This window comes from Secundilactobacillus muriivasis (genome assembly GCF_054785195.1).
This window is the reverse complement of sequence record NZ_BAABMI010000017.1, coordinates 1-57671: the sequence shown is the minus strand read 5'-3', so window position 1 is coordinate 57671 and position 57671 is coordinate 1. Positions and strand designations below refer to the sequence as shown.

The window sequence follows — 57671 nt, the reverse complement described above, 5'->3', positions numbered from 1 at the left end:
GACCGGCAGCAAACGGATCAATTGATTGCCACAACAACGGCAACTCAAGCATCCGTTGAAGCATCGCTTAGTGACACGACAACGAAACGTCAAGCGCTAGCCACAACGTTACAAGCAGCAGTGACGAAACAGTACCAAACGGCCGACCTAAGTGGGTTGACGACGATGCTGGAGCGATTAACAGAACTGCCAGAATTGAAACGCCAAATCACAGCGTATGACCATGATCTGCAGCAAGCAACCGCCTCAGTTGCAGCTTACAAACAAATTGTTGGTTCGGCCACGACCGTTGATTTAGAAGGACTAAAAACGGCGTTAACTGACTTAACGGCCCAACGACAAACGCTTCAAAAGCAACGCGCAACGATACAGGAACGATTGACGATCAACGGCAACATCCTCGAACAAGCAGAGCAGACGGTTCAGCAAATTCAAACTCAGATGACGCAGCGCGATGCCTTGCAACGGTTGGTCGAAGCCGTTGCGGGCGGTGGCGACAATAAGCTTGGTTTGGAACGCTACGTTTTGCGGGCCCAATTAGTAGAAGTGCTACAGGTTGCCAATCAGCATCTGCAGCAATTGAGTTCCGGTCGGTATGAACTCCGACTGCATTTGGAAGCGGGGACTTATCAAAAAAATACCGGTTTGGAAATCGACGTTTACGATGATAACGTGGGTCAGGTTCGGAGTGTCCACACCTTATCAGGTGGTGAAAGCTTTATTGCAGCGCTGAGCTTGGCGCTGGCGTTGGGCGAAATCATTCAAACCGAATCTGGTGGGATCAACATCGATGCGTTATTTGTCGACGAAGGGTTCGGTTCGCTGGACCAAGAAGCGCTTTCGGTCGCCATGGCGGCTTTGGAAAACGTGGAAGGCAGTAGCCGAATGATTGGGATCATCAGTCATGTCACGTTATTACAGGAAACGATTCCGTACCAGATCAAGGTGGAAGCCCTTGGTCAAGGTAAAAGCCGGGCTCGGGTGGTCACGCCAGAGTAGGTAGAAAACGGCACCACGCATCCCCTCTAGGATGTCGTGGTGCCGTTTTGCGTCTGAAACCTAGACAATTAACTTAATAAAGAATAACCCTAACACTGCTAAAATAATCGGTTTAGCAATTTTAGCGCCGCTGCGGCTAAAATGACGAGCACCAAGGTAGTTACCGAGAATCCCGAAGATGCCAGCAGTGATTCCCAGTACCAAAACGGTTTTACCGTTAAATAAAAATACCGTCAGTCCCGTCAGATTGGTGGTTAAATTGATGACTTTAGTGGTACCGGCAGCAAGGTTGATTGGCAACTTCGCAATACCGGTCAAGCAGAGTAGGAGAAAGGTGCCGGTTCCGGGACCGTAAAAGCCGTCATAGACCCCGAGCAAAACCGCAATCAACATGATCAAAACGTGTTGTTTGGTGGTGAGGTTACCACTGACATGGGAAGCAGTTAAGGCATTTTTCTTAAACACCAAGTACAGTGCGGTTAGCGGCAACACGACTAGCAAAATGAGGCTAAAGTAGCGGTCAGACAGGTGAAGGGCCAGCTTAGCGCCGATGAATGAACCGGACAGTGCCGAAATAATGGCCAGTATCGAGAGTTTTAATCGAATATAGCCGCTTCTGGCAAATTGAAGCGTTGAGATACAGGTCCCCATTGCGGATGATAACTTGTTGGTCCCAATCGCAAAGTGAACGGGAATTCCCGTCATCAAGTAAGCGGGTAAGGAAATGAGCCCACCACCGCCCGCAATTGAATCAACGAACCCACCTAAAAAGACTAACGGACAGACAATTAAAAACGTTGTTAAACTAATCAAAACGCCACCTCTTTAAACCTAAGTTAAGTTAAGCCTAGCATGATGGTGGTATAAAAGATAAGATAGATTATATATTAGGGGTATAAATAAAAGTTATGGAGGGGCTAATGTTTACGATTAGTGATTATGTCTTAAGCGTTGTTGCCAATGGCACTATCTCGCAGGCAGCCAGACAGTTGCATTTATCACAACCGGCACTGAGTGTGGCGATTAAAAAGTTGGAGACTCAGATCGGTCAGCCACTATTTGATCGTAGTACAACGCCATTGACGTTGACGCCGGCGGGTGAGTTGTATGTTGCAAAAGCCCGTCAAATAACGCTTTTGGAACAATCGTTTCGTGATGAGTTAGTTAACACGGATGAACATCTCACCGGTAGTTTAACGATTGGTGGCGCGTTTATTTCGGTGGCCTACCTGCTCCCGCCAGTTTTGCGTCAGTTTCATGACCGCTATCCAGACGTCGAGTTGACCCTGCTGGAAACCCCGTTTCCGGAGCTAACGCGGCGGTTGTTAGATCAGCAGGTGGACCTTGGCGTTGATGCGGATCGGTTTTTACATCCGAAAATTGACGCTGTGCAGTTGTTTGAAAACCACATCTTGTTGGCAGTCCCGGATGAATTGGTGCCACAATCGGTAGTGACAACTTTTGGCTATAGCTATGACGAGGTATTGGCTGGCATTGACGAACGGCTACCAATTCGACGACTCGAGTTAACTAGCTTTGCGTCATTGCCATTTATCCTCATGTTACCCGCAAACGAGATCTCCCAACGAACGGCTGGCATGTTTGCGGCAGCTAAGTTTCACCCTCAAGTTGCCATGACAGTCAATCAGCAGATGAGTGCTTATGAATTTGCACAACAGGGATGGGGCGCGGCCTTTGTGACGAATACATTGATTCAATATAGCGGTGAGGTTGACGGACTTCACTTTTACCAAGTCGCTGGTGCGGACCAGCCCCGCTACGTGGCCGTAGCGTTTAATAAACAACGGTATCAATCGAAGTTACAGCGGACATTTGTTGAGTTTTTGGTTCAGTATTATCGGCATCAAACTGATGACGGTGCGGCAGGCCAAATGTAACGTGATTGGTTAAGTTTTCGCTAACTAGAATTGAAAAATTCAGGCATATGGCGTAACATTAATCAATGTCGCGAAAGTGTCGTGAATCCTTATTTTTCACACGGATTAGCGCATTACCAACCCCAAAAGTGAGTTGGTAGAATTTCTAGGAGAACTTAAACATGCTTTATTGGGAAAATCAAATCATGACGTTTGTGATCAATAGTCTGCTATTGGTTGGCTTTGCGTTATTTTATACCTGGCTAGATGGTCAACGAACGGTCAATGGTCACCGATTGAAATTTCACCGGTGGTATTTGATTGCGCTGACAGTGTCGTCACTGCTCCTGTTGCACGTTGCGTCAGTGTTGCAGATGATGGAAGCCCACAATCCAAACGGTTATGGGTGGACGTATATTAGTTTTCAAGTTGGAATTATCATGTACACGCTGTTTTCGTCACGAGATCGCTTGATGTGGGTGAGTCTATCAGCCGTATTGCTGGTCTGGTTTTTGTGGCTACCGGGTGTCAGCAACCGACCACTTTTCTGGGTAATCAGCGTGGGTCTTTGTTGGGTGGCACAACACTACAACCGGCTCATTACTGCGCAACGGTGGTGGTACTATCCGTTTGGATTGCTGCTGGCGTTGCCGTTTTACTGGGTCAATTTGATGTCCGTTGACGGCATCGACGTCGGCTGGTTTTGGATGTTGCTGTCAACCCTGGCGATTGATGCGGTGCTCTGGCAGATTCATTCGATGCTGGTTCGTCATCATTTACGCCGGGCGGAACTGTTACGTGAGGCTAATATTGATAATTTAACGAAACTCAATAACTTTCGGGTATTCAACGAAGACTTACTTCAAGCCTATGACCACTTTCAGCGCACCGGCGAACATTTCTCGCTGTTTACGTTTGATGTGGATCACTTCAAGCAAATCAATGATCAATACGGGCACGTGACTGGTAATACGGTTCTGGTTAAGGTCGCTGACCGATTTGATAAAATCGTTCGAGAAATGAATTATCAATCGAAAACGTATCGAACTGGTGGCGAAGAGTTTTGCTTCATCCTGTTTGATATTGATGAAGCTTCAGCGTCATCGTTGGCCATTGCGGAACAGCTTCGCACAGAACTAAGCCAACTGACCGTCACCACGCCACAGGGTGATGACATTCAAATTACGGTGTCACTCGGACAAGATTTGGTCGACGTTGAAGATCAAAACTACATGGATACTTATAAGCGGGCGGATAAGCGGTTATACCAGTCAAAACAAACTGGTCGTAATCGGGTCACTGTCCGTGAAACACCAATGACAACGGTTGGGCGTTAAATTAAAAAACGGAACTCAAGTGAGACAATCACTGGGGTTCCGTTTTATTTTTAATCAGTCGAGTCAAATTAATTGCGCCATTTTTAGAATCACCGTATGATGACATCGCAAAATTGAATTTAAATTTGGAGAAGTCCTTGAGGGGGTAATTATCATGGCAGAAATGATCAATGCTGGTGTCGCCGCGTTACGGACGTTAGAAAGTTGGGGTGTCACGCACATTTATGGCATTCCGGGGGGAACAATCAATAATTTAATGTATGCGTTGCACGCTGAACGTGAGCGAATTCGCTACATTCACGTGCGGCATGAAGAGGTTGGGGCGCTGGCAGCAGTTGCCGATACCAAGTTGACTGGTCATATTGGCGTTGCATTTGGGTCGGCCGGCCCCGGGGCGACTCATCTCTATCAAGGCGCCTATGATGCCATGGCGGACAAAGTGCCGGCGTTATTTATCGTGGGTCAAAACCCGCAAGCGTTAATGAATCAGGATTTCTTTCAGGAGTTTGATGAAACGCCAATGTTCAAAGACCCCGGCGTCTATGCCAGGACGGTGACGACGGCGGCCAGTTTACCCCACGTGCTTGATGAGGCGATTCGGCGGGCGTTTGCGATGCATGGTCCGGCAATTGTGACGATTCCCAATGATTTGGCTGGTCAAGCCATTCCGGCAGATGGCTACTATAGTTCGGCAGCTAACTTCGCTCGACCGGTTTTGGTAGCTGGAAAACCGGAACAGGTGGAAGAAGCCTTAGCGTTGCTGTCGAAAGCTAAAAAGCCACTCCTTTACGTTGGTCAAGGAACGATCGGTGCGGCCGAAAAAGTGATGCGGTTTGCGCAACAGTTTCAAGTACCGGTGATCACGACTGCTTTGGGGAAGGAAATTATTCCGTACGAGTTTGAGTCTTTGTTAGGCTCGGCGGCCCGAGTCGCTTCAAAACCGGCCAATGAGGCGTTGAAGGAAACGGATTTGATGCTCTTCATCGGTTCCAATTATCCGTTTGCCGAAGAGATGTTTAAACCAGACGTGAAATTTATTCAGGTTGATAGCAACCCACAAATGCTGGGCAAACGGCACCGAACGGATGTGGCGATTTTAGGCGATGCCAAACAGACGTTGCAGCAGTTTCTCGCATTGGGAACACCGGCGAGCCCATCCGCTTGGTATGCGGCCAACGTGGATAACGTCCGTAATTGGCACGAATACAACGATGATATGATGAACCGGACGACGGGGGAGCTGCGGTTTGAGCCCGCATTCAAGGCAATTAACGCGATTGCAGAAACTGATGCGATTTTCTCAATCGATGTTGGGGATGTCACTCAAAATGCCGTTCGGCTGTTGAAGGTAAACGGTAAGCAACCGTGGATCACCTCGGGATTATTTGCAACGATGGGTGTTGGTCTTCCCGGCGCAATTGCTGCCAAATTAGATTATCCCGGTCGTCAGGTATTTAATTTAACCGGTGATGGAGCGGCTGCGATGGTGATGCAAGATCTCAGTACCCAGGTGACGTATATGTTGCCGGTCATTAACGTGGTCTTTTCTAACCAAGCACTGGGCTTTATTGAAGATGAACAAGAAGATGATGGTCAAGAGTGGTTTGGTATTAGTTTACCGCAGACTGACTTTGCGAAAGTAGCGGAGGCCCAAGGGATGACGGGCATCACTGTTCGAACCATCGATGAAGTCAAACCGGCCTTTGATCGCGCGGTTGATTTGACTAGGGCGGGTAAACCGGTGCTGATTGATATTAAAATAACGAACGAACGGCCAATTCCGGTTGAAAAATTAGCGTTAGATCCGGCGGAAAATGACGCACAGACCATTGCCGCCTTTAAGAAACGCTACTATGCGGAGAACTTGGTGCCACTTAGCCAGTTCATGCATAATCATCATGTTAACTAGATTCTGAATTTAAACCAAATAGTACCGTAGATTCCGGTTGGGGAGTCTACGGTACTATTTATATCTGATAATAACTTTTAGAGATATTTTGCATCAAAAACGGGATCTTGTGACGTCAAAATCTTCGGGCCGTCCTTGGTGATGACGATGGTGTGTTCAAATTGGGCGGATGGTTGATCATCTTGGGTCACGTAGTACTCCCATGAATCATCGGGCGTCATGCGAGCCATGATTTGACGGGTGCCCAGGTTAACCATTGGTTCAATGGTAATGGTCATGCCTTCCTTTAAGCGAAGACCGCGACCGGCTTCACCGTACGCCGGGACGTCAGGTGATTCGTGCATGGTGGGTTGAATACCGTGACCAATCAATTCACGGACATCCCCCATGTGGTTTTGATCTTCAACGTAGGTTTGAATCGCATGGCCAATATCGCCAAGCCGGTTGCCAATGACGGCCTGATCAATGCCCAGATAAAGCGCATTGCGAGTCACGTCAAGCAGGCGCTGCTTATCTTCAGAAACGTCACCAACGGCGTAAGTCCGGCAGGCGTCGCTCATGTAGCCGTCAAGGTTGACAACTAAGTCGACAGCGACCACGTCACCGGCCTTTAAAATGAGATTTTTGCGGGGAATGGCGTGCGCCACTTCTTCGTTAACATTGACGCAGGTAGCGTATTTGTACCCTTCAAAGCCCTTTTCTTCGGCCTTAGCACCATGTGAGGTGATGTAGTCATCAGCGAAACGTTCGATCTCCCACGATGAGATTCCAGGCTGAATAATCGTGGTCAGTCCTAATAAAACCCCAGCTAAAATGGCACCAGATTGGCGCATCTTTTCAATTTCACGGGGTGATTTTAATGTAATCAACGTCATTAACTCCTTCGGTTTACTTCGGAGGCTATTCTACACTAATTGCTCGTAATTGCCAACGGTCTAGCGATGTTGCGCATTCGGGGGAAGTTGCTTGTACAAAAAAACTGACCGGCGCATACTAGGATTATTGGAATTTGTTTAATTGGAGGAATTGGGAATGAACCAGGTGTTACTGTTATTATTGATTTTGGCCGCAGTGGTATTAGCGGCAATTTTAGATCGGCACGTGTCAAAAATACCATTACCTTTTTTTCTGATTGGTCTTGGATTAGCCATGGCGGGGTTACCGTGGTATCGAAGCTTTCATCTCAATCCGGCGGTTTTTACCTTTGCGATTATTGCACCTTTGCTATTTAACGAGGCTCAAAATAGTTCTCGGTATTGGATCGGTCGGTCGATCACCAACATTTTGTCACTGGCAGTTGGGTTGGTGGTGATCACCGTTCTGATTGTGGGTGGCGGGTTACACCTGTTGGTCCCGGGATTACCACTAACGATTTGTTTTGCGTTAATGGCGATCGTCGCGCCAACCGACGCATCAGCGGTTAATTCCATATTTGCCGCTAATCCGATTGCCGAAGAACAAGCGGCAACGTTGAAGCATGAGTCGTTATTCAATGATGCGGCCGGAATCGTGATTTTCGATGTGGCGCTCAGTGCCTATATTTCGGGTGAGTTTTCGTTGGAGGAAGCGGTGGGCACCTTTTTCTGGGAGTTTTTGGGTGGCCTGTTATTTGGGGCGTTACTTGGCGTCCTAGTCGTTAGCGTTCGGTTAATGTTGATTCGTAATCATGATGATACGCCGTTGATCATGGTATTGATGCAGTTGCTGACGCCGTTTATTGTGTATTTATTAGCCGAAAAATTGGCCTTGTCTGGCATTCTGGCGGTTGTTGCAGCTGGGTTGGTTCAAGGCTCTGAACGCGATAAGTTGCGATTGACGTCATCGCGGATGCAACTCGTGACCAGTAACGTTTGGGAAATCGTGGCCGGTGCACTCTCCGGAACGGTTTTTGTTCTGTTAGGTTTGGCGTTACCAGACGTTGTTTCAGCGATGCAGCAGTCCAATGGTGGTCAATTAACCGTGCTAATGTTGATTGGCATCGGTATTTTGGTTTATTTTGCCAAGGGTGGCCTGCGGTTATTGTGGGGCCGTTACCTATTGAAGCGGCGAACAACGCCAACCCATGCTTGGCGGGATAGTTGTATCATGGCGTTGAGCGGCGCGAGTGGCACCATTACACTATCACTGGCGTTTTCGATTCCAGAAACGGCTAACGGACAGCCAATGACGTTGCGTGGCCCACTGATTTTGATTGCTGCAACGGTGATTTTGACTAGTTTAGTCATGCCAACGGTGTTTGTGCCTTTGATGCTGCCGAGTCAATCTACGAAAAAGCCAGGATTAAAATGGGTTCGGCGGATGTTGCAGGCTGGGATTAGTGAATTGCTGAAAGAGGACCATTATCGTGCCGAAGCGCAGATTGTGATCGATTCTTTGCAACAACAATTGGTACTAGATAGTACGCCCAAGTTACGCATTGAACGTCAGTTGATGCGGCACGCACATGCAGTGGAAAAAGCCGAAGTGCAACACTTGTACGAACAGGGCCAGATTACCCACGATGAGTTGACTTACTACAATCGATTCTTAAAGTTAAACTTCTTTTCGGCGGATGACAAAGTCTGGAAGAACGTTTGGTTTCGGATTCGATTTGGGTTACACATTGGTACCATGTATAAAGATCTTCATCGGGCACAAGAGGCGTTTTTAACGGCACCGGTTGCACTAGAAGAGGTTTACTGGCGAGAACAGTTTATTAAGCATGGCGAAGATATTTTGCCCATTGAACAAGCTGGCTTTGAACGAGTAATGGCTGATTTGAAAACTTTAAGTAGCAGTCACGGGGTGGAAGTCAATATGGTTCGCCGATTTTACCGGACCCGCCACCGCCGAATTCGGGGCGGTGCGATTGATGAAACGATGGTGTACCGGCTATTTATGCGGGCATTTCACGCGGAATATGAACTGATTCAAGCAGCAATTGCGAATGACGAAATTACCGCCAGTTTAGCGGAAGACCTGCAGCAACGCATCTCGTTTGATGAAATCACCTATATTCAAAATAGTGAGGCTTATCATCGATAGATCGTGAATGTGAGGGTTTTCATTGAAATTACTCACCGTCATCTGTAAACTAAAAGAGAGGGGCATGTTCGTTAGTTGTGGGGGATTTTAATGCGAACAGGTCATGGAACACTTAATTTGGAGTGATTAAAATGAAATGGCGGTTCAGCCGATTTTCGCGATCAACAGCGATCAACATGGTGCGGCGGAACTAACTATTTTAATTTGGGAGTGATCAACGTGATCGACTACGTCTTAAAAATTCGAAACAAGGTAACGACCAAAGAAATTGTGGTCTCGTACCGAGCAATGACGATGGATGGCATGCAACGACCTCTAACCACAGGTGAGATGCGATTTGACCTTGAGATGGCCAATACGGATTATTTAACGCATAGCCGGTTTATTCTGGGCATCGTGGGAACCGTTATTCTGCGGTTGAATGAGTCATGTATCCTTGATCGAATTGAAATTGAGCAATCTGCTAACCGTTTGCAGTTACAAGTGCCCAATAAATTGGAATTTCGCTCGTACGTGCAGCAACATGATTTACTGAGTCGCGTTGCGCAAGCCCAGTCAGCTAATGGGCATCAGGCGGTAACGGTGGCAATTGTGACGCCGTTTAAGTTAGGTTGAGCGTTGATAAAAACGAATGATTGAAGTTGACCTCGTCGATTCTATTGTAGAATCGACGAGGCTTTTTTGATTTAATTGAGTTATTTTGAAAAGCAATTGATTTTAGAAATCAGGGTTGATTGGTTTAGTTGCTTGCGGTACAGGATTGAAATAAATGATTTTGGCAATGTAAGCGGTTTATAATTGATAAATTCAATGTTAAAATAAGACCGTATTTTCAATTACTTAAATTGATAATGAAAAGTTTTAAATGATACTTTCATTTTCACATGATTATTGATATAGTTATAAGCATGTCAAGAATTCGAGTATTAAGAGCTGAGTTGAATGACTGTTAGAGATTGGTTCCTAAGATACTGTTTACCATGAGCATTGTGGTTAACGGACACATAGTTAACACCATTATTTAAACATAAGATTGGAAGAATAATTGATGCATCAGCTATTATCAGAATTTATGGGAACTGCTTTAATGATTATTTTTGGGGTTGGCGTTCACGCTGACACTGTTTTGAACGACACGAAGTACCACGGTTCAGGTCACTTGTTCTGTATCACGACTTGGGCATTCGGGATTACAGTTTCACTGTTTATTTTCGGCAATGTCTGCATTAACCCGGCAATGGCATTGGCACAGGTTATTCTTGGCAACATGACTTGGGGAACGTTCTTCCCAGTTGTGATTGCTGAGATGCTCGGTGGGATTTTTGGCGCACTGATCGTTTACGTGATGTACGCTGATTCCTTCAAGCACTCATATGGCAAGATCGACGGCGTGACGATGCGTAACATTTTCTCAACGTCACCAGCCGTCCGGAACTTACCACGGAACTTCTTCGTCGAATTTTTCGATACCTTTATCTTTATCGCTGCTATTTTAGCAATTTCCGAAATTAAAGCACCCGGCGTTGTGCCAATTGGTGTTGGTTTGTTAGTTTGGGCAATTGGGATGGGCCTTGGTGGTCCTACCGGGTTCGCCATGAACCAAGCCCGGGACCTTGGTCCTCGGATCGCACACGCTATTTTGCCACTTAAGGGCAAAGCAAGTAATGACTGGCAGTACGGCTTGATCGTACCCGGTTTAGCACCATTCCTTGGTGGGATCGCAGCTGCCTTCTTTGGCAAGTTCTACCTCGGACTATAAATTGGGAAACACATAGTTAACGTTCGTTTTAAGGACCGTCTTGACAGACAACTCACAACTTCTTGATCAGTAAGCCTCTGCTAAGAGTGGCAACCATTAGTTTGGAAGCCAAAATGACAATCAGTAACGCCGTAGCCTGTTGAGGGTTACGGCGTTATTTTGATGATTAGGCAAAAAATTAGGGCATGAGTTTGATAATGTATAAGTGTGGCATTCTCTCTATCAAGGGATAGGATTGGGTGTCGGCAGTTAAATCCTAAAAAATCAAGGTATTTGATAAAATAATTAGGTAAAACAGGCGACATTTGCTAAAAAGTGTGATTAAATAAAGTGGATTGAGAAACTGAAACGGCGTTGGTGATCACGGTAGGAGTGGAATCCTATTGAATAATACGGGGCGATGACCGGCGCGTTGTCAGTTAACTATGAAACTAGCAACTTGGTAGATGTAGGAGTGTACCAGATTGTGAATTGGAGAAGTAAAGGGGGATCCTATCATGTTAAGCTTATTTGAGCAACCCCGGTTTGCGCTGGATAACGCAAGTGAGTTGCCAGGGGGATACGAGCTGTTTATTCGAGAATCACAGGCAGGTCAATGGCGGACGTTGGCTGATTTTAACCAAGTGACACCGGAAGACATTACCCAATTGCTGATGTCATCAATTAATTGTTTGCCAGCGTATATTTCGTTGGTTTCTTTGAATTTGGAGCAACAACAATTTATTGATGATCGCTATGCAACTGCGGTGAGCCACGTTCAAAAATTAACGAACGTACACATTATGGTGGAATTGACTGAGCGTGGGGACGCAAACGTCAGTTACGGCGCAATGATGCTGGCTGCGCAGCGATGCCAGAGTGCTGGGGTAGAGGTCTGCATCGATGATGTTGGGACGGGCGCTAACACTGAAGCGTTGGTTCAGGCACTGAGTCCGTACGTTAATGAATATAAGTTTGCGCTTCAAAACGTTCGACCAGATCAAACCATTGATGACGTTGCAGACCAAATTACCGCCTGGTCAGCGTTAGCTCACCAACACGGTAAACGATTTATTCTCGAAGGCATCGAAACCAGTGAAGACCTAGCTCAAGTTAAGTCACAGTTTGATTGTGACGGTGTTCAGGGTTACTTCTGGGGTAAACCAGCGCCACTGCCAATTTTACCGGCGGAGGCTTAAATGAAACGACTAAAAATAAGTCAAGGACTGTTAATCTCAGTCCTTGACTTTTCTAGTTTAGGGAAGTTTTTTAAATTAATTAATGTGACGAATGCGTAGTTAAACCTATCATCAGTTGAGCGACGGAAAGTTAACTTTGTGATGAGTTATACGAGTAAATTGCTTCAGAGAAGAATGCGATTATTCTTTGATTAGACACGTTTGAAAGCGGTTTCGTAAAGACTTTAATCGCTAAAATGATATAAAATTATTGTTACTAATTATACAAATTAGTAGTTTCAATATTCTTAAATTATGTTAAACTACTATTAAAATCTAATATTAACCAGAATTTAGGAGGACTTGTAATGAAGCGGAAAATGATTAAGGGGTGGCTAGGCGGGGTACTAGCCGTGGTGTTAGCAATAATAACGATGAGTAGTGCTAGTCTTGTGAAGGCAGACACATTGAGCGATGGGGATTATACTGTTCCGGTAAGAATTTGGAAGGACGGGACTAATCAACAAACGCCGTCGGCCGCGCAGGGCTTTATGTCGGAAACGGCGACGATTACCGTCAAGAACGGCCAGTATCAAGGAACGCTGAATATCTTGCCGGATGGCAGACAGGCACTGACGAGCATGACTTTTCCGAGTGGTCCGGCGCACATTGATGCCACAACGGGCGATGTGACGTTTACGCTCAACTCGGCCGAACCACTGGTATCAGTTACTTGTGCCATGTTTGGTGGCGCGATTACCGCACCGGCTGATTTAACGTTTGATTGGGCGGATGCAACCCGCATCGGTGATCAATCAGGGAATAATAGTGCAACTGAAGTGGACAATAGCAGTTCAAGTAGTCAAGTTTCGAGTAGTAGCCTAAATAGTAGCTCAAGTAGTAGCTCAAGTAGTAGCTCAAACAGTAGTTCAAATAGTTCGTCCAGTAGCAGTAGTAGTGCATCAACTAGTAGTACCAGCAGTTCGGTACCTAGTTCATCAAGTAACAGTTCGTCTCAGATTTCAAACCAAACTTGGGCCTATACGGTGTTAAGTGCTGATCAAAAAACGGTTTCCATGGCGAACCAGTATTACACCCACGTTGCTGAAGTGACACCAGTTGATGGTCATTACCAAGTTACAATGACGGTGACCTACGCTAAAGATGCGGGATTACAAAAGGATGGGTTTAAACCATTGACGGTTGCTGGTAACAAAGTGTCAGATGTCACTTATTCGGAATCTGGCAAGAATTATGTGGTGCAATTCAAGTTCAACGTTGATCAGTTAGATCAATTAGCAAAGCCACTCAAAGGAACGATTCACGTTGCGGTCTCACTGGTGAACATCGATGCTGATTTTGACGTTTACTATCAGTTCAGTCAGGCAAGTGGGACTGATAATGCTGGCCAATCATCTGCCAGCAATACCAGTACAACTGATGGCCCAACGACTGGGGAATCAAGTCAAACGAGTGACACGGATGTGACTGAACTCACTTCTGATGTGGATGGCGATACCAACGAAGGCAGTGACGGTAGCGCAACGGTTCAAAAAGCCGTGACTAAACGTGATCAGAGTCAACCAACGAGCAAGCAAAGCACAAAAGAAAATTTACCTCAGACAAGCGAACAACGACAAGTCGTACTGACAATTGTTGGTCTGGTGAGTTGTGTCGGTTTGATTGGATTCGTTATTTATAGAAGAAGGGTTGCAAAATGAAACGTTTAAAATGGGTGATTGCCGCGTTACTGATAGGTTTAACACTGTTTGGCATTAGTTCAACGCAAACTGCGCGTGCGAAAGCGTTGAACTTTAAGGCACTGACTTATGGCACAACGAAAACGTCAATTGCGAGTGCGTATTTTGTCCATCCCGCAAGCGTGACAGTTCGGCATCAGCAGTACGTGGTCACAATGCACATTCGAACGGCGAAGAAGCTAACGGCATTTCCGGTCAAAGTCTTACAAGTTAATGGTCATGCCCCTCAGCGTGTTCGACGGGTAAGGGATAAGGCTGGTAATTCAAACCTATACTATTCGTTTACAACCAAGTCCCTTGCTAAGGTAGTCAACGCTAAATTAGCAATCAATGTGCCTAAGGTGTATAAAGCAACGCATCTGATCTCATTTAAATTTAGTCAGTCGCAGTTGCCTAGTTTAAAAACGACTCGGCATGCGAGTGTGGCGACCAAATCCGCACAACCACTGGCCAGTTCATCCAGTAAAGCGGTGACGCAGGCTGATCAAGCGAGTAGTCAGTCAATAAAAACGATTTCTAATGGTACGCCAACGCGACACGTGACCTCATCTTCAACGAGTAGTCAGAGTTCGCAAGCAACAACTCAAACAGCGGTAACATCGACAAAAAGTACGCAGTCTCAATCGGTTAAACAACCGGCGGCGCAGTCACAGAAAACGTCATCGATCAAAGTCGCCAGTGCGGACCATGCCGATCAAAGTGCGCCTCAGCTTAATTGGTGGTTTCTCATTGGTGGGGTAGCTGTAATCGCCATCGTTGTGGTTGGTGGTGGTCTAGTGGTTGCCGGTCGGCACGGCAGGGGGCGGTAGGGTGAATGCTTCGCGACGTTTTGCGCTAAGCGTGATTGGCCTGTTAGTGGTCGTAGGTGGTCTCGGGGGCTGGTTTGCACAGCACCAAGCAACGTCTAAAACGACTAACCAACCCCGAATTGTCGCCACCACATATGCGGTTGTTCAAATCGCTGATCGACTTAAACTGCCTTTGGTGGGGATCCCCACGACCGATAATTCGATACCAGCCCGTTATCGACAAGTGGCCAAGGTGGGGAGCCCGATGAATCCCAGCGCTGAAAAAATCGCGGCAACGAAACCCACGGCCGTTTACTCGGTGACCACGTTAAAGGACCAGTTCGGCAAAAGCTTTAAACAACAACATATTACACCGCATTTTTTAAACTTGCAGACGGTTGCTGATTTGCAGCACGTGGTGACGCAAATGGGGCAACGCTATGATCGACAACGAGCAGCGCGGCAAGCAAATGCTGAGATTAAAGCGGCAATTCGAACTGCTCAGCAGCGTTCCCATCGACGGTCAAAGCCACGAGTGCTGGTATTGATGGGCCTCCCCGGTGCTAGCTACATGATTGGTACTTCCAAATCGTACGTCGGCGATTTGGTCCGATTAGCCGGTGGTCGCAACGTATTTACGTCTAAGACGCAAGAATATATTCAGCCAAATGACGAGGCGATTCAAAACGCGCAGCCTCAAGTAATTTTACGGTTGGAACACGCGATGCCCAAGCTCGTGACGTCGCAATTTCAACAGGAATTTAAAAAATCAATCTGGCAGCAGACTCCGGCTGTCAAAAGCAAGCGCGTCTATGACCTTCAAGAGCCAGACTTTGACGCTACCGCTAATATGCATGTGGCCCGAGCGTTAAGGCGGGTTTCTGACTGGCTGTATCCGGAGGAGTGAAGACGTGATGAAACGAGAACGATGCATTAGTTTTATTTTTGGGGTCATTATGATGATCACGATTGGTCTAGCATTAATGGCCGGAACGCGCTTTTTAAATGGTACGGTGATTTGGCAGGCTGTTCATGGTCGGCAACCAGCAGCATTGAATCTGCTGTTAAATTATCGGTTGCCCCGAATCGTTGCTAGCCTAATTGGTGGTAGTGTGTTGGCAACCGCTGGTGCTTTAAGTCAGGCGGTATTTCGAAATTCACTGGCGGATCCGAGTATTCTGGGAATCGCCAGTGCGGGTGACTTGCTGATTGTTGTTGGTAGTTTGATTCTGCCGGGATTTGTCGGTGAAAAGCTGATTTTAGCACTTCTCGGTGGCACGATTGCCTTTGGTTTGTTAATGAACCGTAAGACGCTAAGCCGACCTTACCAGCTGATTATCGTAGGTGTGGCGTTGAATTTGACCTTTGTGGGGTTACAGCAAGTCATCACGCATGGCGTGACGATTGGCACTGTTCAAGGGTTCAACGGATTGACCTGGCCATCCGTTTGGCAACTATTGCTAACGGGTGGTGTGGGATTAAGCATCGCATTAATATTAGCGCCGTGGGCTAATCACCTGAAATTGCCAGATGAGCAGTTAGCGACGATGGGTGTTTCGGCCAAACTAATGCGTGTTAGTCTCCTAGGACTGATTGTCTATTTATCAGCTAGTGTGACAGCCGTGGTTGGCGTATTGCCATTTGTGGGCATCATTGTGCCCAACGTTGCGCGACGACTGGTGGGGAGCGACTATCTAACGTTGATCCCAGCGTCAATCTTTGGTGGTGCGTGGTTAGTGTTGGTCGTTGACACAATTGGTCGACTGATTGTTTTACCAAGTGAATTATCAGCAGCGACTTTGTTGACGGTTCTCGGTGGACCATTTCTCGTATTTTGGGTGCAAAGGAGGGACCAGATTGGAGTTAGATCACGTTAGTTTTCGGTATTCAGGGGCCTCAACTTCAATTCAGGAAGTCACCGCAACGGTCCCAACTGGTCAAATCTTATCGATTATTGGTCCTAATGGGGCCGGGAAAACAACCCTGTTAAAGCTAATGTTGGGTCAATTAATGCCTGAGGAAGGCCAAATTAGGATGCAAGGTCAGCCGCTACAGAATCTGTCACTGAAGCAACGCGCACAAACAATGGCATTTGTTAGCCAGCAACACGCTGTTTATGATGATCTACGGGTTAAAGACGTGGTGAAAATGGGGCGGCTGGCGAGTCATTCATTGTTAGCAACAATTACTGATGACGAAATTCAGCCATACTTAGCTCAAGTTCACCTTGATACGATGGCAGAACGGTGGTTGTCTTCACTCTCTGGTGGTCAACAGCAACGCGTTTGGATTGCAGCCGCGTTGGCGCAGGAACCGCAAATGCTGTTTTTAGACGAACCGACAACGTACTTAGACGTTGGGCATCAACGGGACTTAATGACACTGATTCGCGAGTTACAACATACGTTACACATGACGGTTGTCTTAGTACTCCACGATATTAACCAAGCCTTAATGGTGAGTGATCATGTCTGGTTGTTAAAGCAGGGACAGTTAATTGCGGATCGGCCAGCAAAAGATTGTTTTGACGCAGAATTGTTACAGCAGGTCTTTGGGCTAGGTATTCAAATTGTTGAGGTCCCACAGTATGGACCGTACATCATTCAAGTGCCTTAATCGAGATTAAGGGTGGTCAAAAAATCGCTATAAAAAGCGGTTGCATTTTGCTAATTCATGCGTTATCCGCTTTCATTTTCTTAACTTATGAAAATTGTGAAAATAGCACTAGCATTTTCACAATAATAGGTGTTAACTATAACAGTTGAGTTTGATTGTCCGGATAAATCGTTGAAAGGCGGGGTGCTACCATGAAAGTGAGTTTGAAAATTGTTGTACCATTGATGTTAGTGAGTGGGCTGTTGTGGTCAGTATTGACGATGATGGCTGCGATTTTTAAACCATCACTTTCAGGGTATCTCACCTTAGTCAATTGTATGGTTTATATGACGTACAGATTGTTTAAACCACAATTTGATGAACAGTTACGACAACGTCGTTGGAATTTATTTACCGTTGACCGCGTGGTAACCACGTTAAGTTATATCGGTTTAGCAGTGCCAATGATGATGTTGGCGTTAACCGCAACGTCCGTGGCAGTTGAAATGATGGCGGTATTAGCGTTGTTCTTGATGCTCTTTGCCATGTATATTGGCATTAGCATGATTAACGAAAAAGAGAATGCCCAGCAGGCGGATGCCTAGGGTATGTAACATTTAGCAGCCCCCTGAGGAGAGACGGGGGGCTGTTTTTTTGTAGAGTGTGGAACAAGGCGGTTAGAGAGCGGAGCGTAAGTTACTGGCGCCAGAAACTCCGGGTTTTGGAGTTTGTGGTGGCAGTAGCTTACGTGCAGCTCTCTGCCTTGTGGAACACGTTTCGGCTAGGTAATCGGGAGACACCCACCTATAAATCCGATTCGTTATAATCTCACCAACTGTTGCTCGCAACCGCTACACGCTCCCATAATCAGCCGACTTAACCAAGTCCGTGCATATAAGTCAATTCCCAAAAAACGCAACTATCATAAAGATTTCCCACAAAACTAAGACAATCTCTCACCAATAACCCAACAATTGTAACCGGTTGCAAAAAGAACTTGACGCTCGCCTAAAAGCACGACAAAATGATAGTGAGATTAAAATTAATGATCGTCAGGATAGGGAGATTTTACGAATGGAAAAATTAGCATTTTTGCAACCTTTGAGTCCAATCTCAACAACGGCTCGTGATCAATTACAGGCAAAATTGGATAACCTAGCGAAACCGATTCGCGGGTTGGGGCGACTAGAAGAACTTGCAATCGATATTGCTGGGATTCAGCAAACGGCGGACATTCAAGTTGCTAAGCGGACTTGTCTTGTTTACGTAGCGGATAACGGCGTGGTGGTCGAAGGCGTTTCAGCAACGTCTGAACCAATTACGAATATCTTGGCGGATAACATTGCGGACGGCCATGCAGCGGTATCAGCGTTGGCAATTGCGCGGGGCTGTGAGGTTAAAGTTTACGATGTTGGTTTAGCCGGGCCACACCACGTGAATTCAAAATTGATCGATAAGCGAATCAAAGCGGGAACAAATGATATTTTAAAGGCCCCCGCAATGAGTCGAGAAGAAGCCATTCAGTCAATTAAAGTTGGCTATGATACTGCACTTGAAGCAATTGAAGCCGGAACTGACCTATTGTTGATTGGAGAAGCTGGCTTAGGCAATACAACTTTGGCCTCCGCAATTGTTGCCACAATGTTAAACGTGCCGGTTGCTGACGTGGTCAGTGCGGGATCTCACGTGAAGGACGCCACAGTTCAAAATAAGTTAAAGGTTGTCGAAACGGCGGTTAAACAGTGGCAGCCAGATGCGACTGATCCAATCGATGTGTTGAGTAAACTTGGTGCATTTGAATTAGGGGCCAAGACTGGCGCGATTTTATGTGCGGCCGAACACGGCGTTCCCCTTATTTTGGATGGGTTCCTTTCCGATACATCGGCGCTCTTGGCCGAAGCAATTCAACCTGGTGTTACTCAGCATTTAATTGCTTCTCATAGTTCTAAAGAATCTGGTGCAAATCGCGTTCTTGAGCACTTGGGGTTGAAACCATACTTGGACTTTAACTTGGCCGCTGGAGAAGGGACCGGTGCGGTGATGTTATTGGCCGAAATCGATGACATTCAAGCGGTTTTGCAACATATGAACCGGTTGGAAGATTTAAACTTCGAATATACCAATTAGGGGTGATGACATGTTTGATGCAAAGTTAGCAATGGGCACTTGGTCTTGGGGCTCAGGGGCCAACGGTGGTGACCGAATCTTCGGCAATCATTTGAGTGAAACTCGGTTGCGCCAAGTAGTTGACGCTGCAATGCGAGTCGGTTTTAACTTGTGGGATACGGCAGCAGTGTACGGTGAAGGTAGTTCTGAAAAGTTACTGGGTAACATGTTAATGCCGTATAAGCGGTCCGAATATTATTTGTCGACCAAGTTCACGCCCCAAATTGCGAACGATGGCCCGACACCCATGGCGGATATGCTGGCAGAAAGCCTAAAACGGCTGCATACGGACTACGTTGATCTGTACTGGATTCATAACCCGGCTGATGTTGACAAGTGGACGCAACAGTTGATTCCGTTAGTTAAAAATGGTTTGGTCAAACACGTTGGCGTTTCGAACCATAATTTAGCTCAAATTAAGCGGGCAAGTGATATTTTAGCCGAAGCTGGGATCCCATTAGCGGCAGTTCAAAACCATTACAGCTTGCTGTACCGGTCTTCTGAAGAGGCGGGCATTCTCGACTATTGTCGGGAACGCGGTATTGATTTCTTTGCTTATATGGTGTTGGAACAGGGCGCGTTGTCGGGTAAATACAACGTGGACCATCCACTGCCGGCTGGTAGTAATCGAGCGAAGGTCTACAACCAAGTCCTACCGCAGCTCACGGCGTTAACGACTGCGATGCAACAAATCGGCCAACAGCACCACGCCTCAGTTGCCGATGTGGCAACGGCTTGGGCAATCGGGAAGGGCACGTTGCCGATCGTTGGCGTAACGAGACAAAAGTACGTTGCGGACGAGAAACGCGCAACGCAGTTAGCCCTAACGACTTCGGAAGTGGATCAACTTGAACAACTAGCACGTCAAACTGGTGTTGACACCAAAGCATTTTGGGAAAAATCAATGACTGAATAGGTCAATTCAAGCGAGATAACCTGTAAAGACGAACGTTCTTGACAGGTTATCCCGCTTTTTGTTAGTGATTACTTGTAAAATAGAAATGAATCGATTATGATGAGAATAATGTAAAAGTAGTTAATACTTTTATGTGATGCAGTTAAAAGGGGGATCGTTGGTTAAGGGGTGTTATTAAACTGAACCGAAGAAGGGATAGATGATGGATAATTTAGCGTTGCTAACTGATTTGTACGAGTTTTCAATGGCTAACGGCTACGCCCAGACGTTACCGGATGAAGAAGCCGTTTTTGACGTGTTCTACCGTAAAGTGCCGGATCAGGGGAGTTTTGTGATTGCTGCCGGACTGGCTCAGGTGGTCGAAACGGTGCGCAACTGGCACTTTGATGAGGCGGAGATTGACTATCTACGGGGACTTAACTTGTTTAGCGAGGCGTTTTTAACCCAACTTGCTGAATTTAAAAATGAGTGTGAGATTACGGCGATGCCAGAGGGGACCCCGGTATTTCCGCAAGAACCACTCCTCACGATTCAGGGACCGTTGTGGCAAACGCAGTTGTTGGAAACCTTCGTTTTGAATTTGGTCAACCATCAATCGCTAATTGCGACTAAGGCACGTCGAATTACGGTTGCGGCGGAAGGACGGCCAGTGATGGAATTTGGTGCACGGCGGGCACAGGGACCCGATGCCGCAACATTGGGCGCCCGAGCAGCGATAATTGGTGGTTGTGCCAGCACCTCGAATGTCTTAGCGGCTAAGCGATTCAACCTACCATCTGCTGGAACGATGGCGCATGCGTGGATCGAAGCCTTTCCGGATGAGTTAACAGCGTTCCAGAAGTGGGCGGCGATTTATCCGGATAATGCTTCGTTGTTAGTTGATACTTACGATGTCTTGTCATCTGGAGTGCCAAACGCCATTCGGGTCTTTAAACAACTAGCGGCGGCCGGACATCGACCGGTGGGGATTCGAATCGATTCCGGGGATATTGCGCAGTTGGCAGCTGGCGCTCGACGACAATTGGATGAAGCCGGGTTTATTGATGCTAAGATTACGGCCTCTAACGCATTGGATGAAGCCGTTATGACGTCGTTATTAAAAGAGGGTGCGCCCATTGATAATTTCGGGGTCGGTGAACAGTTGATCACAAGTGCGTCGTCGCCCGTATTAAGTGGCGTGTACAAGTTGGCTGCAATTAGTCAAAATGGCCAGTTGATTCCGAAGATTAAGGTTAGCGCTAGCCGTGAGAAAACGACGTTACCGGGGTTAAAACGGGTTTATCGGTTGTATCAACAAGGAACGACGCGCGCAATTGGTGACGTGATTGCCCTGGCGGATGAGAAGCTCGCATCAGGGATGACGGTTGTGGCCCTAAATCCGCTGGCGACCCGCTCACAGCAACAATTAGGTGATTTTGTGGCACGCGAATTACAACACACCGTGCTCTCGCCGAAAACAACGGCAGCCGTAGAAACAGATTGTTTCGCTATTCAACGGTTTAGTCAGCAACGCCTTGCAGAATTACCAGAAGCAACCCAACGTTTAGTGAATCCGGACCATTATCCGGTTTATATCACCCAACAATTGGCAGAATTACAAGCTGATTTAATTGCGCAACAACACGCTAAAAATTAATAATTGGCATAAGAAGCGAATCAACGACAGTGACAACTAAACCTTAGATTGGTTAAAGGATGGTATGAGAGATGAGAGAAAAGCAGTTAAACTGGCGCAGTGCTTATGGGGTATCGGTATTAGGCAGTCTGATGGCGATGCAAATTTTACTGGGTAGTTTTTTGTCGATTCAACTATTGATGACTAAAATTACCTTTTCATTTATTGTAACAGCAATTATGGCGCGATTATTTCCGCCAAAAATCACGGCAGGTGCAACCGGACTGGCTTATTTATTATCGATGCTACTATTTCCCAAGTTCGCGTTTTTTATTGGCTTCGTGTTAACCGCAATTTTAACGGGGTATACGTTTGGTCTGTGTCTGTATCAAAAGCCGCTGACCCTGTGGCGAATTAGTTTGGCCGCATTTGTGGTCAACTTTGGTTTTAACTTATTTTTGAACAGTTTGTGGCTGCGGATGATGTATGGATTGGCTTGGAAAACACTCTTTGTCACCCGGGTACCGCAAGAAATCATTAGTTTTGTCATCTATGTGATCCTCATTCAGTTAGTGTTGAAAGTCTTACCGTTATCGCAATTAACAGCGCGTGCAGGTACGGCAAAAGAAGAATAATTGGCTGGTTGAAAAAATCAAATCAATAAAGGGCGACACAGGGTCTCAACTTGAGACCCCGGTGTCGCCCTTTATTGATGTACGTTATTGAAGCATGTGAACTGGAACAAAGAACTGAACCTGATGTTGATTAACAAATGCTTCGAGGTTGAAGTTCCCCGCAATTTGAAGCCCGGTAACTTGCGCGAGTTCTCCATAGCTACGCCCGATGAGCTGATCGAGGTTGATACGATCCGAGAAGGTGAGGTCAAATTGTGCATACTGACCGGCTGGTAACGTGAAGGTACTTGGCCGTTTCGTGACACTAGCTTGACCGACTAAGTAGTGCTGTTGGCCATCTTGGTTGCTGTTCACAGCCATTAATCCGTCTGTAAGCTCAGTTTGATACTCGTCAAGCAGGGCTTGTTTTTGTTGACTCAACTCGGCTAAGTTGGTGCGTGATGGGGTCACGAGTTCGGCTGACCAGCCGTAAATGGTTTGTGCATCGCGAGTAATGAGGGTGTAAGTCATGGGTCGATCTCCTTTATGAGTCATCAGTTAGTTTTTAGGTAAGTTAATCGGAATCCGGAGTTCAACTTCGGCATCCTGAGGATTATCGTTTAAAAGGGCTTCAACAATGAACCTATCGTCGCGATAAAGGTCTGGGTGTTGTGGTAGCACTTTATTGAAAAAATGCCTGATCAATGCGTCAAATAATTGACGACTAGGACCGCCCTTGCCAGCCATAATTAGATAGTCACCGGCTGGGATGCGTCTGGCTTCGAGTTTTAAGACTGGAGTTACGGTCTCGGTACCTGCATAGTAGGTCAACGTCTCATAGCCGGTAATGGTTTGTTGCGGAAAGGCCTTGACGGCGTAGTTTTCGATCATCGTCATATCGTTTTGAGCCCCTTTCTGATAAACTAAGCATATCAAGCAATACTTGACGACTGTTTGTCAGGTATTATAAAAAGGATGACGAATTTTGAGATTAAGTCGGTTATTGAATATGGTGATGATTTTATTGCGCCAAGAAACGGTTTCAGCTTCCGAGCTGGCAACGCAGTTTGAAGTCACGACGCGGACGATTTATCGCGACGTTGACGCGCTTAACCTAGCTGGCATCCCGATTTATACCACTCGTGGGCGAAATGGTGGGATTGGTATTTTACCAAATTATAAAGTTGATAAAAAACTGCTGACGGAATCGGATATCGGCAACCTGCTTGTTGCCCTTGGCGGGGTGCAATCACTGATCGATACGCCAGCGATTCGAGCAACGGTTCAAAAAATTCAAGCGATGTATCAACCCGAACAGCGAACGGCACTTTCGGTTCAACATGCCGATTGGACAGGAAGTGAGGAACTCAAAGCACTCGCAGAACAGTTTAGTCAAGCGATTCAAGCCCATCAGTTAGTTTCGTTTACCTACAGTGATCGAACGGGTCAGGGGAGTACCAGACAAATCGAGCCCTATCGGTTAACGTATAAGGGTGAGCGCTGGTACATTCAAGGATACAGTCTTGAGCGAGCAGCGTTTCGGACGTTTCGGTTATCACGAATCAAAACGGTGACCTTTTTAGCGACGACGTTTGATCCGCGACCGCTACCGGAAGAACAATTGTCATGGGGTGGCTTTGATCATCCAGTAATGACTGAGATAACGTTGGTTGCGGACAACGTTGTTCGAGACGTGATCGTTGAACGGTTTGGGCGTCAGGTGATTCGTGACGAAACGGCAGAACAGTTTACCGCGACTCTCGAACTGCCACAACGTGAAGCAACGTACCGTTTTTTACTATCATTAGGTGTGCATGCACGCGTGACGGGCAATGAATCATTCTTAGTGGCATTTAAACAATACACTGCGATGATTTTAACTCAGTACCAATAATGAGAAAAATATTGGTTAATTTTGAGGATTCGGGCTATAATGTGGGGTCATTAAATCAAGGCGTGGAGGTTGGAACATGTTAGCAATTATCATCGGGTTGACCATTGGAGTGGGACTACCGATGCAAACGAGTGTGAATTCCCGTTTGCGGCAGTCGCTAGGTTCGCCGTTTTGGGCCTCGTTTATTTCATTTTTAATTGGCACGCTTTTTCTAGCCGCCATTACATTATTCGAACAGCATACGTTGTTGATTGCTTCAACTGTCATTACAACGCAGCCGGCTTGGTTGTGGTTAGGTGGTCTGTTTGGGGTAGTTTACTTAACCGGTAATATTGTCCTGTTTCCCAAGATTGGGAGTGTTCAAACGGTCATTATGCCCGTCCTCGGCCAAATTCTGGCTGGTTTGTTGATCGATAACTTTGGCTGGTTCCATTCGCCGGTCAGTCAGTTAACACTGGTTCGTGGACTGGGGGCATTACTCGTTTTGGTAGGGGTCATCATCACGGTTGCGGGAAACGATTGGCTGGCCCGAAAAACGGGTCAAGGTGGCTACGAAAGCGTTCTTGAGGCAACACCTAAAGGCAGTCACTTAATGCTATGGCGCTTGTTTGGCGTTTTTGCGGGGATGCTGAGTGCGTCACAAACGGCCATTAACGGTCATCTTGGCCTGGTCTTGAATTCAAAGATTCAGGCCGCCTTCATTTCATTTTTAATTGGGACGGTCGCGTTGGGACTCATTGTGTTAGTGTTGCGCTTGAAGTGGCACTATCAAAGTCCGGCTAACGGTCATAATCCATGGTGGATGTGGATTGGAGGCTTTATTGGGTCGTTTTATATCCTCGGCAACATTTACCTTGTTCCGTTAGTGGGAACGGGGTTAGCCGTCATCATTGTGTTAGTTGGTTTAATGGCTGGGAGCTTGTTGATCGATCAATTTGGTTGGCTCGCTTCGAAACGTAATCCGGTCACATCGATTCAACTGATTGGGTTAGTTGTGATGATTGCCGGTGTTGGGGTTGTTCGACTGCTTTAACGGCAACGACCTAAATGTTAATTTGGAATTAACCGAATAAATCAAAAGGTTGCCTGATCTGATTATCAAAATCGGATGAGGTAGCCTTTTTTGTTACGCTTGTGTCCAGCGATAGTGTGCGAAGTTTGTGAAATTCGGCTTCGTTGGCTCGTTAATCATGGGGGATATTGTGGGCACAACCGGTCGGTCAGAAAATTTGGGCTGGAACGCCGTGGGCACGATTCTGAGCCGGAAAAACACGTCTCAGAATTCGGCCTTTCACTAAGCTGGAAGTTCACCAGCTAAGTGAAATTTCACGGCTGAGCCCAATTTTCTGACCGACCTCTTGTTTGCGGGTTTTCGGCATCGATTACCGCACTCTCGAAAATTTATCATGAAGGGCCAAACTGTCGCACGCTGACAATTGCAAGCATCTCAGCAAGTGTTGAATGGCAACGTAACGACATCGAGTCAGCAGTACGTTCAAGCGAGTTGAGTCAATGTTCAAGATAGACTTGTTCATCGCGGAAATGACGACTACTGAACAATTGTGCTGTTTACCGAGTTAACATCAATCGCTGTCATACTGTAGCATACCGTTCAGTTAAGCACTTGAGATGGTCTACAATAGTGCCGAATTGCGCCAAAGTAAGATTTCGGTAAGCAGCTAGGTGGATGCTGTGTCGCGATGATTGGTGGTTGTTGGCGTTCTTCCGACAACCACCAATCATCGGGGACGAAGTTAAGACTCGCACGGGTTTTGGCGAGGCTTAACTTCGAGGTTTGAGACCGCCCTTTGGCTCAGACCGGCCCCACAGCAGGAACCTAGCCGCTTACCGGAATCGACAGTTCACGCAAATCAAACTTCACAAACTGAACAGAAGAATGTTTACGCTGGACACAAACGACAGTAAAAAACCCCCGAAAACAATTCGAGGGTTTCTTGTAGCTTAGTCTTGTTCCTGATGCCGTTTTCGAACCACACTGTGGCGGTAGCCATAGCTAAAGTAGAAGATCAATCCAATGATCAGCCAGATGAAGAAGGCAATCCAAGTGAAGGCCTTTAGTTCCAACATTAAAATGACACACAAGATAAATGAAATGATGGGTAATACCGGGTAGAACGGTACTCGGAAGGCAGAATCAAGTTGGCTAAATTCAGGATTGCGCCGGAGAAAGACGATCCCAATGGAGACCATCGCAAAAGCGAAGAGGGTCCCGATGTTAACCAATTCCGTGATTTTGTCGATAGGGATAATGCAGGCAAAGACACTCCCTAAAATCCCAAATAACCAAGTGTTGGTGACCGGAACGTGGGTTTTAGGGTTCAATTGACTGAATAATTTAGGCATCAAACCGTCACGGCTGATGGCAAAGACCAACCGGGTCCCACCGTAAAGAAAGACGATCAAAACGGTGGTCATCCCAATGACGGCCCCAAGCGAAACAATCCCAGAAACCCAGTCTTGGTGAATAAAGTGAAGCGCATAGGCAACGGGATCGGCAACGTTTAAGTGGGTGTATTTAACGATTCCAACTAAAACAACCGAGAGTGCAATGTAAAGCGCCGTTGCCAGTAAAAGGGAGCCGATGATACCGATTGGCACGTTGCGTTGCGGGTTCTTAACTTCTTCGGCAGCCGTTGAGACCGCGTCAAACCCGATATAGGCGTAAAAGGCAACCGCCGCACCGGAAACGACACCCTTCATCCCAAATGGTAAGAAGGGATTGTAGTTTTCGGGACGGACGTAGAAGACACCCACGATAATGAATAAAATGATCACCACGATTTTTAAGATGACCATGATGGCGTTGATTCGAGCGGATTCACGAACCCCACCAATCAGCAAGAACGAAATGATCATGATGATCACAAATGCTGGTAGGTCAAAGAACGCGTGGGGCATCCCCGCCGTGCCATAGGCCGCTCGAAGGGCCTCTGGTAAGTAGAGATGAAAGCCCGCTAAGATGTTTTGGAAGTACGATGACCAACTCGCAGCCACCGCTGACACTGAGAATAAGTATTCTGAGACTAATGCCCAACCCAGTATCCAGGCGATAAATTCGCCGAATACTGCATATATGTATGTATACGCACTACCAGCTAAGGGAATTGTTGATGAAAATTCCGAATAACACAGTGCCGCCAGCGAACAAACAACCGCGGCTAAGATGAAGGCGAGAAAGGCGCCAGGACCAGTGTATTTGGCAGCAATGATCCCCGGGGTGATAAAGATCCCCGCACCAACGATGGCCCCTACGCCCATCGTAATCAAACTAAAAGCAGTTAACGACTTTTCCAACCCAGTTTTCTTAAAGATGTCAGTTTTGATATCTTTGCGTAAAAATAGATTGGCATGTTTCTTTCTATCACTCATTTCAAAGATCCTTTCCAATCGGAATAACACCTAATTTTAATGAGCTTGACAGTTAATGTCAATTAATGGCGGCAAATCGCTGTGTTTATGAGAAAATTTTAATCTTAGTGGGACTTGTAACTTCGGGACAGCTGTTATAAACTACTAAAAGTGAGATTACCTTGGGTAGTCGTCGTTCAATGATCAAAGAGGAATTGTGTGGCATACCGTGAGTAGCGAATCTGGGTAGGTGGAAGCCAGGTAACGGTCAGCACAAGGCGCGCTTTGTAGAACGTTTAGTTGAATAGCCTTGAGTGGATAGTTATATCAACAAGAGTGGTACCGCGGGTCGTCTCGTCTCTTACAATGGATCATTGTGGAGAAGAGACTTTTTTTATGCCCACGTCGTCGATACAGAAAATGTCAATTATGAATAGGAGCGCAAACATGGATTACAAACAACTCGTTGCGGATACGTTAGCACCAGCGCTGGCAGATAATCTGTCAGTTACCGATATTTACCAAAAAATTGAACGGCCTAAGGACTCAGCTAAGGGTGATTACGCCTTTCCAGCTTTCACCTTAGCTAAGATCTTCAAGAAGGCGCCACAACAAATTGCTGCTGACATCGTTGATCAAATCGATACGACTCAGTTTGACAAGGTGGAAGTTGCCGGCCCTTATGTGAACTTCTTCTTGGACAAGGCGAACTTCAGTGCTGACATTTTAACTCAAGTGTTAACTGAAGGTGCCGATTACGGTCAAAACGAAAACGGCAACAACGGTAACGTGCCAATCGACATGTCATCACCTAACATTGCCAAGCCAATCTCAATGGGGCACTTGCGGTCAACCGTTATTGGGAACTCGATTGCTGAGATTCTGAAGAAGAACGGCTACAACCCGATCAAGGATAACCACTTGGGTGACTGGGGAACGCAATTTGGGAAGTTGATCACCGCCTACCTGAAGTGGGGCAACGAAGAAGACGTTAAGAAAGACCCAATTTCAAACTTGGTCAAATACTACGTTAAGTTCCATAAAGAAGACGTTGAACATCCAGAATTGGATGACGAAGCGCGTGAATGGTTCAAGAAGCTGGAAGATGGTGATGAAGAAGCGCACCACCTTTGGGCTTGGTTCCGTGAAGAATCATTGAAGGCCTTCAACGCCATTTACGACAAGTTGGGGGTTAAGTTTGACACCTACAATGGTGAAGCGTTCTACAACGATAAGATGCAAGCCGTTGTTGATGAATTAAAAGCAAAGGACTTACTTCATGAATCACAAGGCGCCCAAGTGGTTGATTTGAGCAAATACGACTTGAACCCAGCCTTAATCTTGAAGAGTGACGGTGCTTCCCTTTACATTACACGGGATATTGCAACGGCCGTATACCGTGATAAGACTTATCACCCAGCCATGAACCTCTACGTTGTTGGTTCAGAACAAATGTACTACTTCAAGCAATTGAAGGCCGTATTGACTGAAATGGGCTTAGCTTCAGCTAAGGACTTACACCACATTCCATTTGGTTTGATCACCGTAGATGGTAAGAAGTTGTCAACTCGTTCAGGCCGGATCATCTTGTTGGACGAAGTGTTGGATGATTCCATTGAAATGGCCAAGAAGCAGATTGCTGAAAAGAATCCTGATTTGCCTAACAAGGACGAAGTTGCGAAACAAGTTGGGGTCGGCGCTATTATCTTTGGCGATTTGAAGAACGAACGGATGAACAGTATCGACTTTAACTTGGCCGATCAATTGAAGTTCGAAGGTGAAACTGGCCCATACGTTCAATATGCACACGCCCGGGCAGAAAGCATCTTGCGGAAGGCTAGCGACGTGACGATTCCAGAAACCGGCGCGAAGTTATCCGACCCAGAAGCTTGGGAAACGGTTAAGGCTTTGGCTGACTTCCCAGATACGGTTGTCACTGCCTTGAAGGAATTCGAACCATCTGACATCGCCAAATACTCGATTCGTTTGGCAAAAGCCTTCAACAAGTACTATGCACATTCTAAGATCTTAGCTGACGATGCTGAAAAACCAGCACGTTTGGCTTTGGTTAAGAGTGTCTCAACTGTTTTGAAGGAAGCACTGCGTCTATTGGGCGTTGAAGCACCTGACGAAATGTAATTTAAGGTTGAACTTACGAAAGCGAACTGGCTTGGGCTGGTTCGCTTTTTTTGTTGTCGTTTGTGTCCAGCGTAAGTGTGCGGAGCGAGACGGGTTGAGAGCAGTGTGCAAGGCGACATCGGTGAAGGCGCCCGGGCCTGGCGGGTTTACCGATGTCGCCTTGCATGCAGCTCTCAGTCTCGCGCAGCACCATTCGGCGTGGTGGCCAGAAAGCGCGTGGTTGACAAATTCTTACAACTTCAGGAACCCTGGAAATAACAGTTTAAGCGGCGCCGAATTTTGTATCCTGAGAGCGCCGGTTTTCATGCGGCTTTGGCGAGCGAAGCGACGACAAACAGCCTTCACCCAAATCGCACCCAACACTTACGCTGGACACAAGCGACAGCAATAATCCATCCTCATTATAAGACACCATGATTAATAAAATAATTCTAACTAATGATGTACAAGGCCGTTAAGCCAGTTGAATTCTGTGAAGCCCATCAATTTTAACCACCGATTACCGGTTACTGGTTAGGACGTTATCCATTTTAAGATGAATTTTTATGAAAATAATAACGTTAGGGTAGAAATTGGCCTAGGGTGGGATTGTTAGTGAATAAAACGACTGTCGAATAGTGACTGTCAAATTGATATTCAATATGTTTTGAATACTTATTTAAAAAGGTGCTTTCAATTCATTTTTAATTTTGCTATAATAATCACAGTGTTAGAACAACAAGGGGGCTGCATTAGGAATGAAGAAAAGTATTCGTCAATCGCGAATTGAACAATTAATCAATCAATATCCGATTGGTACGCAAGAAGACCTAATGCGTCATCTAAAAGAAATTGGGATTAAGGCGACGCAAGCAACAATCTCACGAGATATTCGTGAGATGCAGGTAGTCAAAGCCCAAGATGGCCATGGACACTTGCGTTATACAATCTTTAAGCCTGGAAATAAATCAGAAGAAGAACACTTACGTGAAACCATTAATGAAGTGGTAATTGGGTTGACTCGGATCGAATTTATCAACGTGATTAAAACGTTGCCAAGTAACGGCAACCTCTTAGCGGCGATTTTAGACGATTTAAAGTTACCAGAAGTGGTCGGCACGCTTGCCGGACACGATACGATTTTGGTGATTAGTCCGAATGCTGATGTTGCTCAGCAGTTGAACGATGAAATTGCTGAAAACATGAATCCGGATATCGTTCATTAACGATTTTGGTTAACGAAGTGAGCACGTCCATGTCCCGTAACGGGATGCGGGCGTGCTTTTTTAGTGTTAGCAGATCAAAACGGCTGTTTAAGGGTTATTAAAGTTTCGGCGCAGTCAGAGGCGTTCGTCAAAGTTATGATAGAATGAATAGTGCAAATCTTGAAAATGGTTGAGGAGTTTTTTGATGAACAATAATCGGGGAAATCAATATTTTGAGCGATTCCGGGCCTGGTTGGCGCCGTACTATCATCGCTTTAAACGGCGATTAGGTAAGGTCTGGCACCGATACCAGCTGACCCGGTGGCTAATCACGATTGTGTTGGCGGTTGTCTTTATCTTGAGCGCTGTTTTGACGTTCCAAGCAAAAACCGCCAACGTTGGTGATTTAAAGGCCCAACTTGAAAAAACCACCTATATTTATGATAAAAAGAATCAGCGAGCGGGGTCGTTGTATGCGCAAAAGGGGACCTATGTGTCGCTTGATCATATTTCGACGAACGTTCAAAAAGCGGTTATTTCAACTGAAGACCGGAACTTTTATCACGAGTACGGGTTTTCAGTTAAGGGGATTGCGCGGGCGTTTTTCCTGTTAGCCAAGAATAAGCTGCTGCACCGCAACTACATTAGTGGTGGTGGGAGTACGCTGACGCAACAGTTAGTGAAAAACGCGTATTTGACGCAGGAACAGACCTTTACGCGAAAGCTCAAGGAACTTTTCTTATCGGTTGAAGTTGAGAACGTTTATACTAAGAAAGATATTTTATCGATGTACCTGAATAACGCTTACTTCGGCAATGGTGTTTGGGGCGTCCAAGACGCAGCTGAAAAATACTTCGGGACCTCGGCGGCCAACTTAACCGTGCCACAAGCAGCGGTGTTGGCAGGCATGTTGACGTCACCAAGCGGCTATAATCCAATTGACCACCCACAGGCCGCTAAGGAACGGCGTAACACCGTGCTGGGGCTGATGGCTGAAACTGGTGCAATCACCGAACAGCAGGCGAAGGCTTACCAGCAGACAGCCGTGGTGACTAGTGATACCTATCAATATAATGATTCGTACCGGTATCCTTACTACTTCGACGCTGTGATCAATGAAGCGATTTCGAAGTATGGGTTAACGGAGTCTGAAATTATGAATCATGGGTATAAAATTTATACTTACCTAGATCAGAATTATCAATCCAGTTTACAGACTAACTTTAAGAACAGTTATTTGTTCCCGCAAAATGCCGCCGATGGAACGAAGGTTCAAGCGGCTTCAGTTGCCTTGAATCCCAATAACGGTGGGGTGATGGCCGTTGTTGGTGGCCGTGGGAAGCACGTGTTCCGAGGCTATAACCGAGCAACCCAGATTACGCGTCAACCGGGTTCAACCATTAAGCCAATCGCAGTTTACACGCCGGCACTGGAAAACGGGTATTTCTACGATTCGATGTTACAGGATAAGAAAACGTCGTATGGGACCAATCACTATACGCCGAAAAACTATAACAATGTGTACTCGGGTAAAGTGCCGATGTATACCGCGTTGGCGCAGAGTATGAACGCGCCAGCGGTGTGGTTATTGAATAAAATTGGTGTTGATAAAGGCTACCAGTCCGTTAAAAAGTTTGGACTACCTGTCACTAAATCCGACAAAAACTTAGCGTTAGCCCTTGGTGGGTTAAGCGAAGGCGTTTCACCACAACAGTTAGCGGGTGCTTACTCAGCCTTTGCAAACGATGGGGAACGCACTGAACCGCACTACATCCGTAAAATCGTGGATGCCAACGGCAACGTTGTTGTCAGCAATCCGGATGTCACGTCGACTCGCGTGATGTCATCTAAAGTTGCCAAACAGATGACGAGTATGATGCTTGGCGTCTTCAATAGTGGGACTGGCGCCACTGCCAAACCGTACGGCTACTCAGTTGCCGGCAAGACTGGGAGTACTGAAGCCGATGCAACGGGTGATGGTGATGCGACTCGGGATAAGTGGATCGTGGGTTACACCCCGGATGTAGTCTTGGCGACCTGGGAAGGATTTGACAACACCAACCAAAATCATCACTTGGAAAATCTAAGTGGTACGGGGGTTGGACCACTGTTTAAGACCGAGATGGAAGAGATTTTGCCGTACACGAAGCAGACCTCGTTTAACGTGAAGGATGCCTCGACCTTGGCCAAAGCTCAGCAATCGGACTCCAGTTTCTGGGATAACGTGACCAACGGTGCATCATCCGTCGGTGATCAAGTTAAACAGGGCGTTAATAACGCCGCAGATACCGTTAAGCGGTGGTGGGATGATGCGTTTGGTAATTAGTGTCTCACTTAGGCTTTGACCAGCTGAATTTTAACCAGCCGGCATTGTGAAGTGCCCCTTAGCCATGATACAATGATTGAATGAACTGACAGGAGGAATCTGACACATGGCAGATATTTTAGCAACGGCCGGCGAACTACGCGACCAATTAGCAAGTTCCGAAGAATTTACGGCGTTAAAGGCCGCTTACGACGCAATGAAGGCGGACCAAACCGCTTACGACTTATTTAAGGACTTCCAAACGGTCCAACTCGATCTGCAACAAAAGCAGATGCAAGGCCAACAATTAAGTGAAGACGACATGAAGCACGCTCAAGAGCTTGCTAACAAGGTCGGCGAAACTGACTTGATCAAGGCTTTGATGGACCATGAAAAGGGCGTTAACGACTTATTAGCTAAGTTGAACGCTGAAATTACGAAACCAATTCAAGATCTTTACCGGAACTAATTTTTAGTAGCGGTCATTAGACTTGGAGTGAACATGGAAACGTCGAAGTCGTTGGCTTCGGCGTTTTTTTAGGAGAGAAAACGTGAAATTCATTCATGCAGCTGACTTACATTTAGACAGTCCCTTTCGGGGATTAAGTGATTTACCTGCGGCAGTGAAGCAACGGGTCTATCAGGCGCCCTTTACGGCGACCCAACGGTTAGTGGATCGCGCCATTAAAGAACGGGTTGATTTTGTTGTTTTAGTTGGGGATCTCTTTGACCGGGATACACAAAGTGTGCAGGCCCAACTCTTTTTACGGGATCAACTCCAGCGATTGGTTGATGCCGGCATTGGCGTTTATCTGAGTTATGGCAATCATGATTATCTGACCGAACAATCAACGTTGAGTTTGCCCAATGGTGTGACGGTATTTGGCCCAGAAGTGACTACGGCAGAGTTCACCACGGTGGATCAACAGCGAGTTGCGATTAGTGGGTTTAGTTATGATCAACGTTGGTTAACAACGGATCGAGTGGCTGAATTTCCAGATCGTTTAGATGTTGATTTTCAGATTGGCATGCTCCACGGGGCGGTTCGAACTGGCGCTCAGGATCAATACGCACCGTTTACAGTGGCTGAGCTACAGGCTAAGCGCTATGATTACTGGGCGTTGGGTCATATCCACCAGCAACAGGCGCTTTCAATGACACCACCCATTATTTATGCGGGGGCGATTCAAGGTCGACACCAAAATGAAACGGGTACCCATGGCTTTCAATTGGTTGAAAGTTCGGGCCAGCGACTGGTGCCAACCTACATTCCGGCGGACGATGTGACTTGGCTAACGGTGTCAGTCTCAGCTGAACCAGAGATGACTGATGACGCGTTACAGACAGCGGTGTTGATGCGGTTAGCACAGTTACCGACCTCCCAGCTACAGTTGGTAACGTTGATGATTACTAATGTTGAGGCCTTAAATGAGGGTGTGTTATCACGGCTAAATGACGGCACGTGGCTCGCACGGCTTAACCATACTCAGACGGGGCAATCACCAATTACGGCCTGGGTCGTCGAAGTGACGCCGCAACCAAGTGAGGCAACGATTCAGTACAGTCAGTTGGATGCTGCGTTTTGGGACGACGCTGCGCAAACGGTTTTTGACGCAACGACCATTGAAGCCACGGCGGGAAAATTGATGCAGTATCCGTTTTTGGCTCGACATCTGCAAGACACCGACACCCAAACTAAGATTCAGCAGCGGGTCCGCAGTAGTTTATTGGCGCAATCACGACTGGAGGCGACGCAACGTGCAGATCACGACGATTAAGATTTACGGCTTTGGCCAATTTCACGAAACAACGGTTAAGCTTAACCGTCAATTTCAACTGATCTATGGCCCAAATGAGGCCGGTAAATCAACGTTGGTGGCCTTTATTGCGAGTTTGTTATTTGGATTTGAGACGGCTAAGCACCGATATGCGATGTATCAACCTAAAAGCGGGGCGTTGTACGGTGGTGAACTGACATTTAAGCATCATGACCATGACTATTGGCTGAAGAGGGTTGCGGGTCCTCATGGTGGTACCGTGACGTTTCGAGATTTAACGGCGGATGTGACGCTTGATAAGGGTGCCTTAACCGACCTGTTAAGACCAGTTGATAAAGCACTGTTTTACCAAATTTTTTGCTTTGGCGAACGGGAGTTACAGGCGGTCGATCAATTGGATCGGTTTGAGTTAGTTCAGCGCATTCAACGAATTGGTGCCGTTGGTAGTGATAATTGGATTGGCCTGACAAAGCAGTTAGCACGTGAATCAGATGCGCTATATAAACCCAGAGGACGGGTACAACCGTTAGCTAAATTACTGCGGGAGTATGACGCGTTAACTCAAGAGGTTCAAACTGCTAAACAGGCGTATCAAAGTTACCAAAAATTACTGGCACTACAAGCAGAAGGTGAAACGGCGCTCGCAGAATTTCAGCAACAGGTGGTTGATCAACAGCAAAAACTAGCCGAACTTCAGCAACTTGTGACAAGTTATCCGGACTTTGTGACCTATCAGCAACTGATGCAACAAACGGATTCAACTAGTCATCGCCTTTCAACTGCTGATTGGCAGACGTTTACTAAATTGACGGCACAACGAAATCAGTTGCGGTCGGCCTTAGATCAAACTGAAGTTGCACTCGCTGACTCGGAGACAGCCCAACCTGATTCTGAGGTGATGGCTGTTTATCAAGCCCATCAATCACAAATTAAAACCCTTGCGGCCCAGCTGCCAGAACTTCGAGAATTGACGAACACGGCAACGACTCAAGAAGCCCAACAGTTGGCGTCATTTCGTCAACGTTATGGTGAGCAAGTCGTGATGGCACGCCCATTTAGTGCAATTGATCAACCACGAATCAGTCGGTTGATTGCGGCCCAGCAGGCGAACCAAACGAAGCAAGCGGCTATCGAACAACAACGACGAGACCATCAACAGACCTTCTCGCGCTTGAGTGATCAAGCGACGGCTAGTCGGGGTGGTATTTCAGTAAAATGGCTCGGTGCGGGCGTGGTAATTGCGTTGTTATCAGTTTTGATTTTGACGGGCTGGTTAAAATCCTTGGGCGGGGTTGCTGGGCTACTGGTTGCCGCCTACGGGATCTTTCACCCAATGCTACAACAAAATGGCCAGTCAGCAATTGATGCGCAGCTGACTTTGCTCTCACGTCAGTTAGATGGTGATCGCCAGCAGTTAGGTGATTTAGCGAGCGAGTTAGCTGAACTGACAACGCAATTAACTGAGGTTGAACGTCACTACCAGTTGGGCGCTTACCCTGTTGATCAGTGGCTGGCGATGCAAGCAGACCTTCAGCAAGTGAGTCAGTTGCAGCGGACGATTGTGCGACGGCAACAGCAGCGACAAAGTGGTGATGAGGAATTACAACGTTACTTTGAACAGTGGCAGTTTGCAGCACCAGTTTTACAATTGCAGGGAACGGCCGCGCAAAAGTTAATGCAGATCACGAACTTCGTGGCAACTGCTGAGGATCAGGTTAATCGCAGTCAAGCGCAAGTGAGTGAACGTCAACGACTTCAACACGTTCAACAGGATTATCAGCAACAGCTAACGGCTAGTCAAAAAACGTTGCAGGCATTCTTAAAGACGGCTAACGTGACAACTACCGAAGCGTTTGAACGACAATATCAGGCGAGTCAGCAAGCACAACAACGTGAAACCCAACTGACAGCGATCAAACAGCGGTTATCTGAGTCTCAGCGACAACGATTAGTACAGTTTGATTCGGTTGAAGCGATTGAGGCCGAGGTTGAAACGGCCAGGACGCAACTTCAAAGCTTAATGACCAAACGAGATGGTCAACTTAAACAACAGAGTGAACGCGCCTTTGCAATTGAAAAGAAGGGGCATAGTGCGGCTTACCAGCAACTACTCCAACGTCGAGCGGACCTTGAAGCTGAAATTGAGCGGATGACGGATGATTGGCTGACCAATCAGTTATTGATCAAATGGATCGATCAAACCTTAGTTAATGCGTCTCAGGGGCGCCAACCACAGATTTTGAAGGCCGTTCAGCAGTTCTTTGCCGTTCTGACAGATCAACGGTATGATCAGGTGACTTTCACGGATGAAACGGTTCAGGTTACCCGTAAGGACGGCATCGTGTTTGACGTGGGTGAACTTTCCAGTGGAACTGCGGAACAGCTATACGTGGCACTTCGATTGGCCTTTACCCAGGTGATGGCCGATCAGATTCAACTGCCGATGATCGTTGACGATAGTTTTGTTAACTTTGATCGTCAGCGAACAGCGCGAGCGGTTAAACTGTTGACCGAAATGGGTAATGGTCAAGTCTTGTATTTAACAGCCAACGCTGATAATTTAGCGTTCGTTGCGGCAGATCAAACTTTGAATCTAACGGATTTGGCGGTAAAATAAGGAGAACGTAAAGGGGGGCGCTATTATGGCGGAAGAAAAACAATTAATGACGTTTGCGGTTGGCGAACAGATGAACCTAATGGCACTATTGAAGAGTGTCACGGTTCGGGTTGCTAAGAACGGCAAACAGTACTTAGACCTAACGTTTGAAGACCGGTCTGGTGAAATTACCGGTAAGTTTTGGGACGCAAGTGATGACGACGTCAAACGCTACCAAGCGGGGCGAGTGGTCCGGTTAACCGGTAAGCGAGAAACTTATCAAGGATCACCACAGGTAAAAATTTTAAGCTTGCGGCTGGCCAACGCTGATGAGCAAAACGACCCATCAGAGTTCGTGGTTCACGCACCATTAAAAGCGGCCGATATGGAAGAAGAAATCAACCAAGTGATTTTTGAAATCACCGATCAGGTTTGGAATCGAATCGTTCGGTTGTTATTATCCAAACACCGGGAGGCCTTCTTTACTTATCCAGCAGCCAAACGCAATCACCATGCGTTCGAAGGTGGTTTGGCCTATCACACGATTTCGATTTTACGGCTGGCACACAACGTTGTTGCTCAGTATCCAACCATTAACGCACCGTTGCTGTATGCTGGCGCGATTCTTCACGATTTAGGCAAGGTAATCGAACTTTCAGGACCAGTTTCGACGACGTATACCGTTGAAGGTAATTTACTGGGGCATATTAGCATTGTTGATGGTGAAATCGTCTCAGCCTGCAACGAACTGAAATTTGATTTAAATAGCGAACCAGTCGTGTTATTGCGGCATATGATTTTAGCCCATCACGGATTGTTGGAATATGGGTCACCTGTTCGACCACGGTTATTGGAAGCGGAGGTCTTGCATCAACTGGACGAATTAGATGCGTCAATCATGATGCTGACGGATGCCACTGAAAAAACGGCACCGGGTGAGTTCGGTGAACGGCTCTTTGCGATGGATGGCCGATCGTTTTACCGACCAAAAGAAAATGAATAGTAAAATGCAGCTCGATTAACCTTCGAGCTGCATTTTTTTGTGCTTTCATTTGTGTCCAGCGTAAGCATATTGCGGTTTAGTTTGTGAAGTGCGGTGATTTGCGTAAACTGTCGATTCCGGTAGCCAGCCAGGTTCCTGCTGTGGGGCCGGCCTGAGCCAAAGGGCGGTCTCAGTCCTCGAATTTCAGCCTCGCCAAAACCCATGCGAGTCTGAAATTCGTCCCCGATAATTGGCGGTTGTTGGAAAATCGCCAACAACCACCAATTATCGCGACACAGCATACACCTGGCCGGCTACCTCCATCTCACATTGCGCAATTTGGCGCTATTGCAGATCATCTCAAGCGCTTAACTGAACGAATTACGACAGAATTGATCATCAGTCAACGCTTCAGAATCGCAACGGATGTTTGGGTGTCAACGTAATAGATCCGCGCAAACGTGATGCACGACTGGTAGATTTAGTATCACGTATCACGCAATCGTTGATTCATTGCGGTTACTGAACATTGACCACGATTATTTTCGCGTATTGGGCTACCCATTCAACGTTGTCATTCCGCAGTTTCGTCAACTTCAGAATGTGACAATTAGCTGTTCTGGTCGGCTGTAGCGCACCACGGTAGCGGGAGGCGGAGGCGCGCGGGGCTCAGCAGTGTCGGTATGACTTGGGCAGTCGTGCCCCGTGGGGTTCGGGGTGCGAGTGCCCTAGTCATACGCGGGTCCGGAGAGATCCGGCATGGGCGTTTTTTGCCCATTCCTAGCTCGTAGGCCCGCCACTGCGTTCCAGCCTCGCATAGCGCCGGAGCCTCCCGCGGCATTCTTCCACAATGTAACCCATGATTAACGCGCAAACGAAGCCAAATTTCACAAACTCCGCACACTTACGCTGGACACAAGCAACAGCGCAAATAAAGCAAACAAAAAAAGGAATCGGACAAATGCCGGTTCCTTTTATTATCTGGTACAAGATTACTTAGATGATGACTTCTTTGAAGATGAGCTGCTAGTCAAGTAGTCGGCCAAAACGTTTTGTAATTGGCTATCCTTGATTGAAACGTTACCCTTCTTCAAGACCTTAGAAACGACGCTCTTCAAAGTAGCGCTGTCGTTCATCCGGTTGTCGTAGATTTGAGCCTTAAGTTCTTTTTCGTGTTGCTTATAAGTCCCTTTACCAGGATTGTTATCCATCTTGATAATGTGGTAACCATATGAGGTCTTCACTGGGGTAGTGGTGTAGTCACCGGTCTTCAACTTGAAGGCAGCCTTCTTAAAGGTTGAATCCAAAGTTGTATCGGTGTTATCAAAGGCGGCTAACTTACCACCCTTGTTCTTGGTAGCTGTATCAGTCGAGTACTTCTTAGCCAATGAGGCAAAGCTCTTGCCGGCCTTCAATTGCTTGATGACCGTTTCGGCAGTAGACTTCTTAGAAACTAAGATGTGTGAGACCGTAACTTTTGGTTCATACTTCTTAAATTGCTTTTGCAGTTGCGCGTCAGTAACCTTGGTGTCGGCCTTAACGGCTTCCTTAAGAAGTAAGTTACTGCGGATCTGTTCTTTCAGTTGTGAAGCGGTCATACCGCTTTGAGAAAGGACACTGCTGAATGAAGAGCCGTATTCCTTCTTGTAGGCGTTGTATTGCTTAGTTACAGCTGATTTTTCAACTTTGTCACCGAATTGCTTTTCGAGGACCTTGTTTAAAATCATTTGTTGTAAGACTTGCTTACCACTAGAAGTGTTCTTCAAGCTACTGTAAAATTGATCTTCCGTAATTTTACCACCTGAAGTTGTGGCAACCGTTTTGCTGCCACAGGCTGCTAATGTTAAGCTCAACATAACACCAGCAAGTGCAATGAACCATTTTTTCATTCCGAAAACACATCCATTTCTATAAAATTGTTTGACCCGTTGGGACATTCCTACTTAATATAACATAAACCCTTCCGAAAGTTCATGTATAATCAGAACTTAATAAAAATTGAAATAGTTTTGTCATGTTAATTGACGGAATCATCATGATTGAACCGATCGGTGTGTTGCGAAATGATATCCAGGTGGGGTTGAATCTTAAATTGAAATTGATCAACGTCCTTTTTGATATCATCGATCACCGGTTGGGTTCGGTCCAACTCCGTTTGGAATCGATCTAACGCCGATTTAAACGCGGCTTGCTTTTCTTGGAAAACACTAGCGGCCGCCTGTTTATCTTGAACGAACTTGGCGGTGTTTTTTACGAAGGCAGCCGGGGTCTGTTTGGTATCAATTAGATGCCAGGCAAAGGCTACACCAGCGGTGAGTAGGGTCGTCGTGAAAAAACGTTTCATTATCATTACCTCCAATTGTTAGAATTGGGCTTTGATTTGGTCCTGGATCTTGGTTAAGTCGGCTTCACTGTATTTGCTTGAATTATCGGTGAAGGTCATGCCGAAATCATCGTGATCGGTGTAACGAGGTACCAAGTGAATGTGAGAGTGGAAAACGGACTGGTACGCCACGGTCCCGTTGTTGTTGAGGATGTTCATGCCCTTGATGGCTGGATCAGACGCCTTGATTGCGCGAGCGATTGCTGGAATTTTGGCAAAGACCGTTGCGGCTAAATCAGCATCGTAAGCGAAGATATCTTGAACGTGAGTCTTAGGAATGACAAGGGTGTGACCAGGAGTGCCTTGAGAAATATCCAAAAAGGCCTTCACATCGTCGTCTTCGTAAACCGTGTAGCTTGGAATTTCACCCTTAATAATCTTGCAAAAAATGCAATCATCATCGTAATTATGTTCCATTGTTAAATCCTCCTTTGAATAGTAGCAGTTATCAACATTATACCTTGACTGGTGGGGGAAATGAAGCGGACGGTTTGATTTTCGCCAATGTCCTTGGCTGATGAGTGGAATGGGGCAAAAGGGAACGGTAACCGATTGGGGATGTGGTATACTGGTACACAAGTCTGACGTAGGCGCTGATATTGAATCAGTCAGCTACGCCGCGAGTTTACAACGAAAGCGAAGGGATGCACATGACATTACAGGTCACGAAAGTCGTTGGTGGCTATTCACAGATACCTGTGCTAAAAGAAGTAACGTTTGACATTCAAAACGGCGAATTAGTCGGTTTAATTGGGTTAAACGGTGCTGGTAAATCAACTACGATCAACCATATTATTGGGTTACTCACGCCATTTAAAGGCAAAATTGAAATCAACGGGGTGACGTTGCAGCAGGATACTCAAGCCTATAAGCAACAAATCGCCTATATTCCGGAAACGCCGATTCTTTATCAAGAGTTAACGTTGAAGGAACACTTGGAAATGACCATGATGGCGTATAACTTGGAACCAGATGCGACCTGGGAACGGGCACACCACTTGTTAAAGATGTTCCGGTTAGATAATAAACTGGACTGGTTCCCAGCAAACTTCTCCAAAGGGATGAAACAAAAAGTGATGATCGTTTGTGCGTTCATTACCAATGCGCCACTGTTTATCATTGACGAACCGTTCTTGGGCCTTGATCCCTTGGCAGTTCATGACTTATTGGACTTAATCGACGAACAAAAGCAACGGGGTGCCAGCGTATTAATGTCGACCCACGTGTTGGATACGGCTGAAAAATACTGTGACCGCTTCGTGTTACTTCACGATGGGCAGGTCAAAACAGAGGGAACGTTGCCAGAGCTGCGGGCAGCGTTGCCGGATGCCGGCGAAACGCTGGATGACATCTATATGTCAATGACCAAGGCGGATCAACATGAATAAGCTATTTCAACGCCGACTAGCAAGCCATCTAAAGGAGATGTTTAAGTACCTGCGGCTGGTATTTAACGATCACTTTGTTTTTGCACTCCTGATTATGATCGGTGGCTTGGGGTTAGCTTACTCTAACGGATTGAAACAGCTGACAACCGGGCTGTGGTGGCCACGGTTGATCGTCATTCTGGTGATGCTGGTGGTGTTACAGTTAGGCCGGTTGGCAACGTTACTGAAGGATGCCGATGTGGTCTTCCTGCTTCCGCGTGAACAGGATATGCGGCAATATCTGACTTCTGCCCGCTGGTACAGTGAGAGTCTGGCGCTGGTGTATCAGTTGCTGGGACTATTCGTTTTACTACCGTTTGTGCAAGCAACAATGCCACTTTCGGTAGGGATGTTAGCCGCTTTGGCAGTGACTCAGTTGGTCTTAAAGGACAGCTTGTTCACCCGCGCAATCGGCATGCGCTATCAAGCAGCGCCCGGGTGGTTGACCCAGCCGGCAGTCGTTAAGTGGTTCGCCCCCGCAATTGTGCTGGCAGTGAGTGTCTACGTTTCGCCATTACTCGGTTTATTGTTGAGTATTGTGCTGGACGCAACGCTATGGTTACTCAACCGGCGCTGGTTAGCGCAAGCCTTTAACTGGTGGCGTGCCATTGCGCTGGAAAACAGCCGAATGATGGGCATTTACCGGTTCTTCAACCTGTTTACTAACGTACCGATGTTAAAAGGGGTGGCCAAACGGCGCCGGTACTTGGATGGTCTGCTAGCGTTAGTGAAGCGGACACCGGAAAATGCCTACTTGTACCTGTATAGTCGTGGTATCGTGCGTAGCGGCGAATTTAGCGGCTTATACGCGCGGTTAACGGTTCTGGGGATGGTGTTGCTCTACTTTGTCCGGGGAACTTGGTTGCCGGTCTTATTAGCGGCACTGTTCTTGTACCTGATCGGGTTTCAATTGATCCCGTTCTACTGGCAATTTGACGACATCGTGTTTACACACCTGTATCCAATTCCAGATCAGGTTCGAACGAGCAGTTTTAAACGTTTATTACGGACACTGTTATTTGTGACAGCGGTGCTATTTTTGGTGATGGTGATCGTTGCCAACCGGCAGTTGGAAGTGATTGGCATCACGGCGGTCGTTGAAGTGGTTGAAGTACTGTTGATGGTTCAATCCTATTTGCCGCTCAGATTAAGAAAAAAACAATAAGTGACCGTTCAAAAAACCAGCTAATCGTGATTGGCTGGTTTTTTGGTGTTGACTAGCCGAACATTGTTGCATAGAATGAAGGGTAATCAAAATTTGGACTGGTTAAAAAATCGCGACGATGACTGTAATCAAGTCGGTTAAGTTGTTACCGGCTAGTTTGTTGTGCGGTCAACGTAGTGGTTAAATCAGACAGTTAGACGTTGTCGTTAATCAAATAACCTCAGGAGGAACATTTATGCGGGTCAGAAAAAAACCGTGGGCAGCACAGTACATCAAGGATCACGCTGATTTGATCGTGACCGAACCCGAAAAGCAACTCGGACATTGGCAGGAACGCTTTCCATCCGTTCAGCCGCTTCAAATCGAAATTGGGATTGGTAAAGGGCAGTTTATCGTTGAGATGGCGCGCCAACACCCAGACATTAACTTTTTAGGCATCGAGATCCAAGAATCCGTGATTGCAACGGCGCTTCGGCAGTTGGTTGAAAGTGGGTTGACGAACGTGCAACTCGTTGAAACGGATGGCGCTAATGTTGATACATTATTTGCGGCGCAAGAAGTTGATCAACTGTTCCTGAACTTCTCTGATCCGTGGCCAAAGACGCGTCATGCAAAACGGCGGTTAACGTCACCGAATTTCTTGGCGCACTACCAAACGGTTTTGAAGCAAGATGGTCGGATTCAATTTAAAACGGATAACCGAGGCTTATTTGAATATTCGTTAACCAGCTTTAATAACTTTGGCTTGGTGTTTGACGAAGTTTGGTTGGACCTACACAACAGTGATGGTAACGAAGGCAACGTTCAAACTGAATACGAAGAAAAGTTTAGCAAAAAGGGCCCAATTTACGAATTGATCGCCCACTTCGATCGAACTAAGTAAAACTAAACATCAAAAAAGCCAGTCGATGGTCGACTGACTTTCGTTAGATAGGCGTTTTATTAGAGGCGGGTAATGTTTAAGATGCTTCCCGTTTTGGCATCAGCCATGAATTCGTACTGCGTCAATTGCTGATCTTCGTACCGTGTGATGCCGCCAGTGTAAACAAGGCTCTTGATTGCAAATTGCTGGTGGTTGATCGGTTGACTGTTGATCCAAGCACCTTCGATTGGGGCTTCGTGTCGAAAGGCGCGTTTAACTTTATCTAAAATGACGGATGAGGTTAAAATTTGCCGGTGAGAGAGTCGTTTGCCGGCAAGGTAGCCAAAAAGCAGGCTTAATAGGGATAGCAAGCTTAGTTGCTGTGAATTTTTTAAGTTAAGTTCCATTTTTTGTCCTCCAACGCTGTTTTGTCTATCCTACTTCAAAAAGGCGCGAAGTACCAACTAAAGTTACTTTGAAAACTAAATGGGTGTCTTTTTTTAGTGAGCATGGTAGTATCTACTATATAAAAGTAAGCAATTAAAGGAGCGATTACTCATGGAAGCATTACCACAAATGACGCGTGAACAATTAAATGAACAGGTTAAAACTGGCAAGACGATGCTGTTTTTCTCGGCAACTTGGTGCCCAGACTGTGCATTTATCAAACCCGCAATGCCTGAAATTGAAGCAGAATACCCAGATTATCGGTTCTTAGCAGTTGATCGAGACGAAAACATCGATTTAGCTGTTGACCTTAACGTGTTGGGCATTCCTAGTTTCATTGCCTACAATAACGGCGAAGAAATCGGTCGCTTCGTGAACAAAGACCGGAAAACTAAAAAAGAAGTTGAAACTTTCATAGATGGTTTAAACTAACCTATCTTGGAAGTTGGAAGGATGCGTCATGTTAATTTCTAGTTACAATCAAAAAGCGCTGGGCGATGTCTTGATCATTTACGTGGCCCCAGATGCTGACGAACAAGCAGTTGAAACCAAGGGCGCTTTTACCCGAATCTTTAACCCTGAAAATGACCAAACGTTGGGTTATAACGTTGATGCCGTTTCAAAAATTTTAGGACCATTAGACGTCAACGGTCAGGTTTGGTTGACTGAAGCACAGGTTGACCAGTTAAACGCTGGTTTGACCGCTGCTGGCTTCAAACCGGACTTGGAAGCCGACCTTGAATCTAAGTTTATTGTGGGTTACGTTGAAACCACGGAACCTCACCCAGATTCAAACCACATGTTAGTGACCAAAACGCGGGTCGCTGACGGGAAGACCCTTCAAATCGTGAGTGGTTCACCTAACATGCAGGCCGATATCAAGGTGGTCGTTGCTGAAATTGGTGCAATGATGCCAAATGGCCAGATTATTTGGCCCGGCAAATTGCGCGGGGTTGAAAGTGATGGTATGATTTCATCAGGAAGAGAATTGCAGATTCCAAATGCACCCGATCGGCCGGGCGCGTTGATCTTACCTGATGACTACGAAGTTGGCCAGCCGTTTGATTTTGACAAGGCGCAAACTTTATTCAGTTAAGTTAAAAACGCGAAAAGGGGCCTCGGTCCCTTTTTTGTTTGGTCTCATGCATGTTTGAATACTACAAGTAATTGACTGTAATCGACAAAACTAACGATGAGTGAATAGGTGACAAGAATGAACCACTATGATGGACCAGCGTTTTTTCGAAGATACCAGCGGCCAAAACCGGACCGTTCAGTCACCCCACCGGTGACGAAGCAACCAGAAGTGCCAGCAATATCTCGGCAACGTGAACCGCAGCAACGGGTTAAATCAGTTGCACCGCGACCAGTTCAGCCAATGAGGACAAGTCGACCGCGAAAGCAGGCACAATCTAACAAACCAGTTAAACATGATTGGCATGATGATCAACCGTTTCGACCATCATCCATTCCACGACAGTTATCAAAGCGACGGATCACTCGTGATCGCGTGGACTATCCGCGATTGTTGGCAACGTATTTTACCAAACCAGACGAAGATGTTTTGTTGCCGGTAGATGCGCGTGACGTCGCATTGGCGGATGCAACGGTATCAGAACCATTGCAATATGCGGGAGATGCTGTAGTTGCTACGCAGTCCGGTGATGACTTCAATCAGGCAACAACGATGCTGTATCCGGATGATACGAGCGCAACACGGGACTCGGATGGTACTCAGTTAGCAGTGACAACGTTGCATGATAAAAGCGATGATGACGTTGAATCGACGGTGGCTGGTGTGTCGACCCCAGTGACGGTGTCAACAGATGAATCAGAAACCGATGTTGATTCAGCTGTTAGCTCAGGGTCACAGCCATCAGGCGAAGTGCTTGCTGACGATGAAGAGACCTCTGTGGATGTGCAAACAACGAGGGCGAGTCAACCTGGCGTGGCGGGACAATCGACTGATGAGCAATCGGTTGTTGACGTTGAACCGTTAACTCAACCAGCGACAGTGGAACCCAATGCGTCAACGGATGATGAATCGTCAGAACCCGTAAAAGCAGATATTCAAACTAATGAAGTGAGTCAATTAAAGGCGACAATCTCGGTGCAACCGACTGACAAGCAATCAGTTGATGACGTCGAACCGGCAACCTCGGTAGCAACGGAAGAGACCGACAAGTTGGCAGATGACGAAGTCGCAGAACCTAGCTCAGCGCCTAATCCGGCCGTAGCTGACGGAGTTACGGATGAACAAGTGACATCAGATGATGAAACTGAAGCTAAAGTCAGCGCTGATGCTGCACCTGCATCGGTATCGGAAACGACTGCAACTCAAATTGTCGATTCAGCCGATGATGAGCAGCAACCTGATTCTGAACTGAATCAGGACCACTCATCAGCTGTGGCTGCTCAACCTGAACCAGTTCAGGCAACGGACTTTGAAACGGTCACTGAGGCAGCGACTGAAGATGAGACGCAAGCGACATCGAAGGACGTAACGGAAGATGTGACCACCGTACCGACAACCAATGACGAGGTTGTCGCACCAGAAGCCAAACAAGTCGCTACCACACCTGTTAAACCAGCGCGTGAGGCAAGTCATAGTTTGGGACATTCGCTAGGCGATATTATGAGCGAAGAAAGTACCGGACTTAGCGACTTGGCACTCTTTCAAGATAAGCCAGTTGTTGCGGATGATGTCACAACAGCTGCACGCGGGTATCAATTCCCGTCACCCGATTTATTGACGCCGCCTGTTGTTCCTGATGAAACGGAATTAGACGAGTGGATCGAACATCAAGGGGAGGTCCTTGATGAGACGCTGCAGGCGTTCCACGTTGATGCCCACGTTGTTGATTGGACGATTGGACCGACCGTGACGCAGTTCCAGGTGCATTTAGCACTCGGCGTTAAGGTCAACAAAATTACTAACTTAACGGATGATTTGAAACTTGCGTTAGCGGCTAAAGACATTCGAATCGAAGCACCAATTCCAGGAAAGACCACGGTTGGGATCGAAATTCCAAATCCAAAGACCCGGCCAGTGATGTTATCCGAAGTTTTACGGTCTGACGCCTTTAAGAAGAGTAAGTCGCCACTGACGGTTGCGTTAGGGGTCGATCTCTTCGGTCAACCGCAAGTGACTGACTTGCGTAAAATGCCACATGGCCTGATTGCGGGGGCAACGGGTTCCGGGAAGTCGGTTTTCATCAACAGTTTGCTGATTTCGTTGCTGTATAAGGCAACTCCGGCCGATTTACGGTTGTTGTTGATTGATCCGAAGGCGGTTGAATTGGCACCGTATGATGGGATGCCACACTTATTAGCGCCCGTTATTTCGGATCCGAAGGCTGCTTCTGCGGCATTGAAGTGGGCGGTCAATGAAATGGACGACCGCTATGAACGCTTAGCAGCGGCTGGCGTCCGCAATATTGAACAGTACAACGAACGGGCCGAATTGACCGAAGAATACGGTCTCAAGTTACCGTACATTGTAATCATTATCGACGAATTAGCCGATTTGATGATGATGGCGTCTAGCGAAGTTCAAGACTACATTGTCCGCATTACGCAAAAGGCTCGGGCAGCGGGGATTCATTTGTTGATTGCCACGCAACGGCCTAGTGTTGATATTGTCACCGGGACGATCAAAAACAACATTCCAACTCGAGTGGCCTTCATGGTCTCGTCTCAAGTTGACTCTCGAACCATTATTGATACTTCCGGTGCTGAACGCCTGTTAGGGCGCGGGGACATGTTGTACCTTGGTAACGGCGCCTCGCAACCATTACGACTACAAGGGACCTTCGTGGACGATGAAGTCGATCGCATTACTGATTTCGTTCGAACACAAGGGAAGCCCCACTATGCCTTTGATCCGGATGGCCTGTTAGAGAAACAACAGGTTCAAGAAAGTCAAGATGAGTTATTGCCGGAAGTCTTGGACTACATTGTGCAGGAAAAGACGGTCTCAACGTCGAAGTTACAGCGAGTCTTTTCGATTGGCTACAACCGCGCAGCCAACTTGATCGATACGCTGGAAAATGAACAGTATATTTCTGGGCAAAACGGTTCAAAGCCGCGGGACGTTTTCTTGACTGAAAAACAATTAGCAGAGATGCGCGCGCCGCGAACGGATTGAGAGATAACCAGCGAGCGAAACGGTGAATCAGTCACGGTCGAGTCCGCGACGCATTAATTTAGAAATGGCTTAAAAAATCCCAAATTTTACGGGAAAGCTGTGCTAAAATAAATGGTAAGGTCCAAATGGTTTACCGCTGGCAATCGGTGAACCAGTACACAAAATTATTAATTGAAGCGATGAAAAGAGGATTTTGATGGACAACACAACGACGTATTACTTTGTTGGAATCAAAGGATCAGGTATGAGTTCACTAGCACTCATCTTACACGATAAGGGGTATCAGGTAGCGGGCTCAGATATTACCCAATATACGTTCACGCAACGTGGGTTGGAACAAGCCAAGATTCCGGTTTACCCATTTGATGAAGCAAACATTCACGAAGGGTTGACCGTGATTGCGGGGAACTCATTTACGGATGACCATCCAGAAATTAAAAAAGCACGGGATCTAAACTTACCCGTTTACCGGTACCACGAATTCTTAGGAAAAGTCATTGAAGGCTATACCAGTATCGGGGTAGCCGGTGCCCATGGTAAGACCAGTACAACTGGCTTACTGTCACACGTGTTATCTGGGATTGCACCAACCAGTTACCTCATTGGTGACGGAACTGGTAAGGGGACACCTAACGCCCGGTTCTTCGTGTATGAAGCGGATGAATACCGTCGTCACTTCTTAGCTACGAAACCAGATTACGCAATCATGACGAACATTGACTTTGATCATCCTGACTACTACAAGGATATTGATGATGTGTTCAGCGCCTTCCAAAGCTTTGCTAACCAAGTTAACAAGGGTATCTTCGCTTGGGGCGATGATGAAAATCTACGTCGTTTGAAGACGGATGTGCCAGTTTACTATTATGGGACGAGCGATGAAGACGACTTCCAAGCCCGCAACATCAAGCGGACGACAAAGGGCTCTCAATTTGACGTGTACTATCACGACGAATTCTTGGGCAACTACCACGTGCCATTGTTTGGCGAACACAACGTTTTGAACAGCTTAGCTGTGATTGCCGTTGCCTACTTTGAAGAAGTCGACTTAGACGAAATCAAGAAGGAATTACTGAGCTTTAAGGGTGTTAAGCGTCGGTTTGCTGAACGCCAAATTGCCGATATGACGGTCATTGATGACTACGCGCACCATCCATCTGAAATTCGGGCAACCCTAGATGCTGCTCGGCAAAAATACCCTGATCGTGAAGTTATTGCGGTGTTCCAACCACATACCTTTACCCGGGTGATTGCCTTGATGGACGATTTTGCTAAGGCCTTGAATAACGCTGATCACGTATACTTAACTGATATCTTCAGTTCTGCACGTGAAAGCAACGGTAGCGTTTCAAGTGAAGACTTAGCTAAGAAGATCGCCAAGGGTGGCCAAATCTTGAAGTTGGACAACATGTCGCCACTTCTGGATTACCACAACGCCGTCGTTGTCTTCATGGGTGCCGGTGACGTTCAAAAGTACGAACGGGCATATGAAGAATTATTAACGCACTTGTCACTAAAAGATAACTAAATCGATTGAAAGAAGATTGGCAGTTAGTGCCAGTCTTTTTTTGTTGAATTGAGCGCGAATAGCCGAATCTTTTCAAATACTTAACAAATAAATAATAATTGATCTAAATGATTATTTTTGATTGCGTTTCTCACTAGAACTGATACAATTGTTTGACAAATAGAGAATTAATCTAAGGAGGAATCTGATTGAACAATTATGATGAGCAGCCACGGCGGGTTATTAATGCTGACGTTGGCTTGAACCGCTTTTTGACGAAGATGTATGGGTGGATGGCCTTGGCCATTTTACTGTCGGCTGTCGCAGCGTTTTATGTCAGCACGACACCGGCACTAATGAGCATTTTTGTTGGGCCAACACGCTGGTTACCAATCATTGTTTGGTTTGTCTTTCCGTTTATCGTGACGGGCCAAGCGTTAAAGCGACCGTCACTTAGTTTTACGTTACTCATGGTTTACGCGTTGATCACTGGTGGGGTCTTCTCCATGTACAGTTTGATCTACAGCGGTGGGACGTTAGTTTCGGCCTTCGTTTCCAGCGCAATCTTGTTTATCGTGATGGCGCTGTTTGGGACGTTTACCAAGCGTGATTTAAGTCGCGTTGGTGCGCAAGCCACTTCAGCGTTGATCGCGTTGATTATTGCGTTTGTAATCAACATGTTCTTACAAAGTCCCGCAATCGCGTACGTCTTCTCGTTCATTGGCGTGATTATCTTTACTGCCTTAACCGCTTCTGATAGTCAAAAAATGAAGCAAATCTATCTGAACAGCGATGGTAGCGCAAGCTCAACGACCGGGATTGCCGTTATTGGCGCAATGCAACTTTACCTTGATTTTGTGAACCTGTTTATCTTCTTGCTGCAGATTTTTGGTGGTTTTGGGAACAGGGATTAATATTAGATTGTTATGATTAGCCTGGACGAATTGTCTGGGCTTTTTTGTTTGCTGTCACTTGTGTTCAGCGTAAGTGTTGGGTGCGCTTTGGGTGTTGGCTGTTTGTCATCGCTTCGCTCGCCAAAGCCGCATTGAAAAGCGCTCGTTCAGGCTACAAAATTCGGCGCCGCTTAAACTGTCATTTCTAGGGTTCCTGAAGTTGTAGAAACTTGTCAACCACGCGCTTTCCGGCCACCACGCCGAATGGTGCTGCACGAGACTGAGAGCTGCATGTAAGGTGAGTCCGGTAAACCCGCCAGGCCCGGGCGCCTTCACCGGACTCACCTTACACACTGCTCTCAACCCGTCTCGCTCCGCACACTTACGCTGGACACAAACGACAGCAGAGTACCAATAAGTTACTAATTCAAGTTAAATAAATCGCCCACCCAAGGGCATTTTTGGTACACTAGAAGGGACGACAAATCGTGGAGGATCTGAAATGACAGAATCGAAAAAATTGTTATTAATTGACGGCAACAGTGTGGCGTTCCGCGCTTTCTTTGCACTGTATACGTCATTGAATAGTTTTACTAATGCTGAAGGGCTACACACCAACGCCATCTTCGGATTCAATAAAATGCTAGACATTATGTTGAAAGACGTTAAACCAACGGATGCACTAGTTGCATTTGATGCGGGTAAGGTGACCTTTCGGACGAAAAAATACAGCGATTACAAGGGTGGCCGTTCTAAGACGCCGCCAGAACTTTCCGAACAAATGCCAGTTATTCGCAAATTGTTGGCTGCTCGCGGCATCAAATCATATGAGTTGCCTAACTATGAAGCCGATGACATTATTGGCACGATGGCTAAACAAGCCGAAGCTGCTGGTTACGAAACTACGATTTTCACTGGGGATCGGGATTTGACCCAACTAACATCCGCTCACACAACGGTGGCAGTTTCTAAAAAGGGTGTTAGCGAAGTTGAAAGTTATACGCCAGCCCACGTGGAAGAAAAACTCGGCGTTCGACCAGATCAAATTATTGAAATTAAAGGGCTGCAAGGTGATACATCGGACAATTATCCTGGTGTTTCAGGAATTGGCCCTAAGACGGCGGTTAATTTGATTCAAAAATACGGCACGATTGACGGCGTCTACGACCACATCGACGACATTACCGCCAAGAAAATGAAGGAACACTTGATTGAAGATAAGGATTCTGCGTTCCAATCACGTGATTTAGCAACGATTCGGCGGGATGCACCGCTTGAAATTGGGTTGGATGAATTGACCTATGCCGGTGACCAAACTGATGAGTTAGTGGCCTTTTATCAACAAATGAACTTTCAGTCATTCTTGCAGGATATGAACAAAGGTGAGGATGCCAGTGATGTTTTGGGCCTGACGCCCGTTAACTTTACGGTGCTGACAGCTGAAAACGTGGCTGAAGTGGGTCAGTTAAAGGATCATGTGACCTTTTATCTAGAAATGCTAGACGCCAATTACCACACCGCAACCTTGGATGGCTTTGTTGTTGGGAGTGGTGAAACATGGTACGTGAGTCGTGATGTTGAGTTACTCCAAACGGCGCCGATCAAATCACTATTGGCTAGTGAAACAATCAGTAAGGACGTGTTCGATGCCAAACGAACCTATGTCGGGTTACATCGATTAGGCGTTACATTGAACAACGTTGATTTTGATTTACTGTTGGCATCGTACTTGCTTGACACCAATGAAAATAGCAACGATTTAGGTAGTTTAGCCTTCCAACACGGTTACCATCAGATTCAAAGTGATGAAGAAGTTTACGGTAAGGGGGTTAAGCGGGCGATTCCAGATGATGACCAAATTTTCTTTGAGCATTTAACGCGAAAGGGCATCACGATTGAGTCGTTAAAGGCGTCCCTATTTACCCAACTCGATCAAAATGAACAACGCCGGTTATATGAAGACCTTGAACTGCCAATGGCCTTTGTTTTGGCGCGAATGGAAATTGCCGGTATCACGGTGGATACTGATCGGTTGAGCAACATGCAGAGCCAATTCACCGAACTGCTGGCGCAGATTCAGCAGACCATTTTTGAAGAGGCCGGTGAAGAATTTAAAATCAGTTCACCAAAGCAGTTAAGTCATATTTTATTTGAGAAAATGGGCTTAACGCCACTTAAAAAGACCAAAACGGGATACTCAACCTCAGTTGACGTCCTGGAAAAATTAGCCGCTGAGGCGCCAATTGTTGAGAATATTTTAAAATACCGCCAGATTGCAAAGATTCAGTCCACCTACGTTGAGGGTCTCTTAAAGGTTGTCCATTCAACGGATCAAAAGGTGCACACGCGCTATACGCAAACGTTGACGCAGACTGGCCGATTGTCTTCGGTAGATCCTAATCTCCAAAATATTCCGATTCGAACCGAAGAGGGGCGCCGGATTCGACAAGCCTTCGTGCCAAGTCATCCGGGGTGGCAGATTTTTTCATCTGACTACTCTCAAATCGAATTGCGGGTTTTAGCGCACATTACCCATGATGCGAACCTTCAAGCAGCCTTCCGAGACAACGAAGACATTCATGCTAGCACGGCTCGGCGAATCTTTAAGTTGATGCCGGATGAAGAAGTGACACCAAATATGCGGCGCCAAGCCAAGGCCGTCAACTTCGGTATCGTTTACGGCATCAGTGATTTTGGCTTATCCCAAAACATTGGTATTTCCCGGAAACAGGCCCGTCAATTTATTGATACCTACTTTGAAGAATATCCTGGCGTTAAGCAGTATACCGAAGACGTGGTTGCACAAGCGAAGGAAACCGGGTACGTTGAAACGATTGCTCACCGCCGTCGGTATTTACCGGATATTAACGCCAGCAACTTTAATCAACGCTCATTTGCTGAACGAACGGCCATGAACACGCCAATTCAAGGCAGTGCGGCGGATATTATTAAAATTGCGATGATCAACATGGAAGCGGCTTTAAAAGACATGCAAGCGATCATGTTGCTACAGGTTCATGATGAACTGATTTTTGAAGCGCCAGCTGAAGAAATCGCAACGCTTGAACAACTCGTGCCTAAAGTGATGGATTCGGCAGTTAAGCTTGAAATTCCGCTAAAGGTGGAGAGTCATTATGGGGATACTTGGTACGATGCCAAGTAATTAAGTTAAGAGATCGGAGGGCGAACGAATGCCTGAATTACCAGAAGTTGAAACGGTGCGTCGGGGCCTGACCCGGTTAGTCGAAGGGGCGACGATCGACCACGTTGACGTCTTGTACGAAAAGATGGTCGATCCCGAACCAGAAGCGTTTAAAGAACAGTTAAAAGGAAAAACAATCGAAGCAATCGATCGCCGGGGCAAGTATCTCTTGTTTCGGTTCAATGATGACCTTACCATGGTGTCTCATTTGCGGATGGAGGGCAAATACGACGTTCAGCCGGATGATGCACCAATCACGAAGCACACCCACGTGATCTTTCATCTAACGGATGGTCGTGCACTTCGGTACACGGATACTCGTAAGTTTGGTCGCATGAATCTGTTAAAAACCGGGACGGAATCGCAACTGATTGCCGGCCTGAAGAAGATGGGACCCGAACCCACGGCAGAAACGTTAACGGTTGACTACATGACCAAAATCTTTGCGAAGAGTAAAAAAGCCATTAAGCCGTTTTTGTTGGATCAAAATAACATTGCAGGGCTGGGCAATATCTACGTGGATGAAACGCTGTGGATGAGCCGAATCAATCCGCTGCAACAGGCTAACACGATTCCGGCATTTCGAATTCGGCAGCTGCGCGATAATATCATCAAAGAAATTAGTCACGCCATCAGTGGTCACGGCACGACTGTCCATTCGTTTTCAACGGCGTACGGCGAGGCGGGTCAGTTCCAAAATCAGCTCAACGTATATGGCCGCAAGGGTGAACCGTGTGTCCGGTGTGGCACCCCAATTGAAAAGACAAAAGTGGCGCAACGCGGGACGCATTTTTGTCCAGCTTGCCAAGCACTTCAAGAAACACCTAGTGAAACGATGGTCTTGGGATTAACGGGGGGCATTGCTTCTGGTAAATCAATGGTGAGCGCTTTTTTCAAGACGCATGGTGTGCCCATTATTGATGCTGATCAAGTTGCTCGTGAAGTTGTCGTTCCCGGATCAACCGGTTTGACTCAGATTCAACAGACCTTTGGCTGGCAAATCATTCAACCAGATGGCACTTTGGATCGTAAAGCGCTTGGCAGTTTGGTGTTCGGTCAACCTGAAGCCTTAGCGAAGCTCAATGCCATCATGCTGCCCCTGATTCAAGCAGCAGTGACTGCCCAGATGGCAACCTATCGCAAACAAAACGTGCCATTAGTTGTCTATGATGCGCCAACGCTGTTTGAATCGAAGGGTGCATCGTTAGTCGATGAAATTATGGTGGTGTCGTTACCGGAAGACATACAGTTAGCGCGGTTAATGGCCCGTGATCAAACAACTGAAGCGGATGCAATGAAGCGCATTAAGAGTCAATTACCACTCGATGAAAAAATCAAACGGGCCGATATTGTGATCGATAATAGCGGAACAGTTGAAAAAACAAAAGCGCAAGTGGTAAAATGGCTTGATGAAGCTGGTTTTAGCACGTTATTAAATACTGCCAAGCAGGCTTGATCGCACGATAAACTGTAAGAAGAGGTGAGACGATGCATTGTCCACACTGTCACTATAATGGCTCCCGGGTCGTTGATAGTCGACCAACTGATGAAGGGCGCGTGATTCGCCGCCGCCGTGAATGTGAAAACTGTGGTTTTCGGTTCACGACGTTTGAACGAATTGAAGTAACGCCGTTGTTGGTGATCAAGAAAAATGGCACTCGAGAAGAATTTAACCGTGAGAAAGTGCTCCGGGGGATCATTCGCTCTGCTGAAAAACGGCCGGTTGGCATGGATGTCATGACCAAGGTCGTTGATGAAGTGGAAAACGAAATTCGGGCACTGGGGGAAAACGAAGTCTCTAGTCAACTGATCGGTGAGTACGTCATGAAACGATTGGCCGATATTGATGAAATTTCCTACATCCGTTTTGCGAGCGTTTATCGCCAATTTAAGGATATGAGTGTCTTTTTGGAAGAACTTAAAGACGTCATGAAAAAGGATAAACAAAAAGAAGATCCTGAATCAAAATAGAAATGAGGCATGACCATGACGGCAACCCCACAACCGTTGCAACCTAAAACAACGGTGGCAGTCGTTGCAACGCGGCCGCTCACTGATGCACAACGCGATGTCTTAGATCAGCTGTATCAGCCGATTTTAGGCGTGGCCGCGTACACGCTAGCAGTTGTTTTATGGCGTCAAGTATCGCTGACGCCTGAACTGCAGGTGTCGCTAAATCATAGTGAGCTGTTGACGTTACTCAATATTGGCATGAATCCTCTGCAAGAAGCCCGTTACCGCTTGGAAGCAACGGGCTTGTTGCAGTCGTATCAAAATCAACCAGATCGATTACCAGAATTGATTTATGAATTAAAATCACCGGTGACGAGCGATATGTTTTTCAACGATGATCTGTTAAGTCTGTTACTTTTAGAAACGGTGGGCGAACGGCAATTTAAACGTTTAAAGACCCATTTTTTAGCGCGCCCGTTGAATCGAAGTGGTTGGCAAAATATTAGTCGTCAGTTTTTGGATGTCTTTCAGTTGGATGGCCGGTTGATTGCTGAACCGCCCAAGGTGATTCAGACAACTAAGCAAGAACTTGCTGAACAGGAATCGGCCGCCAACACGTTACCCAACGCAATTACGACTAGTACAGACTTTGATTTTTCATTATTGGTTGATATTTTGAAGCGGGCTTACGTGGACTTAGATGATATTCAAAAATACCGCAACGTCATTCTTAACGAGCACGTCTTGTATGATATTGACGAAACTGAAATGGCCAGTTTGATTGGTGAGGCCACCGATTTGGTGACTAATAAACTCGATATTAATCGGTTAAAAACAACCATTGCGTCACAATACCGGAAACGGTCACTTTCTGAGCAGACGGCAACTCCAGCACAACCGCAACCGGTAAAACAATCCGCTA

Annotated in this window: 48 protein-coding genes and 1 pseudogene (1 of these 49 running past the window's edge); 40 read left to right on the top strand and 9 right to left on the bottom strand. The window is 46.6% G+C overall.

Annotated elements, in window-relative coordinates; all coding sequences use genetic code 11:
* On the top strand, nt 1-999 hold the 3' end of the coding sequence (locus ACYVR3_RS04885; RefSeq protein WP_461243336.1) for an AAA family ATPase. It extends 2133 nt beyond the left edge of the window; 999 of the gene's 3132 nt are visible here — the last part of the coding sequence; its start codon lies off the left edge, out of view; it ends in the stop codon at nt 997-999.
* A 60-nt stretch (nt 1000-1059) separates the two neighbouring features.
* Here the strand turns inward: ACYVR3_RS04885 and ACYVR3_RS04880 are convergent, their stop codons facing one another.
* Nucleotides 1060-1812, bottom strand: coding sequence for a sulfite exporter TauE/SafE family protein (locus tag ACYVR3_RS04880; protein ID WP_461243335.1), 753 nt, complete (start codon nt 1810-1812; stop codon nt 1060-1062).
* A gap of 107 nt (nt 1813-1919) precedes the next feature.
* Between ACYVR3_RS04880 and ACYVR3_RS04875 the strand changes: the two genes are divergently transcribed.
* From ACYVR3_RS04875 to spxB, 3 genes are all read left to right on the top strand, one after another.
* Complete coding sequence (locus ACYVR3_RS04875; protein WP_461243334.1) at nt 1920-2897, top strand: LysR family transcriptional regulator; 978 nt, start codon at nt 1920-1922, stop codon at nt 2895-2897.
* A 161-nt stretch (nt 2898-3058) separates the two neighbouring features.
* Nucleotides 3059-4213: a GGDEF domain-containing protein gene (locus ACYVR3_RS04870; RefSeq protein WP_461243333.1), complete on the top strand. Its 1155-nt coding sequence runs from the start codon at nt 3059-3061 to the stop codon at nt 4211-4213.
* 154 nt (nt 4214-4367) lie between these two features.
* Nucleotides 4368-6122: a pyruvate oxidase gene (spxB, locus tag ACYVR3_RS04865; RefSeq protein ID WP_461243332.1), complete on the top strand. Its 1755-nt coding sequence runs from the start codon at nt 4368-4370 to the stop codon at nt 6120-6122.
* A gap of 77 nt (nt 6123-6199) precedes the next feature.
* On the opposite strand, the gene map is transcribed toward spxB, so the two are convergent.
* Entirely contained in the window at nt 6200-6991 is a 792-nt protein-coding gene (gene map / locus ACYVR3_RS04860) for a type I methionyl aminopeptidase (RefSeq protein ID WP_461243331.1), read from the bottom strand.
* Between the two features lie 163 nt (nt 6992-7154).
* Here map and ACYVR3_RS04855 point away from each other — a divergent pair, with 163 nt between their 5' ends.
* The 14 genes from ACYVR3_RS04855 to ACYVR3_RS04790 all read left to right on the top strand — a co-directional run bounded on the left by ACYVR3_RS04855 (nt 7155) and on the right by ACYVR3_RS04790 (nt 22537).
* A complete protein-coding gene (locus tag ACYVR3_RS04855) occupies nt 7155-9146 on the top strand; it encodes a cation:proton antiporter (RefSeq protein WP_461243330.1) in 1992 nt (663 codons plus the stop codon).
* Between the two features lie 219 nt (nt 9147-9365).
* On the top strand, nt 9366-9761 hold the full coding sequence (locus tag ACYVR3_RS04850; protein ID WP_054736375.1) for a hypothetical protein: 396 nt from the start codon (nt 9366-9368) through the stop codon (nt 9759-9761).
* Nucleotides 9762-10191: 430 nt separating this feature from the next.
* Nucleotides 10192-10905 (top strand): D/L-lactic acid transporter LarD, encoded by a 714-nt coding sequence (gene larD / locus ACYVR3_RS04845; protein ID WP_156405766.1) that lies wholly within the window; start codon nt 10192-10194, stop codon nt 10903-10905.
* A gap of 497 nt (nt 10906-11402) precedes the next feature.
* The gene (locus ACYVR3_RS04840; RefSeq protein ID WP_461243329.1) at nt 11403-12083 is read left to right on the top strand and encodes an EAL domain-containing protein; all 681 of its coding nucleotides are present in this window, start codon (nt 11403-11405) and stop codon (nt 12081-12083) included.
* Between the two features lie 347 nt (nt 12084-12430).
* The gene (locus tag ACYVR3_RS04835) at nt 12431-13783 is read left to right on the top strand and encodes an NEAT domain-containing protein (protein WP_461243328.1); all 1353 of its coding nucleotides are present in this window, start codon (nt 12431-12433) and stop codon (nt 13781-13783) included.
* Nucleotides 13780-14631, top strand: a complete 852-nt coding sequence (locus ACYVR3_RS04830) for an NEAT domain-containing protein (protein WP_461243327.1) — start codon at nt 13780-13782, stop codon at nt 14629-14631. Before ACYVR3_RS04835 ends, ACYVR3_RS04830 begins: the two co-directional genes overlap by 4 nt.
* A 1-nt stretch (nt 14632) precedes the next feature.
* Nucleotides 14633-15517, top strand: a complete 885-nt coding sequence (gene isdE / locus ACYVR3_RS04825; protein WP_461243326.1) for a heme ABC transporter substrate-binding protein IsdE — start codon at nt 14633-14635, stop codon at nt 15515-15517.
* A gap of 7 nt (nt 15518-15524) precedes the next feature.
* The gene (locus ACYVR3_RS04820; protein ID WP_461243325.1) at nt 15525-16487 is read left to right on the top strand and encodes a FecCD family ABC transporter permease; all 963 of its coding nucleotides are present in this window, start codon (nt 15525-15527) and stop codon (nt 16485-16487) included.
* Nucleotides 16468-17226, top strand: a complete 759-nt coding sequence (locus tag ACYVR3_RS04815) for an ABC transporter ATP-binding protein (protein WP_461243324.1) — start codon at nt 16468-16470, stop codon at nt 17224-17226. The genes ACYVR3_RS04820 and ACYVR3_RS04815 overlap by 20 nt, the downstream gene beginning before the upstream one ends.
* A 191-nt stretch (nt 17227-17417) precedes the next feature.
* Nucleotides 17418-17810, top strand: a complete 393-nt coding sequence (locus ACYVR3_RS04810; RefSeq protein WP_461243323.1) for a hypothetical protein — start codon at nt 17418-17420, stop codon at nt 17808-17810.
* A gap of 469 nt (nt 17811-18279) precedes the next feature.
* Nucleotides 18280-19332, top strand: a complete 1053-nt coding sequence (gene cobT, locus ACYVR3_RS04805) for a nicotinate-nucleotide--dimethylbenzimidazole phosphoribosyltransferase (RefSeq protein ID WP_461243322.1) — start codon at nt 18280-18282, stop codon at nt 19330-19332.
* A gap of 10 nt (nt 19333-19342) precedes the next feature.
* Nucleotides 19343-20287, top strand: coding sequence for an aldo/keto reductase (locus tag ACYVR3_RS04800; protein ID WP_461243321.1), 945 nt, complete (start codon nt 19343-19345; stop codon nt 20285-20287).
* Nucleotides 20288-20486: 199 nt separating this feature from the next.
* A complete protein-coding gene (locus ACYVR3_RS04795) occupies nt 20487-21923 on the top strand; it encodes a nicotinate phosphoribosyltransferase (protein ID WP_057152361.1) in 1437 nt (478 codons plus the stop codon).
* 71 nt (nt 21924-21994) lie between these two features.
* Nucleotides 21995-22537, top strand: coding sequence for a folate family ECF transporter S component (locus ACYVR3_RS04790; protein WP_054736390.1), 543 nt, complete (start codon nt 21995-21997; stop codon nt 22535-22537).
* An 84-nt stretch (nt 22538-22621) separates the two neighbouring features.
* Here ACYVR3_RS04790 and ACYVR3_RS04785 read toward each other — a convergent pair whose 3' ends face one another.
* Nucleotides 22622-23047 (bottom strand): effector binding domain-containing protein, encoded by a 426-nt coding sequence (locus tag ACYVR3_RS04785; RefSeq protein ID WP_461243320.1) that lies wholly within the window; start codon nt 23045-23047, stop codon nt 22622-22624.
* A 27-nt stretch (nt 23048-23074) separates the two neighbouring features.
* The gene (locus ACYVR3_RS04780; RefSeq protein ID WP_461243319.1) at nt 23075-23413 is read right to left on the bottom strand and encodes a GyrI-like domain-containing protein; all 339 of its coding nucleotides are present in this window, start codon (nt 23411-23413) and stop codon (nt 23075-23077) included.
* Nucleotides 23414-23501: 88 nt separating this feature from the next.
* Between ACYVR3_RS04780 and ACYVR3_RS04775 the strand changes: the two genes are divergently transcribed.
* Nucleotides 23502-24410, top strand: coding sequence for a helix-turn-helix transcriptional regulator (locus ACYVR3_RS04775; protein WP_461243318.1), 909 nt, complete (start codon nt 23502-23504; stop codon nt 24408-24410).
* Nucleotides 24411-24486: 76 nt separating this feature from the next.
* Entirely contained in the window at nt 24487-25443 is a 957-nt protein-coding gene (locus tag ACYVR3_RS04770) for a DMT family transporter (RefSeq protein WP_057152358.1), read from the top strand.
* A 929-nt stretch (nt 25444-26372) separates the two neighbouring features.
* Here ACYVR3_RS04770 and ACYVR3_RS04765 read toward each other — a convergent pair.
* Nucleotides 26373-27800 carry an APC family permease gene (locus ACYVR3_RS04765; RefSeq protein ID WP_054734243.1) on the bottom strand — a complete coding sequence of 476 codons (1428 nt, stop codon included), beginning with the start codon at nt 27798-27800 and terminating at the stop codon, nt 26373-26375.
* A 426-nt stretch (nt 27801-28226) separates the two neighbouring features.
* On the opposite strand from ACYVR3_RS04765, the gene argS reads away from it, so the two are divergent.
* The 7 genes from argS to ACYVR3_RS04730 all read left to right on the top strand — a co-directional run bounded on the left by argS (nt 28227) and on the right by ACYVR3_RS04730 (nt 38784).
* Nucleotides 28227-29918, top strand: coding sequence for an arginine--tRNA ligase (gene argS / locus ACYVR3_RS04760; RefSeq protein ID WP_461243317.1), 1692 nt, complete (start codon nt 28227-28229; stop codon nt 29916-29918).
* Between the two features lie 737 nt (nt 29919-30655).
* The gene (gene argR, locus ACYVR3_RS04755; protein WP_054734099.1) at nt 30656-31123 is read left to right on the top strand and encodes an arginine repressor; all 468 of its coding nucleotides are present in this window, start codon (nt 30656-30658) and stop codon (nt 31121-31123) included.
* Between the two features lie 184 nt (nt 31124-31307).
* A complete protein-coding gene (locus ACYVR3_RS04750) occupies nt 31308-33428 on the top strand; it encodes a PBP1A family penicillin-binding protein (protein WP_461243316.1) in 2121 nt (706 codons plus the stop codon).
* Nucleotides 33429-33534: 106 nt separating this feature from the next.
* Nucleotides 33535-33876, top strand: a complete 342-nt coding sequence (locus ACYVR3_RS04745; RefSeq protein ID WP_054734096.1) for a YlbF family regulator — start codon at nt 33535-33537, stop codon at nt 33874-33876.
* A gap of 82 nt (nt 33877-33958) precedes the next feature.
* Nucleotides 33959-35185 (top strand): metallophosphoesterase family protein, encoded by a 1227-nt coding sequence (locus ACYVR3_RS04740; protein ID WP_461243315.1) that lies wholly within the window; start codon nt 33959-33961, stop codon nt 35183-35185.
* Entirely contained in the window at nt 35166-37802 is a 2637-nt protein-coding gene (locus ACYVR3_RS04735; RefSeq protein WP_461243314.1) for an ATP-binding protein, read from the top strand. The genes ACYVR3_RS04740 and ACYVR3_RS04735 overlap by 20 nt, the downstream gene beginning before the upstream one ends.
* 25 nt (nt 37803-37827) lie before the next feature.
* Nucleotides 37828-38784 carry a 3'-5' exoribonuclease YhaM family protein gene (locus ACYVR3_RS04730; protein ID WP_461243313.1) on the top strand — a complete coding sequence of 319 codons (957 nt, stop codon included), beginning with the start codon at nt 37828-37830 and terminating at the stop codon, nt 38782-38784.
* A 971-nt stretch (nt 38785-39755) separates the two neighbouring features.
* On the opposite strand, the gene ACYVR3_RS04725 is transcribed toward ACYVR3_RS04730, so the two are convergent.
* The 3 genes from ACYVR3_RS04725 to ACYVR3_RS04715 form a co-directional block, all read right to left on the bottom strand.
* Entirely contained in the window at nt 39756-40652 is an 897-nt protein-coding gene (locus tag ACYVR3_RS04725) for a peptidylprolyl isomerase PrsA (protein ID WP_054736855.1), read from the bottom strand.
* Nucleotides 40653-40780: 128 nt separating this feature from the next.
* Entirely contained in the window at nt 40781-41107 is a 327-nt protein-coding gene (locus ACYVR3_RS04720) for a hypothetical protein (protein WP_461243312.1), read from the bottom strand.
* A gap of 18 nt (nt 41108-41125) precedes the next feature.
* A complete protein-coding gene (locus ACYVR3_RS04715; RefSeq protein WP_461243311.1) occupies nt 41126-41563 on the bottom strand; it encodes an HIT family protein in 438 nt (145 codons plus the stop codon).
* A 233-nt stretch (nt 41564-41796) separates the two neighbouring features.
* Between ACYVR3_RS04715 and ACYVR3_RS04710 the strand changes: the two genes are divergently transcribed.
* The 3 genes from ACYVR3_RS04710 to trmB all read left to right on the top strand — a co-directional run bounded on the left by ACYVR3_RS04710 (nt 41797) and on the right by trmB (nt 44621).
* Nucleotides 41797-42534 carry an ABC transporter ATP-binding protein gene (locus ACYVR3_RS04710; RefSeq protein WP_054736852.1) on the top strand — a complete coding sequence of 246 codons (738 nt, stop codon included), beginning with the start codon at nt 41797-41799 and terminating at the stop codon, nt 42532-42534.
* On the top strand, nt 42527-43738 hold the full coding sequence (locus ACYVR3_RS04705) for an ABC transporter permease (protein WP_461243310.1): 1212 nt from the start codon (nt 42527-42529) through the stop codon (nt 43736-43738). Before ACYVR3_RS04710 ends, ACYVR3_RS04705 begins: the two co-directional genes overlap by 8 nt.
* A 235-nt stretch (nt 43739-43973) precedes the next feature.
* A complete protein-coding gene (gene trmB, locus ACYVR3_RS04700; protein WP_461243309.1) occupies nt 43974-44621 on the top strand; it encodes a tRNA (guanosine(46)-N7)-methyltransferase TrmB in 648 nt (215 codons plus the stop codon).
* Between the two features lie 59 nt (nt 44622-44680).
* Here trmB and ACYVR3_RS04695 read toward each other — a convergent pair whose 3' ends face one another.
* Complete coding sequence (locus ACYVR3_RS04695) at nt 44681-45007, bottom strand: PepSY domain-containing protein (protein ID WP_461243308.1); 327 nt, start codon at nt 45005-45007, stop codon at nt 44681-44683.
* 151 nt (nt 45008-45158) lie between these two features.
* Between ACYVR3_RS04695 and ACYVR3_RS04690 the strand changes: the two genes are divergently transcribed.
* The 10 genes and pseudogenes from ACYVR3_RS04690 to ACYVR3_RS04645 form a co-directional block, all read left to right on the top strand.
* Entirely contained in the window at nt 45159-45479 is a 321-nt protein-coding gene (locus ACYVR3_RS04690) for a thioredoxin family protein (RefSeq protein WP_054736848.1), read from the top strand.
* 28 nt (nt 45480-45507) lie between these two features.
* Entirely contained in the window at nt 45508-46143 is a 636-nt protein-coding gene (gene ytpR / locus ACYVR3_RS04685) for a YtpR family tRNA-binding protein (RefSeq protein ID WP_054736847.1), read from the top strand.
* Between the two features lie 117 nt (nt 46144-46260).
* Nucleotides 46261-49194, top strand: coding sequence for a DNA translocase FtsK (locus tag ACYVR3_RS04680; protein ID WP_461243307.1), 2934 nt, complete (start codon nt 46261-46263; stop codon nt 49192-49194).
* Nucleotides 49195-49390: 196 nt separating this feature from the next.
* Nucleotides 49391-50722, top strand: a complete 1332-nt coding sequence (gene murC / locus ACYVR3_RS04675) for a UDP-N-acetylmuramate--L-alanine ligase (protein WP_461243306.1) — start codon at nt 49391-49393, stop codon at nt 50720-50722.
* Nucleotides 50723-50910: 188 nt separating this feature from the next.
* Nucleotides 50911-51615: a Bax inhibitor-1/YccA family protein gene (locus ACYVR3_RS04670; RefSeq protein WP_054736844.1), complete on the top strand. Its 705-nt coding sequence runs from the start codon at nt 50911-50913 to the stop codon at nt 51613-51615.
* A 481-nt stretch (nt 51616-52096) separates the two neighbouring features.
* A complete protein-coding gene (polA, locus tag ACYVR3_RS04665) occupies nt 52097-54757 on the top strand; it encodes a DNA polymerase I (protein WP_461243305.1) in 2661 nt (886 codons plus the stop codon).
* A gap of 28 nt (nt 54758-54785) precedes the next feature.
* Nucleotides 54786-55610 (top strand): annotated as a pseudogene (mutM, locus tag ACYVR3_RS04660) (DNA-formamidopyrimidine glycosylase); the annotation flags it as partial.
* 21 nt (nt 55611-55631) lie between these two features.
* Nucleotides 55632-56252 carry a dephospho-CoA kinase gene (gene coaE, locus ACYVR3_RS04655; RefSeq protein ID WP_175576976.1) on the top strand — a complete coding sequence of 207 codons (621 nt, stop codon included), beginning with the start codon at nt 55632-55634 and terminating at the stop codon, nt 56250-56252.
* Nucleotides 56253-56284: 32 nt separating this feature from the next.
* Nucleotides 56285-56767, top strand: a complete 483-nt coding sequence (gene nrdR, locus ACYVR3_RS04650; RefSeq protein WP_054736843.1) for a transcriptional regulator NrdR — start codon at nt 56285-56287, stop codon at nt 56765-56767.
* Nucleotides 56768-56782: 15 nt separating this feature from the next.
* A partial coding sequence (locus ACYVR3_RS04645) for a replication initiation and membrane attachment family protein (protein ID WP_461243304.1) occupies nt 56783-57671 on the top strand: 889 nt, incomplete at its 3' end.

What these genes read in the sequence shown, in the direction of transcription:
- ACYVR3_RS04830 (WP_461243327.1), top strand. Translation starts at nt 13,780, where the DNA reads ATGAAACGTTTAAAATGGGTGATTGCCGCGTTACTGATAGGTTTAACA.
- ACYVR3_RS04820 (WP_461243325.1), top strand. Translation starts at nt 15,525, where the DNA reads ATGAAACGAGAACGATGCATTAGTTTTATTTTTGGGGTCATTATGATG.
- argR (WP_054734099.1), top strand. Translation starts at nt 30,656, where the DNA reads ATGAAGAAAAGTATTCGTCAATCGCGAATTGAACAATTAATCAATCAA.
- ACYVR3_RS04690 (WP_054736848.1), top strand. Translation starts at nt 45,159, where the DNA reads ATGGAAGCATTACCACAAATGACGCGTGAACAATTAAATGAACAGGTT.
- ACYVR3_RS04795 (WP_057152361.1), top strand. Translation starts at nt 20,487, where the DNA reads ATGATGGATAATTTAGCGTTGCTAACTGATTTGTACGAGTTTTCAATG.
- trmB (WP_461243309.1), top strand. Translation starts at nt 43,974, where the DNA reads ATGCGGGTCAGAAAAAAACCGTGGGCAGCACAGTACATCAAGGATCAC.
- ACYVR3_RS04710 (WP_054736852.1), top strand. Translation starts at nt 41,797, where the DNA reads ATGACATTACAGGTCACGAAAGTCGTTGGTGGCTATTCACAGATACCT.
- ACYVR3_RS04785 (WP_461243320.1), bottom strand. Translation starts at nt 23,047, where the DNA reads ATGACTTACACCCTCATTACTCGCGATGCACAAACCATTTACGGCTGG.
- ACYVR3_RS04855 (WP_461243330.1), top strand. Translation starts at nt 7,155, where the DNA reads ATGAACCAGGTGTTACTGTTATTATTGATTTTGGCCGCAGTGGTATTA.
- ACYVR3_RS04790 (WP_054736390.1), top strand. Translation starts at nt 21,995, where the DNA reads ATGAGAGAAAAGCAGTTAAACTGGCGCAGTGCTTATGGGGTATCGGTA.
- ACYVR3_RS04750 (WP_461243316.1), top strand. Translation starts at nt 31,308, where the DNA reads ATGAACAATAATCGGGGAAATCAATATTTTGAGCGATTCCGGGCCTGG.
- spxB (WP_461243332.1), top strand. Translation starts at nt 4,368, where the DNA reads ATGGCAGAAATGATCAATGCTGGTGTCGCCGCGTTACGGACGTTAGAA.
- ACYVR3_RS04745 (WP_054734096.1), top strand. Translation starts at nt 33,535, where the DNA reads ATGGCAGATATTTTAGCAACGGCCGGCGAACTACGCGACCAATTAGCA.
- argS (WP_461243317.1), top strand. Translation starts at nt 28,227, where the DNA reads ATGGATTACAAACAACTCGTTGCGGATACGTTAGCACCAGCGCTGGCA.
- cobT (WP_461243322.1), top strand. Translation starts at nt 18,280, where the DNA reads ATGGAAAAATTAGCATTTTTGCAACCTTTGAGTCCAATCTCAACAACG.
- ACYVR3_RS04810 (WP_461243323.1), top strand. Translation starts at nt 17,418, where the DNA reads ATGAAAGTGAGTTTGAAAATTGTTGTACCATTGATGTTAGTGAGTGGG.
- ACYVR3_RS04840 (WP_461243329.1), top strand. Translation starts at nt 11,403, where the DNA reads ATGTTAAGCTTATTTGAGCAACCCCGGTTTGCGCTGGATAACGCAAGT.
- ACYVR3_RS04725 (WP_054736855.1), bottom strand. Translation starts at nt 40,652, where the DNA reads ATGAAAAAATGGTTCATTGCACTTGCTGGTGTTATGTTGAGCTTAACA.
- ACYVR3_RS04680 (WP_461243307.1), top strand. Translation starts at nt 46,261, where the DNA reads ATGAACCACTATGATGGACCAGCGTTTTTTCGAAGATACCAGCGGCCA.
- coaE (WP_175576976.1), top strand. Translation starts at nt 55,632, where the DNA reads ATGGTCTTGGGATTAACGGGGGGCATTGCTTCTGGTAAATCAATGGTG.
- ACYVR3_RS04715 (WP_461243311.1), bottom strand. Translation starts at nt 41,563, where the DNA reads ATGGAACATAATTACGATGATGATTGCATTTTTTGCAAGATTATTAAG.
- ytpR (WP_054736847.1), top strand. Translation starts at nt 45,508, where the DNA reads ATGTTAATTTCTAGTTACAATCAAAAAGCGCTGGGCGATGTCTTGATC.
- polA (WP_461243305.1), top strand. Translation starts at nt 52,097, where the DNA reads ATGACAGAATCGAAAAAATTGTTATTAATTGACGGCAACAGTGTGGCG.
- ACYVR3_RS04780 (WP_461243319.1), bottom strand. Translation starts at nt 23,413, where the DNA reads ATGACGATGATCGAAAACTACGCCGTCAAGGCCTTTCCGCAACAAACC.
- ACYVR3_RS04835 (WP_461243328.1), top strand. Translation starts at nt 12,431, where the DNA reads ATGAAGCGGAAAATGATTAAGGGGTGGCTAGGCGGGGTACTAGCCGTG.
- ACYVR3_RS04695 (WP_461243308.1), bottom strand. Translation starts at nt 45,007, where the DNA reads ATGGAACTTAACTTAAAAAATTCACAGCAACTAAGCTTGCTATCCCTA.
- ACYVR3_RS04720 (WP_461243312.1), bottom strand. Translation starts at nt 41,107, where the DNA reads ATGAAACGTTTTTTCACGACGACCCTACTCACCGCTGGTGTAGCCTTT.
- ACYVR3_RS04770 (WP_057152358.1), top strand. Translation starts at nt 24,487, where the DNA reads ATGTTAGCAATTATCATCGGGTTGACCATTGGAGTGGGACTACCGATG.
- ACYVR3_RS04875 (WP_461243334.1), top strand. Translation starts at nt 1,920, where the DNA reads ATGTTTACGATTAGTGATTATGTCTTAAGCGTTGTTGCCAATGGCACT.
- ACYVR3_RS04705 (WP_461243310.1), top strand. Translation starts at nt 42,527, where the DNA reads ATGAATAAGCTATTTCAACGCCGACTAGCAAGCCATCTAAAGGAGATG.
- ACYVR3_RS04730 (WP_461243313.1), top strand. Translation starts at nt 37,828, where the DNA reads ATGGCGGAAGAAAAACAATTAATGACGTTTGCGGTTGGCGAACAGATG.
- nrdR (WP_054736843.1), top strand. Translation starts at nt 56,285, where the DNA reads ATGCATTGTCCACACTGTCACTATAATGGCTCCCGGGTCGTTGATAGT.
- ACYVR3_RS04765 (WP_054734243.1), bottom strand. Translation starts at nt 27,800, where the DNA reads ATGAGTGATAGAAAGAAACATGCCAATCTATTTTTACGCAAAGATATC.
- ACYVR3_RS04870 (WP_461243333.1), top strand. Translation starts at nt 3,059, where the DNA reads ATGCTTTATTGGGAAAATCAAATCATGACGTTTGTGATCAATAGTCTG.
- murC (WP_461243306.1), top strand. Translation starts at nt 49,391, where the DNA reads ATGGACAACACAACGACGTATTACTTTGTTGGAATCAAAGGATCAGGT.
- ACYVR3_RS04800 (WP_461243321.1), top strand. Translation starts at nt 19,343, where the DNA reads ATGTTTGATGCAAAGTTAGCAATGGGCACTTGGTCTTGGGGCTCAGGG.